Here is a 57,671-nt window from a genome sequence, read left to right as displayed (position 1 = left end):
TTACGCATCCCGATCGTGCCGAACGTGCGGCCGATCTCCCAAAAGTTATCCGCCCACTTCTTGATCACGGAGATGGTCTGGTCCGGCGTGGCATCGGTGGTGAAATCGAGGTCCGGGGAGGTCCGGCCTAGGAAAAGGTCGCGCACGGGTCCGCCAACCAGGGACAACTCGAAGCCGGCATCGACAAAGCGCTGCCCGAGGTCGAGCACCACCGGATCGATGGTGAAGTTAACTGAAGAGCTGTCCAATACGTGCGCCATAGTCCCTTAAGCTTGGCAGATTTTTGGGCGGCGTTGGGTCACGGAACGCTCCAAAAACTGCGCGCGCCGGAACCGCCGTCTCCTGCAGTCCATCTTGCGGCCATGTCCCGGTCATCACTCGAGGGCAAGAGTCGTTAGAGTGGACTTCATGGCCAATCCGATCCCGAGCGCTCCTGGCAGGAGGACAAACGCACCGTTGCCGTCGGCAATCGGCGCCCACGTCGCGCCTGTCCCGCAGCACCCGGTTCAGGCCTCGCTTCCCACTGTGGAGGAAGTGTCGGCGGGTGGCGTCGTAGTAGACACGTCCGACGGCGAGCTCCGGGTCGCGATTATTGCCCGCCTTAATAGGGGTGGCCGGCTTGAGTGGTGCCTTCCCAAGGGGCATCCGGAGGGCCGCGAAAACAACGAGGAAGCTGCCGTCCGCGAAATCGCTGAGGAAACCGGCATTGAAGGAAGCATCCTCGCGCCGCTGGGCAGCATCGACTACTGGTTCACCGTCAGCGGCCACCGTGTCCACAAAACCGTCCATCATTTCCTGCTGCAGGCAACAGGCGGCGAGCTGACCATCGAGAACGATCCCGACCAAGAAGCCGTGGACGCTGCCTGGGTTCCCATCCAGGAACTCGCCCGGAAGTTGTCGTTCCCCAATGAACGCCGCATCGCCGATTTGGCGCGGGAAGTGTTGCCCGAACACCTCTGAGCCGGGGTGCATGGGACGATAAAGGCGATGTCTGAAGCCAAAGCAACTCAATCCGTTCAGTCCGGAGAAGCCCGTTCGAGCGCCATCATGGCCGCCGGGACGCTGGTTTCCCGGTTCCTTGGCTTCGCTAAGACCTGGATGCTGGGAGCCGCCCTTGGCCTGGGGTCGACGGTCAACGACACGTTTATTAATGCCAACAACCTGCCCAACCTGATCTTCCTGCTGGTTGCCGGTGGTGTCTTCAACGCTGTCCTGGTACCCCAGATCATCAAGGCCAGCAACGCTCCGGACAGGGGAGCGGACTACATCAGCCGCCTTCTGACCTTGGCCGTGCTGGTGCTCCTGGCACTGACAGCACTCGTCACCCTGGCCGCTCCGCTGGTCATCGACCTCACCACGCAGGGCTATTCGGAACAACAAAAAGCCTTGGCCGTCACCTTTGCTTTCTGGTGCCTCCCACAGATCTTCTTCTACGGCCTCTATGCCCTGCTGACACAGGTCTTGAATGCGCACGGGGCATTCGGTCCGGCAATGTGGGCCCCCATCCTTAACAACCTTGTGGCCATCGCCGGCCTGGGAATGTTCATCTGGATCCTCGGCGCAAACATTACCAACCCGCACACGCTGGACAACTGGGGACCCACGCAGACGTTCCTTGTGGCAGGTTTTTCCACCATCGGCGTCGTCGCCCAGACGGCCATCCTGCTCATTCCGGTCCTGAAGCTGCGACTAGGCCTCCGTCCGCGCTTCGGGTGGCGGGGCGTCGGCCTGGGCCAGGCAGCAAAGCTGAGCGTGTGGACGTTGCTGACTGCCGCCGTCGGGCAGTTGGCGTTCCTGTACGTCATGAAGATTGCCACCATTCCCGGTGCCGAACGCCTCCGCCTGGACAACGAAGGGCAAACCACCGCCGCTTCCACCCTTCCCGGCAACGCCGTCCTGGAAGTCGCAAGCCAGCTGTACTTGCTGCCGCACTCGATCATTGCGCTCTCGCTGGCCACCGTCCTCTTTAACCGGATGACCCGCGCTTCGCAGGACGGAAACAAGGCCGAGCTCCGCGATGCCCTCTCTCACGGCCTGCGCACCATGGCTGTTGCTACCGTTTTCGGCGCGCTGGCGTTGTTCGCTTTGGCAGGTCCTTTAGGCATGTTCTTCTCCGGCGGTAAGCCGCAGGACGGTGTCATGCTCGCCCAGACGCTGACCATCCTCGCGCTGAGTACCCCATTCATGAGCGCCAACTTCATGATGTCCCGCGTGTTCTACGCCAACGAGGACGCGCGCACACCCCTTTACGTACAGTTGCTCCTGGCCGTGGTGTACGTGGTGGGTGCATTTATCATCCAGTTCCTTCCCGTGGGCCAGATCATCTACGCGATCGCAGTCCTCTATACCTTGGGCAACATCCTGTCCGTGGTGATCAGCGTGGTGTTCCTGCGGAAACTGCTGGGGCACCTGGACGGACCCCGCATTGCGAACTCGTACATCCGCATGGGCTACGCCGGGCTCGGTTCGGCCATTGCGGGTGCCCTCGCGCTGTGGCTTCTGGGCAGCTACCGGGCCGACGGTTTCGCCTGGAGCAGCCGGCCAGCCGCCTTGGTGACCGTGGTCGTCGTCGGGCCTGTCATGCTGGTTGCCTATTTACTCTTGTTGCGGGTTTTCCGCGTAACGGAGCTGCGCGACTTGATGCGACCGCTGATGGGCCGCTTCGGCCGTGGCGTACCGGCGCCCGCTGGAGCCGGCGCCGCGGCAGAACCCACGACGGCGGCACGCGCCACGGTCTCGGACGACACCGGTCTGATTCCGCGCATCTCGGGCGAATTCGACGCCGCCTCCTTCAGGGCCGGTCCCGCACTCGAGCCCGAACCCGCCGTCGAACATTCAGCACCCGGGGAAGACGCCCCCACTACGTACCTCCCGGACGAAGACGTGCCGGGCACAGCAAGGGGCGGGCGCTTCCGGCCACAGGTTCCTTTGCCGGGCCGACGCACCTACCAAGGCCAAGCCGGACGCAATCCCTACTTCCCGGCTGAAGAGAAGGACAAAGAGTAACCGGTGCCGTCAACATGGGCGCAGGGCGGCAATCGGCTAGGCTAGAAACGAATATAGGTAGTTGCAAAAGCGGTCCAACCGGCTCAGCGGGCGGGCTGCATGCAGGACCCGCAGCTCCCGGACAGCCTAGGAGGAACACGTGTCCCACCCGATCGACGTCGGATCAGTGCTTGGCGGCCGCTACAAGGTCACGGCCACCGTATTGACCTCGCATGACCAAGATCTGGTGCTCGACGGTGTGGACCAGGTCCTCAACCGTCCCGTCAGCATCCTCGTAGCCGGTCCCGGAAACGCCGAGCAGGTAGCGCAAAGTGCCCGCGAGGTTGCCACGGGGGAGCGGCCGGGCCATGTCCAGATCCTGGACCTCGGTGTCAGCGACAACACCACCTACCTGATCACCAACCACAGCACCGCCCCGGATTTGCTGGACCTGGTGGTCGCTACGCATCCGCCGTATGTGGAACCGTTCTTCACTGAGGCCCTCGGCACGGAAATCTTCGGCCAGGCCAGAACGTACGAGCCCGAAACATACGACGGCCTCTACGAAGACGACGAACACGAAGCCGAGTACATCCAGTACGACGAAAACGGCTACCCAATCCAGTCGGAGTCCGAGGCCGAGGCCCGCGAGGCTGCCCCTGCAAGCAATGTTCCCCCCAAGCCTGCGTCCAACCCGTCGTCGGGGAAGAGCGGGCTGGCGGGCAAACTCGCTGCTGCAGCCGCCGGCGCCGGGGCAGCCGGGGTCGCTGCCGCCGCCGCGCTGAAGAACGCCGGCTCCAAGAATCACGACGCCGGTGCTGACGCCGGCGTGACTTTGGGTGGCGGCGCTTCGGGTGCCGCTGCCTCAGGTGCCGGGGCTTCGGCGGGTGCTGTGGGAACGGGCGCTCCAGCGGGACGCCCAGAGCAGCCGCCTACGCAAGCCGTTTCATCACAACCTTCAGCCGCCGCTCCTCCCGCGCCATCGCAGCCGCCCACCCAGGCGGTTTCCGCGCAACCGGCTGGTGCCTCGCCTGCCGCGCCGCCGCCTACCCAGGCGGTTTCCGCGCAAGCAGCACCGTCGCAACCCGCGCCATCACAACCTGCGCCATCCCAACCCGCGCCGGGCCGTGAGCCGGCTGCTGAACCCAAGGTCTCCCTGTGGTCCGAAGAGGATTACGGCTTCGCGGGCGGCGCCGCTGCAGGTGGTGCTGCCTCTGCATCAGGTGCCTCCAACGCAAGCTACGATCGGGCGGCAAGCAGCTTCCCGGCGTCGGCCTCTGCCAATGACTATGACGTGGAAGAGGACTACGAGGACGACGCCCCGGAGCGTGAACCCCGTTCCCTGCGTTGGCTCGTGGGCGGACTCCTCGCTGCCGTGCTGATCGTGGGACTCGTCTTGGCCGTCACCAACCTGGGCAGCCTGCTGCCCAGCGGCGCGCCTGCGGCAACACAAAGCAGCACTGCGCCGCAGTCCACCGGTTCGGAGTCCGCAGAGCCCACTCCAAGCGAGACTGCTGCTCCCGCCGCTCCGCCGGCAATCGACGAGATCACGCGCCTTGGTACGTTCGATTTCGCGGCCACCTACGACAAAGACCTCGTCAAGTCCTTCGACGGCAATGCAGCAAGCTACTGGTCCGACATGGAGTTCGCCTCGGCCGACTGGGGCGGTGGGCTCATTGACGAGATGCCGTTGGTTGTAAAGCTTAAGGAGCCGGCGGAGATCAAATCCGTGGTCCTGAACCAGCTGGGTGGCTCGGGTGGCAGCATCAGCGTCTACACCAACGATCGCCCTGCCATGGATGGTGCGAAGCTCGTGGGCACCAACAGCTTCACGTCGCCGGAACTGACTATGCCGCTAGCGGCGCCCACTCAGGCCGAGTACGTGATCGTGGTCATCAAGACCCTCCCCAAGCTTGCCGCTCCTAAGACCCGCTTCGGTTACGGCCTCCGTTTGGCCGAAGTCACCGTCCAATAACCCGGTTCCGCCCTCACCGTCCCAACTGAGTAGCAGTAGAGCACGTTTTGAGCCCTCAGAACGTGCTCTACTGCTACTCAGTTTGCGTTCTCCTGCCCGCGTGTGACTGATGGGGCAACGGGTCATCCAATGTCCCCGCTTCGAGTGGCCGTGCCCTCAGACGGTACCCTGAATGATGGTGGCTTTTAGGGGTCCTCGATTGAGGGTTCCTGAAAACCAACGGAATATTTGGAGCATTGCAGGGGTTGAGTCAGGTGGCTGCCCCGAAAGCCGCAGCATCGACTAAGGAAGAGGTTCACGCCACGTGAGCATTGCAGAAAACAGCGCATCGCAGGTGCGTGACGTCATCATCGTAGGTTCAGGCCCCGCCGGCTACACCGCCGCCGTCTACACCGCCCGCGCCAACATGAAGCCTCTGCTCATTGCCGGTTCCGTTACCGCCGGTGGCGAACTGATGAACACTACCGACGTAGAGAACTACCCGGGCTTCCCTGAAGGCATCATGGGTCCTGATCTCATGGAGAACTTCGAGAAGCAGGCCGCACGTTTCGGTACGGAGATCCTCTTCGAGGATGTCACCGAGTTGGATCTCGACGGCGACATCAAGACGGTCACGATCGGCACGGGGGAGACCTTCCAGGCGAAGGCCATCATCCTGTCCACGGGTTCCGCATATCGCGAGCTGGGTCTTGAGAACGAAAAGCGCCTGTCAGGACACGGCGTCAGCTGGTGCGCAACCTGTGACGGTTTCTTCTTCAAGGATCAGGACATTGCCGTCATCGGTGGCGGTGACTCTGCCATGGAAGAAGCGCTGTTCCTGACGAAGTTTGCAAAGTCAGTCACCGTGGTACACCGCCGCGACACGCTCAAGGCTTCCAAGATCATGGGAGACCGCGCCCAGGCACACGAGAAGATCAACTTCCTCTGGAACACTGCCGTGGAAGACGTTCTCGGCGGTGACAAGGTTACTGGCCTCAAGCTCAAGAATGTGGTGGACGAGACCGAGTCGGAGCTCGCAGTCACCGGCGTTTTCGTGGCAATCGGAAACGATCCGCGAACGGACCTCATCAAGGGCAAGGTCGACCTCACGCCTGAGGGAACCATCGCCGTTGAAGGCCGCAGCTCACGTACCAGCATCAAGGGTGTGTTTGCCGCGGGTGACGTCATCGATCCTACGTACCGCCAGGCCATCACGGCTTCGGGTTCCGGTTGTGTGGCCGCCCTCGATGTCGAGCACTACCTCGCAAACCTGCACGCCTAAGCTGCATCCAAGCAACCATACGAAGGGAAAAGTTATGAGCAACGCCAAAGACGTAACTGACGCAAGCTTCAGCATTGATGTCCTGGCTTCCGAGAAGCCGGTCATCGTGGACTTCTGGGCAGAGTGGTGCGGCCCTTGCCGTAAGCTCGGCCCGATCCTCGACGAGATCTCGGTCGAGTATGGCGAGAAGGTTGACGTCGTGAAGTTGAACGTCGACGACAACCCCGCAATCGCGGCGGAGTATGGAATCACCTCCATCCCGGCCGTGTACCTGTTCAGCGGGGGAGAAGTTAAGAGCACTGTCATCGGCGCCAAGCCCAAGCAGTTCTTTGAGAAGGAATTTGCGGACGTCCTGTCCTAGGCTTCAACGCGATCGGAAAACGCCGGCGGTGGCCGCTCCTCGAGGGGCGGTGACCGTCGGCTTTTTCATGCACTTCTGGAAATTAGACTCCGGCAGTTTGTCTTTTCGTCATTGATTGATGAGGACGGTCTGGTTTGAGCTGAAATGCTTCGCGTGATAGTTCCCTTACTGACGTGGGCGGAAGTCGCTGGTCCTCATGCCTGTACGCGAGTGGGTCGGGCTTGTTGGAGTTGCCGTGAGCTCCTCGAGCTTCGCTCTGTATTGTCGCGCCTGGCTTGCCCGCTTTGCGAAGTTCGGTTTGGGTCGCAGACTCCTGGTCCCCGATCTGGCGGCTGCCTCCCGGGAGCATCCGAAAGGCCACCGCTCCTTCAGGAAACAGCTACCCCCGGCAAGCTTGCTTTGACAGCGTTGCATCCGCACCGGCTTGGCGGGGAGTCTGCACGTCTTGTTGGGGCGGCGGTTTCTGCTGTGCCGAATGCCTTTTTGGGACGCCGGCTGTGCCGAATCGCTGCTCCGACCATTGAGTCCTGTTCTCTCGCCTATGTACGCCGCTCCTATGTGCACGCGGCGCTCCTGCAGTCTTGCGATGTGTCGGCCGTTTGTGGCTGACTTAACTCCTATCGTTGCTTCGCATAGACCTGTTTCCTGCGGACCCTATGGTGCTGGCTCTCGGCCACAGCTTTCGGTTGTTATCGCCCATTTTTGTGGCCGCCAGCGATAATGGAGCAGTCCGGACTCCGATCGCCTTGTTTCACGTGAAACAGCGCCCGCTTTGTTCCGGTGGGCCATGAGGAACATACCCGTGTCAGGCGCAAGTGAGGACGACGAGCCCACCACGTTTCACGTGAAACATAGTGGCGAGAACCAACGACTCTTCAGTTTCAAACTATTGGGGACAGGGTGCGATGTAGCTTCCTTCAAGGACCGTCGCCGCCACGCCCCGCCCAACACAAATTTTCGCTGTAAATCTCAAAGCTTCAGCCTTCTGAAACCGCGAACAATCTCACAACCGATAACTTCTCGCTCGGAGCACGGTTAAGGCTTACCCGAGGTTATCCGGCCTCCTCACGAAGCTCAAAAGCGCTCATTCAAGGGCTTTTCCAGACGGTACGACTCCTGGCGGGACGACGCTAGTTTGGAGCCGGCCCTATACCGCGGGTGTGCTTGTTCCTGGACGAGGCGACCATGACGACTGCGCAATATTGGGGTTCCGCCCATCTGCACTCAGCCAAAACGTCTGCCGTCGCCTTTGATCCTATACAGGCCGCAACTCATCTTGGGCTTAATCGCTCCTCTCATCCGCCCACTCAACGCGGTGAGGGTCTATCGTCCTCGGTTCCCCCTCCGCGCCCCAAAGGAATCCGCCGTCATTGCCCGATCAATATGGCCTCGTAGGGTTGCGCGAGGCCTACGCATGACTCAGCAGACCTATCCAACGCCCAGCTCACGCCGTCAGCGCTCGTCTGCCATTCACCAACAACAGCTTCCGGGCTTATGGATGATCAGAGTCGTACCGGAGTGATCTAAGGAGCTGCCTACCGAGCCTGACTTCCTTCGAGTGCTGCCCGAAACTTGGCTATTTGCCCTTGCCGACTTGAGGCTTGCTGGCGTTGGATGCGAACCTGGAGCGTTGAGATCCCACAGAACAGGCATCTGGGCCACAACAGCCGCTTCCAGGAGCCTTCGCGGCTATGCATGACGGTAGGTAGCCGTGCCACCCAAACCCTTATCCAAGGTTGGTGGACGACTGTTAGACCACAGACAAATCTGAGGAAGTCAGGTTGAACCCTCCCACTCGAGCTGAACGCGGGGGGAGCTATTCATGATCAACGAAAACCCACACATCATCAACACGCACCCGGGCAGTGAAGAGCAACTTGGGCCTAAAGGAGCTGCAGGAGATGGACAACGATGTTTCACGTGAAACGGCCGGAGACGCCAACGCCCCCTGCCACGCCACCAAGTTAGCGGGATATGGCACCGACGGGATCGTGGTAGCCGACTCTCCCGGGACCGATCCGTGGGAATGTTTCGGGGAGCCGACCGTCCGCTAGAAGACACGTGAGAGTTCGTCCACTGACGACGGCGTTGTCTATCCATGGTTGGGGTCAAAGCGGACATGGGGCAACAGCCGCATCGCTAGTAAGCGCTGTCCAGTTCCACCCTGAATCGACTCGAATAGAAGTCGGGAGCTGATCCGGGAGTGACTGTCTAGCAGGATGGATCGCTCCCGAACGTATCAACGCTGGCGGGACAGTTGCTGGTTCCTTGGGCCTTCCAGCTACGCGGTTCGGATAACTACCAGCCAGGCTACAGCCAAAGCGGGGCCCAAACATGGATGTCAACGCAAGCGTGCGAGTGCTTGGAATCGGATATATGTTTATCCGGATCTGCCATGTTCAATTCCGAGGACTGTTCACTGGACTGGGGATGAAGCAGGACGTACTGTACTCGATCCACGACAGGGCTTGGTCCTTGGTCGGCCGGGCTACCCCGCGCTGCGGGCGGCTTAGCCTCCAAGTACGTACCCTGGTTGTCGCCGAGATCATCCTCCGCGATCAGATACGCGGAATTTTGTCGGGATGGAGAAAGTCTGTCGACATATGCCTTGCATCGCCATGTTTCACGTGAAACATGGCGGGGTCGGAGTGAACGGTAAGGCACAAAACCTATTCATTGCCGCTGTCAGAATCGAGGCCTTCTACCCAGCATTGACGCCCGTCCTGTAGGGCCGGTGGGCTGTAGAAGATGCTCGTGGCGTTACGGGAGGGTTGAAGATTGGGCCCACTGTTATGGGCGGTATGGCAGGTTTCGCTCCACCCCGGGAAGCCTCGGCGGCCGTGGATAGCGGACGTGACGTATCCATGCAGCCGTGGCACCCGGCTGCGTCCACTAGAAGGCTTGTAAGCCCGGCTGCACTCCCAAGCAGGCATGCACCGGCACCGCAACGAAAGAGCCAAGACTGCCGCAGACATCAGATGAAACAACAACAGAGACCTGGCGTGGAAGGACCTCAGCCCGACGTCCTTGGAGCAGTAGCAGACTCGGCACACGGTCTCCCTGCGCTCAGGGTAACGAGGAATGCTCCCTTGGGCGCTTCTCGCCATAACAACCCACGTTGACCCTCGTTTTCTCGTGCGTCCAGGTGCGAAGCCCTGGCCGTTGCCTGGGTCCAGGGAGGGCTGATACTGCCTCGTCAAGAGACCACAGAAGAATCCGACCAGTCAAGCACACCAAGCTTATACACAAAGTTATCCACAGGCCTTTCCACCCGCTCAAAAGTGCCGACCCTCAGTCAGGCGCTCGAGATGGGTTCGTCCTTTTGTCGGGCAAACCTCTAGGACGGGTGCCCTCATCAAGTCGCAAATCTTCCGCCTAGATTTATGACCGGCCAAAAGACCCTTCGAGCCATGAAAATCAGCGCATATTGCTGGGAAATTGTGGCTATTGCATGGTTATTCACGTCGCCGTCCTGTTTCACGTGAAACGACAACAAGCAACGCAAGGGGCGAGGGGTGAGGTACCCCATGTTGTCCTTCCCAACGAGGCATCGTGTTGTAGACATCTAGCGGCAATCCACACTGTTTATCCCCATAGTTATCCACAGGCTTATCCACTGCCACGTGAGGAACTCCACAGGCGTGTTTGGGGCATGGGATTCAGAGGCTGGACTGTTCGTTTCACGTGAAACGCACGAGGCTCGGCTATCCCGATCATGCGGGCTGAAAGCGCTCACTTCAAAGCACTGCGTTACGTGAGTGAGTAAGGGGGAGGGTCTGCCGCAATCACAGGGTGCCGCCCAAGAACGCCGCCGCCAGGAGAAGTACAACATCAGATCTATCCGACCAGCCACCCATATGATGTACCTACGAAGAGCTGCCGGTCCGCGTCGCGGGCAGCTTCCTGAACTCATACCTAAGCCAGCCGACAGCCGTCACCAAACGTTGGCCAGCTTCCGGTTACCCTTCACGACACGTCGCAATCTTAACAACTACCCGGATTATCCCGAGGGTGGATCGTACCGAGAGTGCCTGCGGCGTCCGGGTGGGGAGGCACGACGAGCACACAAAAGTCCGCTAGAGCTCTTCAATATGCGCGCTCCACTGCGACGGACGGCAACGCCATGCCGGTTCTCCCGTGGACGTACTCAATGGTCCCGCACGCCCCTGTGCCGAAGACCCGTGGGCCTACTAGGAGACCCGCGAAGGAGTAGGAATCGTCGGCATCGGAGGAGTCCAGTACGGAGACGTTCGGTCCATGGCTCATGCGAACAAGCAGGCCGTGGGAAACGCTCAGCTGCAATACTAGGTGGATTTTCAACACCCCGGTCCAGCCCTGACTTTGCCACGCACGGCCTGGGATTGCCACTTTCAGATTCAGGAAACGTCGGCTGTAGAACCAATCTGGCCACATAGCGTCGCAGAAGTGCGCACCGCGACACCGCAAATGTCGACGAAGGACCTTGCAGAACAACAATGACAACACCAGTGTCTCTGTTGCAGGGCTAGCGAGAACTCAGCCGAAATGGCGGCATGAAGAGGGAAGTCCAGGGACCACGATCTATGATCCATAACCTATGATTCGGATGAGCCCACACCACATGACAGGTTCTTTGACGACTGGTCCCTTGAAGAGCGCCCGCCGGCGCTCGTGGTCCAACTTTCCGGGACGGCAAGGGCATGCCCTGCCGAGGCAACCTCCGGCTAGCGGCATAGACACACCGCCCAGGCGGAACAGTAGCCGTACCTTTCACACCACGTGAGCAGGGGAGCAGGCAACGTTTCCCTTCTGGAAAGACCCTGGTTTCGTTCACTGACATGCAGAGCCATCCAGCGCTGAACTGAATCACTCCCAAGGCAACACATCATGATGAGAACGAGCCAAGAAGGAATCGCATCTCGCCGAACAAGGCATTTCAGCTGCTGGGAAGCATCACGAGGACATGTCATCGGCAACTACTGTCACAAGGCAAGTGCGAGCCAACAAGGTACGCCCGAGCCAGCTCAAGGCTACTAGCCTTGCGTTCCTGTGCCACCTGAGGACAATCCTGGTGCGGACAGTTCTGATGCGGGAAACTTTTGCCTTTCAACTAACGGGCCGACAGAACTCGCTTTCCGTCGCAACAGCGGCCCCTACTCGTTGTACGGCCGCATGCACCTTGCCAAAGTTTCAAGCAGCCTAACCGTCAAAGCCAGAGACGGCTGCGTCGTAGCATCAGCACGCAGAACCTGGGCCACCCGCACCCCAGGGATGGCTGGCTGCCGCCTGACACTGTGCTGTCTGCCCCTTCTTTCCAATGCATCGCGAGCTAAGAGGGGATCGGTGGGCCGCAGACGAGTCTTCTCTGCAGGACCGGACTTCAGCGTCTCTAGTCAGCGAAACCAATCAGCGACTCCGAGGACATTGAGCTCGGTTGCGAATAGTCCACCGAGCCGATCGCGGCGCCGTTTCACGTGAAACATGGGCTACTTCCGCTGGTTCCGCCACCAGTTCGCCTTAACCGTCTGGTGATCTACGGTGTTTCACGTGAAATGCCAGTATGCGGTATCGATCGCAACCTAGCCTAGATCACGCTTCCAGGTGACGCGCAAGGCGAGCACAGAGCATTTTAAACATCATCCCCAACGGTCCATGGCGGGACGCCTCGTGCTGCATGTGGATTCCCTGATGTCAGATAGGTTCATTCGGACTGCCCGCGATCCCAATCGCTGACACCAAATTGGCCCGTTTGTCAGCCCTGATACCGGCCTGTGAACCCCACGAATTCGTCTAAGCAGTATCCATGGCCTGCTGCCCCTCCCGATGCTGTACGTCGGCCCCCACACAGTCAGAGTCGGCTCCATAGTGTCCGGAAATCTCCGCTTAGGTTCGTGACCAACCCAAGCGCAGCCAACAAACCGCCCAATGCTCTCCGGGCGCCATGTTTCACGTGAAACTCGCAGCCATGATCAGCCGCGAAACAGGGACGGAACGGGCGCCTATGGAATTGTGATGACTCTTAGGTCCCAAAGTCTCTAGACACGCAGCGTGGGCCGATTGAGGAGTTCTGTCTCGCCTCGCGGTTAGTGAAGAAACATGTACTAATCAAAGAGAAAATTGTCCCGGTCGCCATAAAACAGGGCACCGAACTCACCGCGCCAAACGGTCACAGGAAGGCAGCACTCGGCCGTTCCTTCATGGAATTAGTTTCCGCAAGCAATCTCCAGCCGCAGCTTCTTGCTGCAGGCGCGGCCCATGCCCATCCAGTACCAAGTTCAAGGCAAGGAGGCACGCCCCCCGGCAGAGACTCAAAAAGACATTGCGCACATGGCACGGCGGTTCAAGTGATACTAGCGAACAGTCCCACCCCGCCCCACGCAATGTGGTGCCCAGCAGCGAAGACCTAGGTGTTTCACGTGAAACAGTCTCCCGAGGGACGCGCCAAACGATCGCTAGGACCGAAAAATGCAGAGACCACCGCAGAAATCCGCACGCCAGATGACATAAGCATCCACTACCAATCTCAAACAAATAGGGCCTGCTTCCAAGAAGCAGACCCCATTAGTTGAGTTTAGAACTATCCTTCAGCGCTCGGGCTCAAGACATCCATAATCCGGTTCAGATCCTCGACACTGGCGAATTCGATACTGACCCGTCCCTTACGTGCACCCAGGGTGATTTTCACGTTGGTGTCCAAACGATCCGAGAGGGAGGAGGCCAGGTAGTCTAGTCGCTCGTGCCGGGCGTTCGGCTTCGGAATAGCGTTCTTGGTAGGAGTGGCGGGCTCTTGGTACAAGGCCACCGCCTCCTCGGTGGCGCGTACGGACATTCCCTCGGCAACGATCTTCTGCGCAAGTCGTTCCATCGCTGCAGCATCGGGAAGGGAGAGAAGAGCACGCGCATGGCCGGCTGAGAGCACGTTCGCAGCAACGCGGCGTTGAACCAACGGCGGCAGCTTCAGCAAACGAAGTGTATTGGAGACCTGCGGTCGTGACCGGCCGATACGATCCGCCAATTGCTCGTGTGTGGTCCCGAAATCCTCAAGGAGCTGCTGATAGGCGGCTGCCTCTTCCAAAGGGTTCAGCTGGCTGCGGTGCAGGTTCTCCAGCAACGCATCGCGAAGGAGGTCATCGTCAGTGGTGTCGCGGACAATTGCAGGGATGGTGTCGAGACCAGCTGCCTGTACGGCACGCCACCGACGCTCACCCATAACCAGCTCGTACGGTTCTCCACCCTTTTCGGTTGAAGTACGCACCACAATTGGCTGGAGGACGCCGATTTCCTTGACGGAGTGCACAAGCTCAGCCATGTCGTCTTCATCGAAGACCGATCGCGGCTGTTTACGGTTGGGATGAATGTCAGTGACCGGAATCTCGGCGAACCTGGCACCGGGCACCTCAACCAGCTCCACCTCGGACGCAGCAGGCGTCGTGGGCTCGGCAGACACGGAAGGTGCCGGAGCCGCCGTCGAGGTCTTATCAGTTTCGGCAGCACTCTTAGCGGTCGGGGCGGTTCGCTTGGTGGCCGGCTTAGCCGCGGCCGCCTTGGATGTGCTCGACTTGGCCGGTGCCTTGGCTACAGAGGAACGCGGAGCAGTTGTCTTACCTGACTCCGTCGTAGCGGCCTCGGAAGCTACGGCTGAATCAACAGCAGCAGAATCCTCGTCAGGAGCAACTACCGGCTCTGCGGTCTTACGGGCCTCCGGGAAGAACAGATCCACGGGACGGGACGGCGCAGCACCGTTTCCCTGAGCTCCCGCTGCAGCGGAACTGGGAATGAGAGCCCCAAGACCTCTGCCCAGGCCCCTTCGCTTTTCGCTCATTAGTTCATCCCTCCGATGGATTGCCGAGCACGGACTGGCCCAAGCTGTTGCAGTGTTTCACGAATTCTAGCGTTCAGCGATTTCGGCGGCGGCTTCCATGTAGGACAGCGCGCCACTCGACGAAGGGTCGTATGTCATGACGGTCTGTTGGTAGCTCGGAGCCTCGGAGATACGCACGGAGCGAGGTACCACAGCACTCAAGACTTGCTGCGGGAAGTGCTGCCGGACTTCAGAGGCAACCTGTGCTGCAAGGTTGGTTCGGCCGTCATACATGGTCAGGAGGATCGTCGACACCACCAGTTCAGCATTGAGGTGCTTCTGGATCATCTCGATGTTCTTGAGGAGTTGGCTGAGTCCTTCAAGGGCGTAGTACTCGCACTGGATCGGAATCAGGACTTCGCTGGCCGCGCAGAATGCGTTAACGGTCAGGAGACCCAAACTTGGCGGGCAGTCGATGAAAATGAAGTCCAGACGGCCTTCACCGTTCTTTTCACGTTCCTTGGCGTAGACGTCAATAGCGCGGCGCAAACGCTGTTCGCGGGCGACAAGTGAGACCAATTCAATTTCCGCTCCCGCCAAGTGGATGGTGGCCGGTGCGCAGATCAGGTTGGGAATGTCGGGGCACGGAGCAACGACCTCCTTCAACGGGAGGTCGTTGATCAGGACGTCGTAAATGCTATCGACGTCCGCGTGGTGCTCAATACCAAGGGCTGTGGAAGCGTTGCCCTGTGGGTCGATGTCGATAACCAGGACGTTGAGCCCTGCTGAGGCCAATGCCGCCGCAATATTGACGGTGGTAGTGGTCTTACCGACACCGCCCTTTTGGTTGGACACGGTGAAGATACGCGTCCGCTCCGGTTTGGGCAGTTCTCGTCCGAGCAGCCGCTCACGCCTGCGGGTCTCGTTGGCCAACTGCCGCGCGATGGGACTCGAATCATCGATGGAATCCATCACGCCGTCCGACAGCGTTTCACGTGAAACGGCGTTTTCAACCACATTTGGGCGCACAATTGCCGATTGAAGGTTAGGTGAGGGTGTGGCCATTGCCCGCGCGGATCCCAAAGACATAAACGGGGGGATCCGCTGCGTGGAGGTTTCACTACTGCCCACTGGTCACACTCTCACTCTCATTCGGCGCATGCTGCCGTTCTCTAGCCTAACTGCTCACTCGCCGACACGCGGGAAACCAAGCGGAGTCTAGTCCTTCTTTCCGGGGTTGTTGACGATGATCCTCACCACGGTGGTGGGTTCCTCCAACAGCTCCTGTCCACAGACCACAACTGACGTTTCCACGCCACCGAGTTTGCGGATCACCTTCTTGGCCTTCTCGATTTCCTCGGCGGCGCTGCGTCCCTTGATGGCAACAACTTCACCTTTGCCGTTGAGCAACGGGATCGTCAGGCTGGCCAGGTTGGACAACGCCGAAACCGCACGTGCCGTCACCACATCTGCGTCCACCATGCCAACCGCCAGCTCTGCACGGGTGCGCATAACAGTGACATTGTCCAGGCCCAGATCATCCACGACTTCCTGAAGCCAAATGACCCTGCGCTCGAGCGGCTCGATGAGGGTCAGTTCCAGGTCCGGCCGGGCAATTGCCAGGCAGAGACCAGGCAGGCCTGCTCCGGAACCAACATCGGCAACATGGCTGTCTTTGGCTATCGCGGACTCAATGACAGCACAGTTCAGGACATGCCGGCCCCACAAGCGGGGAACTTCGCGGGGTCCGATGAGCCCCCGCTCTATGCCGGAAGTCGCAAGGTGTTCGACGTAGCGCTTTGCCAGGTCCAGCCGGTCGCCAAAGATCTTCTCGGCCGCCCGCAGTTCAGCGTCGGTAATCTCAACCATTGGCCGTTAGTCAGCTGAAACGACGATGTGGCGGCCGGACCCTTCGCCCTCCGACTCGGACACGAACCCAAGGTCAGCGACGGCGTCGTGGACGATCTTGCGCTCGTAAGCGCTCATCGGCTCAAGTGCGATGGTTCCGCCTGTCTCCTTGACCTTGGCCACGGCGTCTTCGGCAATCTTTTGAAGAACCCCGGCACGTTCCTTGCGGTAACCATTGATGTCCAGAACCAAGCGTGACCGGTTCTCCGTGGCGGAAAGAACGGATAGGCGGGCAAGTTCCTGCAGGGCTTCAAGGACTTCACCGTCGCGGCCCACAAGGCTGTTCAGCGCATCTGACTCTTCATCGGCGCCGATGGAAATGTAGGTGCGGCCGTTACGGACCTCGATGTCGATGTCGCCGTCGATGTCCGCGATATCAAGAAGTTCCTCGAGGTAATCGGCGGCAATGTCGCCTTCCTCTTCCAGGCGGCTCGCCGTCTTGGACAGCGTCTCTTCCTGAGCGTCGTCCTGGTCTTCAGCCACGGCGGCGGTTACTTCCTCGGTGCTCTCTGCAGACATTACTTCTTCTTCCTGTTCTTACGTTGTGGCTGGACGCGCTGGGCCCTGACTTCGGCGGCAGCTGCCGCAGCGGCAGCTTCTGCCTCAGCCTCTGCGTTCTTCTTACCCCCGAGCAGCGGCGGCAGGCCCTTGGCGGCACGGCGCTCCTCCAGAGCCTTTGCGGCGGGGGAACCCGGGGTGGGCATGCGGCGGATAACGAAGAACTGCTGGCCCATGGTCCAGAGGTTGGTGGTGGTCCAGTAGATGAGGACACCGATCGGGAAGTTGATGCCACCGATACCGAACACGAGCGGCAGGATGTAGAGCATCATCTTCTGCTGGCGCATGAACGGGCTTGCGAGGGCTTCCTCGGACATGTTCTTAGCCATGATCTGCTTCTGCGTGATGAACTGCGACGCAGTCATGGCCAGGATCATGATGATGCTGAGCACCCAGACAGCCACGGCACTGTTGCCGCCGTTCGGGTCACCGTGGAGCAGGGAGGCCGAGAGGGGTGCGCCGAAGATGCTCGACTCGTCGAACTGCACCACTTGCTCGTGGCTCATGGCCCCGATGCCTTCGCCAGCCTTTGCCTTCGTGGTGATACCGGAAAGCACCTGGAACAGTGCGAAGAAGAACGGCATCTGGATGAGCATCGGCAAACAGGCGGAGAACGGGTTGGTACCGTGCTTCTTGTACAGGGCCATTTGCTCCTGCGCCATGGCCTGCCGGGAGAGCTGATCGGTCTTGCCCTTGTACTTGGTCTGCAGCTTCTTCAGGTCGGGCTGCAGCAACTGCATGCCTCGCTGGGCCTTGATCTGCTTGACGAAGACAGGGATCAGGGCGGCACGGATCACCAGCACCAGGCCGATGATGGACAGGGTCCAGGTCCAGCCGCTGGCAGCGGGCATGCCAATGAAGCTCAGTCCCTCGTGGAAGCCAACCATGATGATTGACACCAACCACTGGAACGGAAACATGATCGTTTCAAAGAAGTCCATACGATATCCCTATTCGTCAGGCCGCCGGGCGGCCTTCTTCATCAGCCTGAGCAGCCAGGAACTTGTCCGGATTGTTCAGTACAACAATTGTGGGCGTCCGGCCCTCGGGCCAATGACGATGGCCGGCGGGGACATGGTCCACTCCACCGGCATTCCAAGGATGGCATCTGGCGAGCCTCTTGGCTGCGAGCCAGCTACCCTTCACGGCGCCATGCACCGTCACCGCTTCCAAGGCGTAGGCCGAGCAGGACGGAAAGAAACGGCATACCTGGCCGTACAAGGGCGAAACGACTTTCCGGTAGGCCTTTAACAAAATAATGAGGACGTTGCGCGGCAGGTCCCACACGAATTTGCCCACGGCTGCCGGCAGACTACCGACCGGAAGGTCGCCTGCGGGTACGCCGGAGGAAGGAACGACGTCGGTGCTTATGTCACGCACGCGGTGTCCCTTCCGTTGTGGTGCCGTTGTGGTTCGGCGAAGCAGCGAGTGGAGCTGGGCCACCCAGTCGCTTCGTCGTCACTGCCAATGCGGCGTTGTAGTCGGACAGCAGTTGCTCCCAGCTGGCCGATGCAGCTGCAGGCAATGCCCGCACCACAACCGCCAGGCCTGTCCCATGCGTTCGCAAGGACAGTGCACCTGCTTCTCTCAGTCTCCTCTTAACGAGGTTCCTGGTCACGGCGTTCCCGACGGCTTTGGAGACAATGAAGCCGATTCGACTCGGCTCCCCGGCCCCGATAGGGGCCGTATATAACACTAAGTTCCGGCGTCCATTGCGGACGCCGGAACGTACAGTTGTTGAAAAGTCGGTAGACGTCCGGAGACGGTTGGAGGTGGCTAGCACCGGCGAACCTGCAATAGGACTCTGACCGACAAGTCAGTTATTTAGGCCGACAGCTCGACGCGGCCCTTGCCGCGACGGGCAGCCAGGATGGCGCGGCCGGCACGGGTGCGCATACGAAGGCGGAAGCCGTGCTTCTTGGCCCGACGGCGGTTATTCGGCTGAAAAGTCCGCTTGCTCACGTTAGTTACTCCAGTGGATCAAAGGTGCGCCCACCCGATCAAAAGGGGAAGAACTGGCCGACGCTAAGTTTTGTATGTGCCTGCCGCCGCTGCTGCCCGCACGATGAACGTGCGGAGGTGCAACTGATCGCAAAAGCGGACACAAAGGACTTCACAACGTTAGGGCAAAAAGCAGCCCTCAGTCAAACCGGAAGCCCTCCAGGAAGCTATCCACAACTGTGCCCAACCAAGGCTTTCAGCCTGTGGATGAAGTGGCTCACAACCCCGGATCCAGAACAACAACCGTGTAATTATCCACAAGCAACTTCCCAGCTATCTTCTGGGGAAATCATCCCCTAGAGTGGCTCAGTAGCCCATTGTCCACCCGCTGTGCATAACCCTGTGGAATAACACCGGAGCAACGCCCAGTCGGAGACACTTCGGCTGCCAGCAATGCCGGCAAGCAAGTATTTAGGAACCTGATTGATGACAGTAGACGAAGCCAACCACGCCAATACTGTCGGAAGTTCCTGGCGCCGGGTGCTGAGCCTCTTGGAACAGGACGACCGGGTCACCCCCCGTCAGCGCGGCTTCGTCATCCTTGCCCAAGCCCAAGGGCTCATCGGGTCAACCCTCCTGGTGGCCGTCCCGAACGAGCTCACCCGTGAAGTCCTCCAGACGCAGGTAAAGGATGCCTTGGACGACGCCCTCCGCAGCGTTTTCTCGGATGACATCCGCTGCGCGATCGATGTCGACACTGATCTGGTGCCCCTGCACGAGGAGCCGGAACCCGCCGTCGAGCTTTCCGCCCTTCCGGACCTGGCCGCTGAACCGAAGCCGCAGCCCACTCCGCCCAGCACCTCGCATGAGTTCGGCCGGCTCAACCCGAAATACATCTTCGACACCTTCGTGATCGGCTCTTCCAACCGTTTTGCTCACGCGGCGGCTGTTGCTGTGGCCGAAGCTCCCGCCAAGGCCTACAACCCGCTGTTCATCTACGGCGACTCCGGACTCGGCAAGACCCACCTGCTGCACGCGATCGGCCACTACGCCCGCAGGCTCTACAGCGGAATCCGAGTCCGCTACGTCAACTCGGAAGAGTTCACCAACGACTTCATCAACTCCATCCGCGACGACGAGGGCACCAGCTTCAAGACCACGTACCGCAACGTCGATGTGCTGCTGATCGATGACATCCAATTCCTGGCCGGCAAGGACCGGACGCAGGAGGAGTTCTTCCACACGTTCAACGCCCTCCACAATGCCAACAAGCAGGTAGTCATCACCTCGGACCAGCCTCCCAAGATGCTCGCCGGCTTTGAGGACCGCATGACTTCCCGCTTCGAGTGGGGCCTGCTGACGGACATCCAGCCGCCGGAATTGGAAACCCGCATCGCGATCCTTCGCAAGAAGGGCATCAGCGAGGGACTTTCCGCGCCGGACGACGCCCTGGAGTACATCGCTTCCAAGATTTCGAGCAACATCCGTGAGCTGGAGGGCGCCCTGATCCGCGTTACTGCCTTTGCGAGCCTCAATCGCCAGCCAGTGGATGTAGCCCTCGCGGAGATGGTCCTCAAGGACCTCATTACGGACGACGGCGCCCAGGAGATCACGGCCAAGCAGATCCTGGACCAGACTGCCGACTACTTCAAGCTCAGCATGGAAGAGCTCTGCAGCAAGTCCCGCACGCGCACCCTGGTGACTGCCCGCCAGATCGCCATGTACCTCTGCCGCGAGCTGACGGACATGTCCCTTCCGAAGATCGGCCAGGAGCTGGGCGGCCGCGACCACACCACCGTCATCCACGCAGACCGGAAGATCCGCGAGCTGATGGCTGAACGCCGTGTGATCTACAACCAGGTCACGGAACTGACCAACCGCATCAAGCAGCAGCAACGGGACTCCTGAATCCACATCGCGCGCCGCACTCCTTACCTTATTAACAGGAGCGTGTGGATAACCCTGTGGATTCTTAAGGGGACAAGCGCGCTTAATGGGCTTAAAACCCTTAAGGCGTCTGTGGATCGTTAAAAACGGGTCCTGGAGTTGTCCCCATCCACACCCTGTTTAAAACCCAGTTAACGCACACTCCTTGAACAGGGCTTAACCGCGGAACCGCGCGGTCAGAGTCACTTATCCACAGTTTCCACAGCACTTATTAACACTACGAATCCCAAAAAATTGAAATCCCTCAAATAACAATCTCGTTCTCCCGCACACCCGGCCGGCCTCCGGCCAAGCCTGGGCCAGCCTGCCGGCTGTCCACATACGGGAGGTCGCTGCCCCCGGGGATGGGTTAATCGCAGATCTTCCGGCTAAGCTGTCAGCAGCGCTCCCATCCCTGGGTCTGTTTGTAGTTCGCTGAGTGCGAACCATGCAGGTTCCGATCCGGATCGCGACGATTTGGCGGATGCCCAGCAGGAAATCCGCAGCTACAACTTGGCAGCAGCAATGAAAGGCGGCACCCTTCCGTGAAGTTCAGAGTCGACCGCGACGTCCTGGCAGAAGCCGTTACATGGACCGCGCGGTCGTTGTCTCCGCGGCCGCCCGTGCCTGTGCTATCCGGTCTCCTCCTCAAAGCCGAGGCAGGAACCGTAAGCCTCTCCAGCTTTGACTATGAGACTTCGGCCCGCCTCGAAATCCCGGCAGACATCGCCACAGAAGGCACCATCCTTGTTTCCGGGCGTCTCCTGGCTGATATTTGCCGAAGCCTGCCTTCGGCTCCCGTAGAAGTAGAGACCGATGGCAGCAAAGTGACCCTTACCTGCCGCCGAAGCAGTTTCCATCTGGCAACCATGCCTGAGTCCGAATACCCTGCCTTGCCGGCGCTACCGGCCATCAGCGGAACGTTGCCCGGAGACTCTTTCGCGCAGGCTGTGTCGCAGGTGATCATCGCTGCGAGCAAGGATGACACCTTGCCGATCCTCACCGGCGTCCGCATGGAGATCGAGGATGACATGATCACCCTCCTCGCAACGGACCGGTACCGCCTTGCCATGCGCGAAGTCCCCTGGAAGCCAGTCACTCCGGGCATTTCGACCAGTGCATTGGTGAAGTCGAAAACCCTCAACGAGGTAGCCAAGACCCTCGGTGGCAGCGGCGACATCAACCTCGCCTTGGCGGATGACGACAGCCGCCTCATCGGCTTCGAAAGCGGCGGGCGCACTACAACGTCCTTGCTGGTGGATGGTGATTACCCCAAGATCCGTTCGCTCTTCCCGGATTCCACGCCCATCCACGCAACAGTCCAAACCCAGGAACTCGTTGAAGCAGTCCGTCGTGTGTCGCTCGTAGCTGAACGAAACACCCCCGTCCGCCTTGCCTTCACACAAGGCCTGCTGAACTTGGACGCCGGCACCGGCGAGGATGCGCAAGCCTCCGAAGAACTCGAAGCCCAACTCTCCGGCGATGACATCACCGTTGCCTTCAACCCGCATTATCTCGTTGAGGGTTTGAGCGTCATCGAAACAAAGTTTGTTCGCTTCTCCTTCACCAGTGCTCCCAAGCCGGCCATGATCACGGCCCAGGCTGAAGCCGATGGTGAAGACCAGGACGACTACCGCTACCTCGTGATGCCCGTCCGCCTTCCCAACTAGCTGGCAAGTGGTTGTCCTGGAAACCCAGGACAACCTGGAAATGCGAGTCAGTTCGGCTTCCAACCCCGTTACCCTTCGCAGAAAAGAGTTCACAGCGTGCACATCGGACTGATCGGTCTCGGAAAAATGGGCTTCAACATGCGCGAACGCATGCGGAAGGGTGGCATCGAGGTCACAGGATTCGACCGCAATCCTGATGTTTCCGACGTCGCCTCGGTGGATGAACTCATCGCGGCACTCCCGGCTCCGCGCCTCGTCTGGGTCATGGTTCCCTCCGGTGCGATCACCGATGCAGTGGTCACGGAACTCGGCGACAAGCTGAGCGCGGGAGACTTGGTGATCGACGGCGGCAACTCACGATTCACCGAGGACCAGAAGCACGCTGCTGCACTCACCGCAAAGGGCATCAGCTTTGCCGATTGCGGCGTATCGGGCGGCGTCTGGGGACTACAAAACGGCTACGGACTGATGGCTGGTGGTTCGGAAGAGGACATCCACCGTGCCATGCCCGTCTTCGATGCACTGCGTCCCGAAGGCGAGCGGGCTGACAGCTTCGTCCATGTTGGCGGAGTTGGAGCCGGCCACTACGCCAAGATGGTGCACAACGGCATCGAATACGGCCTGATGCAGGCCTACGCCGAAGGCTACGAACTGCTGGCAGCCAAAGACATCGTGAAGGACCTTCCCGGCACTTTCCGTGCATGGCAGAAAGGGACCGTTGTCCGTTCCTGGCTCCTGGACCTCATGGTCAAGGCACTTGACGAAGATCCTGGCCTGGCATCGATCGACGATTACGTTGAAGACTCCGGCGAGGGCCGTTGGACTGTTGAAGAAGCAATCGCCAACGCAGTGCCCGCCCCCGCCATCACTGCTGCGCTCTTTGCGCGCTTCGCTTCACGCGAGGACAACTCGCCGGCCATGAGGATGGTTTCCGCACTGCGGCACCAGTTCGGCGGGCATGCCACGCGTCCAGCCAACTAAGTTTCGGAAGCCTCGCTGACGGCGTGTACCTCGAACATCTTTCCCTGACGGATTTCCGCAGCTACGCCCAGGTCGACCTGAAACTTGGCCCCGGTGTGACTGTCCTGGTTGGTTCCAACGGAATCGGCAAGACAAACCTCATGGAAGCCATCGGCTATCTGGCCACTCTGAGTTCCCACCGCGTCAGCACGGACGCGCCCTTGCTCCGGTTCGGAACGGAGCGCGCGCTGATCCGGGCGCGGTTGGTCCGGGGTGAGCAGTCCAGCATCATCGAACTGGAAATCAACGCCGGCCGGGCCAACCGGGGCCGCATCAACCGTGGCAACCCCGTGCGGGCCCGCGACATCCTGGGCATATGCCAAACAGTCCTGTTCGCCCCCGAGGATCTGGCACTCGTTAAGGGCGATCCCTCCAACCGCCGACGCTTCCTGGACGAACTCCTGGTGAGCCTGGTTCCCCGGCATGCCGCCACTCGAAGCGACTACGACCGCGTCCTGAAACAGCGGAACGCCCTGCTGAAATCCGCGCGGACCGGCAAATTTACCGCAGGACATGAAGCCACGCTGGATGTGTGGGACCAGCACATGGCCAAGGCCGGCGCCGAACTCCTGCACGCACGCCTGGAACTCGTGGAGCGACTCCGCCCGCACTTGAACAGTGCCTATGCCCAGCTTACGGACGGTTCCAAGGACGCCGGCGCGGTTTACCGCTCCACTATCCAGGGCGTACTTGACGACGACGGCGGTCCGGCCGACCGCACGACTGAACCTCCGGCGTCGAACGAGGACCTGCGGCTGCTGTCCGTGGAGCAACTCACCGAACGGTATGTCCAGGCGTTTGCAGCCTCGCGAAAGAAGGAACTGGAGCGGGGCATTTCGCTGGTGGGGCCGCACCGTGACGAGTTGGAATTGGTGCTGGGCCAGGCACCGGCAAAAGGCTACGCGTCCCACGGTGAAACGTGGTCCATGTGTTTATCCCTCCGGCTGGCCTCGTACTACGTCATGTTGGATGACGCCCGCACCGGTGGTACTGCACCGATCCTCATCCTGGACGACGTTTTCGCCGAACTTGATGTCCAGCGGCGGCGTAGACTGGCTGCGATAGTGGCCGGTGCCGAACAGGTGCTGGTGACAGCCGCCGTCGATGCCGATATTCCAGAGGAGCTGGCCGGACGGCGCGTCAACGTTGTTCCGGGAGGCATCGATGGCGAAGGATAACCGCAGCGAACTTCAGCCCGGCCGCGAGCCGGACGAGATCGACGCCGCACAAGCTGCCTTGAACCGTATGCGCGAGGCCGCGGCAGCGCGCGGCGAAGTGCGGCAACGGGCACCGCGGCCAGGGTCCGCCCCCAAGCGGAACGGCCTGCGGGACACAAAGGGCTTCAGCCAATTCCACGGAAGCGGCCGCGACCCCCTGGGCTTGGGCAAAGTGGTTGGGCGGCTCGTGGCAGAACGAGGCTGGACATCCCCTGTTGCCGTTGGATCCGTCATGGCTGAATGGGATGCCCTGGTGGGTCCGGAAATCTCTGCACACTGCACGCCGGAGAGCTTCACCGACACCACCTTGCAGGTTCGCTGCGACTCGACCGCGTGGGCGACCCAGTTGCGGTTGCTGAGCACGAGCCTGCTGGAGAAGTTCCGGAACGAACTCGGCGAGGGCGTCGTTACCAGTATTCAGGTGCTCGGTCCTTCCGCGCCGAATTGGCGAAAAGGCGGACGCAGCGTCAACGGTCGTGGCCCGAGGGACACATACGGCTGAACGGCGTGCAGGGCGATTCAACGCCCCCGAGCCGTATAGGCCCCCATCGGGACCACCGCAGGGCCGTTTCAGATGGGACCAGCGGCCTCCTACGGGCACATTCAGCTCCCCGCTGTCCCCGTGTTGGCAAGGATTGCCGCGTTTCCACGATAGAATTGCGGTAGATCACTGAGCGCCGGTGAAACGTCGTAGGTGTCCCGGATACACTGTCGTGCCTTCCGGGGACCCCTCGCCGAGTAGACGGCGCAATCAGTCACGTGCCCATTTCCGGCCGTAGTTCGCTGCGGTCGGATTCGGATACGACCGTCATCGAGTACAGAGGAGTCGAAAGCGCCTGTGGCTAACGACAATGCAGAGACCTTGGCAGTAGAGCCCGAAGAGGAGACTGTTCCCCAGCCCGACACGCCTTCGGCGACGCCAAGGGAATACGGCGCCAGTGACATCACTGTCCTTGAAGGCCTTGAAGCTGTCCGGAAACGTCCCGGTATGTACATCGGTTCCACCGGACCCCGCGGCCTGCATCACCTGGTTTATGAAGTGGTGGATAACTCTGTCGATGAGGCATTGGCTGGTTACTGCAGCCACATCGAGGTCACGCTTCGCGCTGATGGCGGTGTTCGCGTGGTGGATGACGGCCGCGGTATCCCCGTGGATATCCACCCCTCCGAGGGCAAACCTACTGTTGAAGTGGTCATGACCATCCTGCACGCCGGCGGCAAGTTCGGGGGCGGCGGCTATGCCGTCTCCGGCGGCCTTCACGGCGTAGGTATTTCCGTGGTTAACGCACTGTCCCGTCGGGTGGACACCGAGGTCCGGCGGCAGGGCCACGTTTGGCGGATGTCATTCGCCGACGGCGGCAAGCCGCAGGGCGAACTGGTCAAGGGCGAAGCCACCGACGAAACCGGCACGTCGCAGACGTTCTACCCGGACGGCACCATCTTCGAAACCACCGAGTTCGATTTCGAAACGCTCCGTGCCCGCTTCCAGCAAATGGCCTTTCTCAACAAGGGCCTCAAGATCACCTTGACGGACGAGCGTCCCGTTGCCCGCGACGGCGACGACGACCTGGACCTGGATGCCATAGCGACCGAAGGTGAAGTCGCCGCGGAGCACCGCACCGTTGTGTACGAATACCCGGACGGCCTCCTGGACTACGTGAAGCATTTGAACTCCAGCAAGAAGGTGGAGATCGTCCACGAGGACGTCATCGCTTTCGAAACCGAAGACACGGAGCGGCACATCGCCGTCGAGGTCGCCATGCAGTGGACCACCGCCTATTCCGAAAGTGTCCACACGTACGCAAACACCATCAACACCCATGAGGGCGGTACGCACGAAGAAGGCTTCCGCGCTGCGATGACCTCGCTCATCAACCGCTACGCGCGGGAGAAGAGCATCATCAAGGAGAAGGAAGACAACCTCACGGGTGATGACATCCGTGAAGGTCTGACCGCCGTCATCTCGGTCAAGCTTTCAGAACCGCAGTTCGAGGGCCAGACCAAGACCAAGTTGGGTAACTCCGAGGTCAAGGGCTTTGTACAGCGAGTGGTCACAGACCAGCTCGGCGACTGGCTCGAACGCAATCCCGGCCCGGCCCGCGACGTCATCCGCAAGGCCATTCAGGCAGCACAGGCCCGGATGGCTGCGCGGAAGGCCCGCGATAATGCACGACGCAAGAGCCCGCTGGAATCCTTCGGAATGCCCGGCAAGCTGTCCGATTGCTCGTCCAAGGATCCCTCGCGCTGCGAGGTCTACCTTGTGGAGGGTGACTCCGCAGGTGGTTCGGCCAAGCGTGGCCGCAATCCCGAGACGCAGGCGATCCTGCCGCTGCGAGGCAAGATCCTCAACGTGGAGCGGGCCCGCCTGGACAAGGCTCTGGGCAACGCCGAAGTCCAGTCGATGATCACGGCATTCGGTACCGGCATCGGTGAAGACTTCGATATCGCCAAGCTGCGCTACCACAAGATCGTCCTCATGGCGGATGCCGATGTTGACGGCCAGCACATCACCACGCTGTTGATGACGCTGCTGTTCCGCTACATGCGGCCGTTGATCGAAAACGGATACGTGTACCTGGCGCAGCCCCCGCTGTACCGAATCAAGTGGTCCAACGCCGCTCACGATTACGTCTTCAGCGACCGCGAACGCGACGAAACCATCCGCAAGGGTGCAGCCCTGAACAAGCGGCTCCCCAAGGACAACGGCATCCAGCGCTATAAGGGCCTTGGCGAGATGGACTACACCGAGTTGTGGGACACCACCATGGACCCGGACCGGCGCACGCTGTTGCAGGTCACCATGGACGACGCTCTCGCTGCCGATCAGACCTTCTCGGTCTTGATGGGCGAGGACGTTGAATCACGCCGAAACTTCATCCAGCAGAACGCCAAGGACGTCAGGTTCCTCGATATCTAGGGGCTTCAAAAGAGCACCGAAGTATTCCAGAACCGACATATACCTGAAACGGAAAACTTAGATTATGAGTGACGAAACTCCCGAAGTCCCGGCGGAACCTACCGACGCCGAAGACGTTGTGCTTGAGGGCGATCTGCTGACCGACCGCGTCGAGCAGGTGGACTTGCAGACCGAGATGCAGCGGTCCTACCTCGACTACGCGATGGCCGTCATCGTCGGCCGTGCACTCCCGGATGTACGTGACGGCTTGAAGCCGGTACACCGGCGCGTTCTCTACGCCATGTTCGACGGCGGATACCGGCCCGACCGCTCTTTCAACAAGTGCGCACGCGTCGTGGGCGACGTCATGGGTACCTACCACCCGCATGGCGACATGGCCATCTACGATGCCTTGGTCCGTCTGATCCAGGACTGGACCATGCGCTACCCGCTCGCTCTGGGCCAAGGCAACTTCGGCTCGCCCGGTAACGACGGTGCCGCCGCTCCGCGTTACACGGAAACCAAGATGGCCCAGTTGGCCATGGAGATGGTCCGGGACATCGACGAGGAAACGGTCGATTTCCAGGACAACTACGACGGCAAGAACCAGGAACCGACCATCCTGCCGGCGCGCTTCCCCAACTTGCTTGTCAACGGTTCTTCGGGCATCGCAGTGGGCATGGCCACCAATATCCCGCCCCACAACCTGCGCGAAGTTGCCGACGGCGTGCAGTGGGCACTCGAGAACCCCACGGCTTCGCGGGAGGAGCTGCTTGAGGCGCTCCTTCAGCGGATCAAGGGACCGGACTTCCCGACCGGGGCCACCATCCTCGGCCATAAGGGCATCGAGGATGCGTACCGCACGGGCCGCGGTTCCATCACTATGCGCGCAGTGGTCAACGTTGAGGAACTCCAGGGCCGCACGTGCCTGGTTGTCACCGAGCTGCCGTACCAGGCCAACCCGGACAACCTCGCCATCAAGATCGCCGAACTCGTGAAGGACGGCAAGATCCAAGGCATCGCGGACCTGCGCGATGAAACTTCCGGCCGTACCGGACAGCGACTGGTGATCGTCCTTAAGCGCGATGCCGTGGCAAAGGTGGTCTTGAACAACCTGTACAAGCACACGCAGCTGCAGGACAACTTCTCGGCTAACATGCTCGCCATTGTGGACGGTGTTCCCCGCACCTTGAGCCTCGACGCCTTCATCCGGCACTGGGTGAGCCACCAGATGGACGTCATTGCCCGCCGGACGCGTTACCGCTTGCGCAAGGCCGAGGAAGAAGCGCACATCCTGCGCGCGCTCCTCAAGGCGCTGGACATGCTGGACGAGGTTATCGCCCTCATCCGTGCCTCGAACACGACGGAAGCCGCCCGTGAGGGATTGATGGAACTCCTGGAGATCGACGAGCTCCAGGCCCGGGCCATTTTGGACATGCAGCTGCGCCGGCTCGCTGCACTGGAACGCCAGAAGATCCAGGACCGCCACGCCGAACTCGAAGCGATGATCGACGAGTACAACGCGATCCTCGCCTCGGAGGAACGCCAGCGCCAGATCATCAGCGAAGAGCTCGCGGAAATCGTAGCGAAGCACGGCGACGACCGCCGCACGCACATCCTCATGGGCTTCGACGGCGACATGTCCGTGGAAGACCTGATTCCCGAAGAGGAAATGGTGGTCACAATCACGCGGGGCGGTTACGTCAAGCGGACGCGCAGCGACAACTACCGCTCACAGCAGCGCGGTGGCAAGGGCATCAAGGGAGCCCAGCTTCGCGGTGACGATGTCGTGGAGCACTTCTTCGTGACCACTACCCATCACTGGCTGTTGTTCTTCACCAACCTTGGCCGCGTTTACCGTGCCAAGGCCTATGAACTGGCTGAAGCCGGCCGCGATGCCAAGGGCCAGCATGTGGCCAACCTCCTTGCCTTCCAGCCGGACGAGCATATTGCCCAGGTGCTGGACCTTCGTGACTACCAGCAGGCACCCTATCTGGTTCTTGCCACGAAGAACGGCCTGGTCAAGAAGACGAGACTCGAGGACTATGACACCAACCGGTCTGCCGGCGTCATCGCCATCAACCTTCGTGACGAGGACGAGCTCGTCTCTGCGCAGCTTGTCAGCGAAACAGATGACTTGCTGCTGGTTTCCCGCAAGGGACAGTCCATCCGCTTCACGGCAACTGACGACGCATTGCGCCCCATGGGACGTGCTACGTCCGGCGTAACAGGTATGAAGTTCCGTGAAGATGACGAATTGTTGGCTGCGGACGTTGTTCAGGACGGTTCCTTCGTTTTCGTGGTGACCGAGGGCGGCTACGCCAAGCGCACCGCCGTGGACGAGTACCGCCTGCAAGGCCGTGGTGGTTTGGGCATCAAGGTCGCCAAGCTTGCCGAAGACCGGGGTGACCTTGTGGGCGCCTTGATCGTGCAGGAAGAGGACGAAGTACTGGTGGTCATGGAGGGCGGCAAGGTTGTCCGCTCCGCCGTCAGTGGCGTCCCTGCGAAGGGCCGTGACACCATGGGCGTGATCTTCGCCAAGCCGGACAAGAACGACCGCATTATCGAGGTTGCACGCAACAGTGAACGCGGTTTGGAAGGCGAAGAGCCCGAGGACGGGCTGAACGATGACGTAACGTTGGCTGCAGAAGACGGCGCTGCTGAAGCGACCGTCACGTCAGAAACGGAAAACGACGCAGACCCGGATTCAGACACGGGCGCGGAGCTGAACGAAGACAACACCGGAGGTAACGAGTGAGTAATTCGGACTCATATCCCAAGCCGAGCACAGGCGGGCTCCGGCAGCCCTCGGGCACCGCGCAGGCAGGAACGCCGGCGCGGCCACAGCAGCGGCCCGGAGCGGGCGCAGCAGGTGCCGGATCACCCGGCCGCCCGGCAGGCGCTCCCGGCCAGCGGCCCGCTTCGACCGGACAACGCCCTGCCGGTGCTCCCGGTCAGCGGCCCGCACAACCGGGACAGCGTCCCGCGGGCGCACCCGGTCAGCGTCCGGCGCAGGGCGGCCCGGGCTTGGTCAAGCCGGCCCCCAAAGCGAAAGTGCGCCGCGCCCGTCTCCTGGTCAGCAAGGTTGACCCATGGTCGGTGCTGAAGATGGCGTTCCTGCTGTCCGTTGCGCTGGGCATCGTTACGGTGGTCGCCGCCATTGTGCTGTGGACTGTGCTTGATCTCACAGGCATCTTCAACCAGGTCGATAGCCTGCTCGGAACCCTGGCGGGGTCCGAAGGCGGTGGATTTGAACTGAAGAAGTTCGCTTCGCTGGGTCAGGTGGCTTCTTTCGCCACCATCATTGCCGTGGTGAATGTGGTCCTGCTGACTGCGCTCTCCATGCTCTCTGCCGTGCTGTATAACATTTCGGCAACGTTGGTTGGCGGCATCGGCGTCACCCTCACGGACGACTAGCAAAAAACCGCGGATTTACGCCGGAAAATGGTTCGGATCGACCGTGTAAGAGCCTCGATTTGAGATCGGGCCGGGATGTGCTGTACAGTCATATCTCGGCCCGATGAGGCATCGGGGCGTATAGCTCAGGCGGTTAGAGCGCTTCGCTGATAACGAAGAGGTCCCAGGTTCAAGTCCTGGTACGCCCACGGAACCTAGCAGGTTCAGGTGAAACTGAACGGAATGAGGTGCTTGTGAAGAAGTTGCTGGTAGTAGTAGCAGCTGCGGTCGCAGGTGTCCTGGTCTACAAAAAGGCCCAGGAATCCGAAGCCCGGAAGGATGTCTGGAGCAAGTCCACCGACAAGGTTGACTAGCGAAGGAGCCCGGTCCGGAACTGGTAAAAACCGGTTCTGACATGGGGTATGATTGACGGGTTGCTTCTTATGGGGGCATGGCGCAATTGGTAGCGCACCTGCTTTGCAAGCAGGGGGTTCGGGGTTCGAGTCCCCGTGCCTCCACCATAAGGAAAGTCCCGGTCAGTAATGACCGGGACTTTTTGCTTTCCGCAACCCATCTGAGTCGCATTTGTGCCCGTTTAGAGAGCTCATAACGCGCACAAATGCGACCTAGTTGGGTGGGGTCTTCTGGAGAGCCTGTTCCAAGAACGTCTTCAGTTCAGAGTCCCCCAGTACGGGTGTCACAACCCCGAGTTCGAGCGTGGGTTGCGTCTTCGCGCTGGCGGCCGTCAGAGAACTCTGGACATTCCGGCGTGCCTCGGCAACGACCGCCGTGTCACCTCGCTTGGCAGCCTCGAGCATGACTAAGGCCTCTTCCACGCCCCGCCCATATTCCGCCGCCGCCGTGGACCAGTGAGTCGCGTCTGCCGCGAAGCCCGGGACCGCCACCCGGGGTAGGAGTTCCGGCAGCCGCTGTAGCAGCTCAGCGCGGGCCTTCAAGCCACCCGAAGGTGACTTGCCGGCGTCGTAATCTGCCCAGAAACGGTTGATGTCGTTCCGCAAGGCGGGAGCGGACGGTGTGAGGGGGTCGTCCTGCCAGTCTTGGTTGAGGTCCACGAAGGCCTTGACTGCTGCCAGGACCTCCGGATCCGGCCCCGCAATCTGCTGCAGGGCGGCGTCCATGGATTTCCCGGGATCGTAGGCCGGGCCGTTCCATGCGAGATCCGCATAGTTGAAGATCGCGGGCAGGGAGAGGTAGGGCTCGATCATGGGATTGGTAACAATACCCCGTACGGCTTGGTGGAGGCCGGCGTCCCTCCCGATGACAGGCGCCATGAACAAATGGTCCTGGGAGAAATCGTTGACCGGATAGTTGTCCCAGATGACGATGTCCCGTTCCGAGCCGGGTTTTCCGTACGTGCGACTTGCAGTTGCTGCGGAGTCCTGCGTGATCCGGTGGGATACTACTTCTTCGCCGGTCCACTGCACCACGATTTCAGGGTTCAACGCCTCTCCGAGTTCCCGCTTGTAAGGATTGCTCGCGGAGCCGTTGTAGAACGTGGGTACTGTTTCGAGGGGTTGGATTCCTTCCTTCGTGGAAATGAAGCGGTCATTCACATCGTTGAGGAACGAAGCCTGTGCTTTGGCCAGATTCGCCTGACCCGATCCGAACTCCCGAACATCGTCGGCACACTGGACCTTGGTGGCTATGTCATCGAGCGGAATCACGAAGGATCGCACGCCCAGCGAATACAGGGATTCAAGTTTGGCCAACGCATCCTCGAGGTCCGCCTCCCGCGAGTAGCAGATGTCGATGCCAGGCGACAGGGCGTAGCTGAAGCGGACGTGGTTGGCTGCCGCGGTGTCGATCAGCTCCTGAAGTTCGGCGAGCTCCTGGTCGCTGTAAAGCTCCCGCCACTTGTCCCTCAGCAACGGATCGTCCTTGGGCGAGTAGATGTACGTGTTCATCTTCTGACGCCCGGCGAACTCGATGACATCCAGGCGCGCTTGATGGGACCAAGGCGTGCCGTAGAAGCCCTCGATCACGCCACGAGTCTCCATCAGTGGCCAATCGCTGACACTCACGGCCGCAACTGCACCGTCCTTGAGCAGTTGGCGGAGTGTCTGGACGGCGTGGAAGAGACCGTCAGCGTCGCGTCCGGCGAGTACCGCCATCGGGATCCCTGATGACTGTCCCGTCGCGATCGCGTAGCCTTCAGCGCGTCCGAGTGCTTCCAGGTTCTGTTCGGCGTGGTCCTTGCCGATGTCCTTCAGCACTGTGTCAACCGTTGAATCGCCTGCGGTTCCCAGATAGAGGGCCGCCGACCCCGCTGCGGGGTTGTCCAAGGCAGCCACCATCTCGGTCCTGCCTCCGGCACTTGCCACGAGGTCCTGGGCGTCGGCGATTGATGCCTGGTCAGTTCCGGGTGAAGCCACTATGTAGACAAGGCCATTCAACGGTACGGGGCCGCCGGATCCTGCGCGAGCGTGCTGCGGAGTGGGAAAGATCTGTGAAACGCCGCCCTTCCCCGGATCGGGATCACCGTTTCCGCCTCTTGAGACGAACCACCCGGTCACCACCAGAGCAGCGGCCAGCACTCCGGCCGCGGCGAGCAGCAGGAGAGGCCACTTCCGTTTGGTGCCAAAGCCGACCGGTGCCTTGTTCAATCGGGTATCCCCTTGGGTATGCCGTCTCCGGCTGACTGGAACCTTGTGTCAAGACAATCACACTGTCCGCGTGGCAGATAGGGGCAGGATAGATGCCTCACCAAACTAAGGTTGATCCGTGAACTTCCTCATCTCCGCCCTCGGGGTCCTCGGCGTCGCTTCCTCCGGCCCGCTGATCGCCGGCACACTCGGCGCTACCTCAGTGACGGCGTTGGCGATCGCCTTTTGGCGGAACGCGATTGCCGCCCTGGTCATGGCTGCCCCCGTGGCGATCCGGGAACCCAGGCAGTTCCGAAAGATCACGCGCCGGGAACTCTCTTGGTCCGCGGTCGCCGCCGTTGCACTCGCATTTCACTTCGCCTGTTTCATCACCGCACTGCAGCTGACGTCGGTGGCCGCCGCCACGGCGCTGGTGTGCCTGCAATCGGCATGGATCGCTGTCTTCCAGCTTTTCCGCGGCACCCGGCACCGCTGGCCGGTCCTAGTCGGCCTGGGGATCGCGTTCGGCGGTGTCGTGGCCATCACCGGCTTCGACATGGGATCGTCACCGGAGGCGCTGCTGGGCGATGTCCTTGCACTTGCCGGCGGCGCCCTGGCCGGGCTTTATACGCTGGCCGGCGGCAAAGCCCGCCAGTCGATGGGAACCGGGACCTACACCACGCTTTGTTACGGGATATGCGCGGCTATCGTGGCGGTGCTGGCTTTGTTGGGCGGCCAGCCTCTGACAGGGTTCGACGCCGGAGGCTGGCTTGGGATTATTGCCATCACCGTTTGTGCGCAGTTGGTGGGTCATACGGCCTTCAACCACTTGCTTGCCACGATGAGCCCGTTGCTTGTTTCGATGATCATCCTGCTGGAGATACCCGGCGCCGCGATCCTGGCCGCTGTTTTTCTGAACGAGACACTTCCGGCGGGGACCTACGCAGGGTTGGCGCTGATCCTTGTTGGGCTTGCGGTGGTTGTCAGTGGCCAACGGCGCGGCAAGGCCGAAGCAGAGCGGCGCGAAGCCGAATGGGGCACTGACTGAACTGCCGCCGTCGTAAATTCAACCGCTACTGGCCGCCGCGGCGGACTCCCTGGGCCGAGTTGGCCGTGTGGATGGCGCGCAGCAGCTTGGCCGGGAAATAGACCGAAAAGAACACCACCATAGGTGCTTTGAGTGCCATTTTCTTGACGTTGTGGGCCTTGTAGGTGCGGTCAAAACGCGTGACGTAGTAGCGGTAATCCCGCGGTGAATCCTCGAGCCGCCGGGCTGACATGCCGGACACCATCTGGGGGCAGTACTGGACGTGGAGGTCATGTTCAGCCAAGTGCAGGGACAGATCGATGTCCTCGTGCATCTCGTCTTTCTCGTCCAGGCACGCTTCATCCCGGATGGTCTCCCAAGCGCTGCGGCGCAGGGCCATGTTCGAGCCGAACAGAAAGTGATACTGGTGCTTTGCCAGGCGAAGCATGAGCTGACGCATTTTGTCGTCGGCCTTGAGTCCGAACCGACGCATGGGCATGTCGTAATAGACCACGGGACCCGTAGCCGCCTGCACGTACGGATCCATGAAGGCTTTCTGGACCTGCTCAACCCAGTCGGGTTCCAGGACGGAGTCGGCGTCGATGCGTCCGATGATCTCCGACGTCGCGCTGTTCAGGCCGAAGTTCCGGGTGGGAATGAGCCCTTGGACTGTGTCCTGGCGCAACAGGATGATGGGGCTCTCAGGGTATTCCTGCTGCATCTGCCGCACGATCCTCGCGGTGCGGTCGGTGGAGAGGTTGTCCACCACGATGATTTCGTTGGCCGGAACTGACTGGTAAATGGCCGCGATGAGGCACTGGCGAATGACGCTTTCCTCGTTATACGCCGGGATGACGATCGAGACCTCCGGGGGTTCCGGAGCGTCCTTGAGGGCACCCGCAAGGGGTCTATCAGCTGACATCACTTCAAATCTAACACTCGCCTGTGTGCGCCCGGCTGAGCATCGGGTTACGGGGTGACAAACACTGAAGGGACCCCTGGCGTTGCCAGGGGTCCCTTCAGATCATCAGCGGCCGACTTAACGCTGGCCGCTTAGTTGCTGTCTATCGATTAGAGGCTGGAGCCCTTCGAACCCAAGCCCTTGTCGTCGTCCTTGTCGACGTTCGCAAAGGCATCCTTGGTAGCCTGCTCGGCTTCTGCCGAGGCGTCCTTGTCGACGTTTGCAAAAGCGTCCTTGGTTGCCTGCTCCACTTCCGCCGCGGCTTCCTCGGGGGTGAGGTCCGAAGCCTTGGTTTCGGATGCGGCGGTGGACGTCGTTGCGGCAGCGGTTGCCGAAGCTGCTGTGTCGGACGTGGCCGGAACCGGCGAGGGCGTCGGGGTGACAGGGGAAGGAGTCTTCCACGGATCCTCCACCGGCTTGGAGGCCTTCCAGGCAGCTACGCCTGCAGCAACCGCAGCGGCGATAACTGTGACGATCAGCAGGCCACGCTTCTTGGGCTTATGCTGCTTGGACAGTTCCTGGGAGACAGCCTTGCCGGCCTCATCCGCTACGGCCTTGATGTGCTTGCCTGTGGCCTGAGCCTGCTCCTGAACGCTGTGGACAACGCCAGAATCCACCAGCTTCTGGGCTACGGCGTCCACCTGGGCGGGCGCATTCTCGAGGACATGGTGAACGGCAACGGAAGCCTGGCCCAATTGTTCGGACAACTTGGGCAGGTATTCCACCACCACTTTGTCCCGGGCGTGTCCCAGTGCGGGAGTGGCCTTGTTGAGCGCGTCCTGGATCTTGGGCGTTGCGTCCTCTACGGCGTCGTGGATCCTGGGCGCCAGATGCGCCAGGCCATCCTGGATCCGCGGCGTAACAACTGCCACGCCGTCTGCGAGGTTGTGGGCAGCCGTCTTCAGCCCCTCTTGGATCTTGGGGGAAGCGGTGTCAATGCCGTGCTGAATGCGCGGAACTGCCCAGTTGACGGCTGCTTCCACACGGGGTGCAGCCCAGTCGCGGGCGTTATCCACACCGACCACTACGGAGTGTTCAAGGTCGCGGGCAATACGGTCTGATTTCTTCACAACTACCTCCCGATACACATGCTCGTTTGTTGCTAGCCTACGTGGCTTGTGGAACGCGGGCTATTCATCTTCACGATTCTTCCCGGATTTCACCGAGCGCGGAACCGGCTTTCCAGCCCTGTTGGCGTTGACCCTGCATGAAAGAATGGGCCCATGACCATCGCAACCGCAAAAGCAACCATTCACACGAGCCTCGGCGACATTAAGGTTGACCTCTTCGGCAACCACGCCCCCAAGACGGTCGCCAACTTCATTGGTTTGGCCACGGGAGAAAAGTCCTGGACGCACCCGGAGACCGGCGAAGACAAGACCGGCACTCCGCTGTACAACGGCACCATCTTCCACCGCATCATCAAGGACTTCATGATCCAGGGCGGCGATCCCCTGGGCCGCGGCGTTGGCGGACCGGGCTACAAGTTCGACGACGAAATCCACCCGGAGCTGACCTTCAACGCTCCGTACAAGCTGGCCATGGCGAACGCCGGCATCCAGATGGGCAAGGGCACCAACGGGTCACAGTTCTTCATCACCACGGTCAACACCGACTGGCTGTTCGGCAAGCACAGCATCTTCGGTGAGGTCACCGACGAAGAATCCCGCAAGGTAGTGGACTCCATCGAGGCCGTACGCACCGGAATGGGCGACCGCCCTGTTGAGGACGTCGTCATCAACAGCATCGACATCGAACAGCTCTAACCTGCATTCATGAGTTACGGAATCCCGTCGGCTGAGCCGTCTGCTGACATCCCGGTGTGCCCCCGGCACCCGGACAGGCCCTCTTACGTGCGGTGCCAGCGCTGTGGGCGCCCTGCGTGCCCCGAATGCCAGCGGGCGGCCGCCGTCGGGTTCCAATGCATTGACTGCGTCAATGAACAAAAGCGTACGACGCCGGCCTACAAGTCCCCGTACGGCGGTGCCTTGGCCGTGGGCCGGCCTTTGGTGACGTACGTGATCATCGGGCTTTGCCTGGTGGTTTTCGTCCTTCAATGGCTTCTGCCACGGGACATGGTTTTCCAGGAATTCGCGTTCGCCAACAGGGCCGCCGCTGCGGAACCGTGGCGCTTCCTCACAGCAGCTTTCCTGCATTCGCAGGGCTTCCTGCTCCACATTGTTTTGAACATGTACACCCTGTGGATCTTTGGGCAGGCACTTGAACCCTTGTTGGGGCGCATCCGCTTCCTCGCCGTTTATTTGTTGTCGGCCATCGGCGGCTCAATCGGTTTTCTGCTCCTGACCCCCATGGATGCCCGTGTTGGCGTGGTCGGCGCATCCGGCGCGATCTTTGGGTTGTTCGGGGCCATGCTGGTGGTTCAGCGCCACCGTGGCGGCGAGACCAAGCAACTCTGGGTCCTGATCGCCATCAACGGGGCCATCGGCTTCTTCATACCCAGCATTGCCTGGCAAGCACATTTGGGTGGCTTGATTACCGGCGGCCTCGCCGCTGCGGCAATTGCGTATGCCCCCCGTGGAAAGAACCAAGCCCTCCTGCAGACCGGCGGGCTCATCCTCGTGGCAGGCCTGCTCGCTGTGGTCACCTGGTTCCGCATCAGTGCTGGCTAGCGTCCACCCCAACCCAACTAGCGTCCACCCGAACCCAACTGAGTCGCAGTTAAGCGCGTTTAGAGCGCTCTAAACGCGCTCTATTGCGACTTAGTTGGGATGGGCCGCTCGTTTATTGGCGCGTTACCGGCTGCCGCAGGATGGTCTTGAGCTTTTCCGGTGCTGTACGTCGGGCATCGCTTAGATAGATCTCGTGGTGTTTGCCTGTCATCACCAAGGAGTTCTGTGGAACAAATTTGTGGTGCATCTCTTCCAGTAAGGGCCCCTCATCGTCGTAGGGCCCGATGTGGAGTGTCTGGACGCAGAGTCCTTCATCCAGGATCTCCATGCGGAGGGCATCGAGTGCAGGAGCTCCGCCCTTCTTCCCGGCGGCTTGGCTTACCAGTGCCAGGTGTTCCTGCGTAATCCAGTCAGGAACCATGTTCATGACCGTCCAGTCCCAGCGGGACTTGTCCCTGGAACTCGTGAAAGAGTCCATGTCTTCGGCCCACCAGAGAGCCTCCAAGGGCATGACAGCGTAGTCGCGCCCGAGTTCCTTCTTGCTGAAGAACTTCAGCCCGTACGCCACCGGGTAGATGGTGCTTAGTGCATCCTTGTAGGCCTGTGAAGTGTTGGGGTCGCCATGGCCGTCGATCATAAGGAACTGCATCGCGGGGACGCTTTCCAACGAAAAGGCTCCCTGTGAGGCTTTGTATGTGCGGATCGTCTTTTTGAAGTCGACCTTCTCATGTGCACCCATCATGCTTCCTACTCCCCTATCCCCCGAGGCCGAGCGTTATCCACAACCCTTATCCACAGTGTGCGTAACTTACATCCGTGTAGTTAACACTGGATGCCCAGCGGCGGGCCGCTTAGAGCGGGAGATATCCCCCGAACAGCATGGATTTTTCCCCACCTGTGGATAACCTTGTCACCTTTACTTGGGGTTAAGTGGACAACTGGGCCTCTAAGCCGGTCAATGTGGATAACCCTGTTAATCCAGGGAAAGTTATCCCCGTATCAACAGCCTTATCCACACTGTTAATAACTTACATTGGTGTAGTTCAGTCTCTCTAAGGCACCCACATCCCCGAGTTCTCAAGGCTTCGCGACCAGAAACCCACACGTTGTCCCCATTTGTGGATAACGTGTGGGTGGGGGATGTTGTTAAGTGGGTAACTGTGCTTGGAACGCATGAGGCTCCTTGGCCGGCCCAAGTGGAAGAAGGCTGCTGCGTTAGTAAAGCCTGCAATGCCCCCAGGATGAATTTTCCGTGAAGAGGGGAACACTATCCACAGCGAAATACACAGTGGGCATAACTCTGTTCAAGTACGGCTATCGGTTCAGATCCGCTTGCTGGCAGCTATCAGCGGTTCAAAAGCATGGATGTCCACAGAGTTTTTCCCCACCTGTGGATAAACTTGCACACTTCTGTGGACAAGCGGTGTGACCAGACGAGGCACTTTTTGTCGGGTTCTGGATCTGCCATGCCGGGATCGGCTGGACTTGCCCCTGGCTAGGCCCACACACCGGAGGATCCACGCCGGTGGCTGTCGATGAGGTGCGTATCGATGATTCCCACAGCTTCCATGAGGGCGTACATCGTGGTTGGCCCTACGAAGGCGAAGCCCTTCTTCCGGAGCGCCTTGGATAGCGCGATCGATTCCGGAGAAGTTGTGGGGATGTCCGAGAGTGTCCGCGGCGCCGGAGTGGTTTTCGGTTGGAACGACCAGACGAAATCTACAAGGCCGCCTTCCTCGCGCAGAGCGATGGTTGCCTTGGCGTTGGTAATGGCGGCGTGGATCTTCAGGCGATTCCGTACGATGCCTGCGTCGAGCATGAGTCGCTCAACGTCGGCTTCAGTAAAGGCGGCCACGCTCTCGGGATGAAAGTCCACAAAAGCCTTGCGGAACGCATCGCGCTTCCTCAGGATGGTGGCCCACGAAAGCCCGGCTTGGAAGGCTTCGAGGCTGATCCGCTCATACATACCTTGTTCGTCGCGGACCGGCATGCCCCACTCATGGTCGTAGTACGCCTGCATCATTGGGTCCGAAGAAGCCCACAGCGGCCGGGCCAGGCCGTCGTCGCCAATAATGGTGCCGTTCTCTGCCGGGGTCATTTCCTGCTCCTCCGCGGCGGGCTACAGCAGCCGCCGCCATTTGTTGTTGCTTAGGAGACATTCTGCCTGTTGGCTACGACATTCCAGTGACCCTCATGGTGATGTTGATCCGTCCGTAGGAAAGTCCGCAACCCTCGGGTGCTGTTCCCTGAAGTACCTTCGGGATGCCGTGATAGGCGAACCGGGAGGGGCCACCAAACACGAACAAGTCCCCTGAACGGAGTTGTACGTCAGAGTACGGCTTGGTGCGCGTTTGCGTATTGCCGAAACGGAAGATGCATTCGTCGCCGATGCTGAGGGAAACCACCGGGGCGTTGGACCGCTCGTCCTTGTCCTGGTGCATCCCCATTGTGGCTCCATGCTCGTAGAAGTTCACCAACGCAGCGTCGGGTGTGTAGCTGGCGGGTAGCTCGGCCAGTGAATCATCAACACCACCGCCGGAAGAGTAGGCAGTCGCCACAGCCTTCCTGCCCAGACGGACCATCCAGTCAGGGAAGTCGAGAACGGAAAGACCGTTCACGTCTGTGGCTTCACGCGTATATCTATAGGGTTGCCAATGCCATCCCAGGCAAACAGTCCGCACAGACATCTGGTGTCCACCGGGCAGCGTGGCCGCCCTAAGGGGAACCGGCCCATGAGTCCACTCGACAAAACGCTCGACGATCCACCGTTGCTGCTCGAGGCTGAGCCAGTGGGGCACGTGCACCGCGCCCGGCGCCACAAGGCGGGGACCGGCGCGGAGGGCTTCGGCTTGGACGAGCTCCAGAGGAAACAGGGCATCGTCACTCATGCCGCGGCCTCAAGAGTGAGGAGAGTGCGTTTGGCCTCCGTACCGCCGAGGTAGCCGCCATAGGATCCGTCCGACCTCACTACCCTGTGGCACGGAACGATGACCGGTAGAGGGTTGGTTGCGCAGGCAGTTCCCACGGCACGGACAGCGTTCGGGCTGCCGGCAGCCAAGGCAACCTCTGCATAGCTTTCGGTTGTGCCGTACGCGATGTCCGGCAAATGATGGAGCACGTTGAGGCGGAAACCCCGGGACAAGCTGAAATCCAAGGGCAGGTGGAAGCTCGTCCGGGAACCTTTGAAGTATTCGCTCAGTTGCTGTGCGGCCGCCTCAAGTTGTGAAGGAGCGTGGAGAATATTTGGGCTCACGGAGCTTGCCAGCCTCTCGAGCACGGCTTGGTGGTTCTCCAGTTCAAATGCCACACGGATGATGCCATTCTCGGTGGCCGCCAACAGCAGTTTCCCCACCGGAGAGTCGACCACCCGATACGCGATGTCAAGGACATGGGTCGTCTGCGCTTCGCGGACCAGACGGGCGTGAAGGCTGGCAAGGGCTGGTTCCAGCCCGACGTCGAGCGGCTCAAGAATAGCCGCGACGTCGGCGCGTTCAGGAGCTGAGTCAAGGTTCATGCGGTTTCTCCTTTCACGGATACCGGGACCAGGGATGCGTCATCTACGTTGAGCAGGGCACGGAGCGCCTTCACTCCGTCTGCTCCGGCACGGCGTACGGCCTCGGGTGTGCCACCCAGCAGTTCGGCGACGTCCTTATAGGGAAGCCCTGCCAGATAGTGGTAAGCGACGGCTTGGCGCTGCTTCCGCGGTAGCTGCCCAACGGCCTCGAGCAATTCAGCGTGACCATCACCGGGGATGCCTAGCCGGGACCTCCCCTCCGGCGGCTTGTCCACAGGTATGGCACGGCGGCTACGGCTACGTAGAAGATCAATGCACTTCCTGTGGGCGATGGTGACCAGCCAAGCCTCAATGTTGGAGTCAGCAGGAAGTTGTCGGTAGGCCTGGATGGCTGCGAGGAAGGTCTCGGACCAAGCGTCATCGGCATCGTGTACCCCGACCACGGCACGGCAGACGCGAAGCACCGTGGCACCATGCGCTTGGACTACAGCTTCGAAGGGTCTCTTGGTGTGGACCGGGTGTACGGGACCCATCAGAAGAGCTTGCTCTCTTTCACGGCAGCCGGCTCTTCCAGCTCCAGTAAGAACCGTTTGTTCCGGAGACCACCCGCGTAGCCAGTGAGCTGCCCATTGCGGCCCACCACGCGGTGGCACGGAATGATGATGCTGAGCGGATTCCTGCCCACGGCGGAGCCTACGGCCTGGGCCAAATGGGGATCTCCAAGCTCCAGCGCCAGTTCGCCGTAACTCATGGTTTCCCCGAAGGGAATATGGCGGAGCCGCTCCCAAACTCTCTCTTGGAAGGCGTTGCCGCGTGCTTCGTGTGGGACGTCGAACACCGTACGTGCACAGCCGAGGTACTCATCGAGTTCTTCCCGGGCCTGCGCGAACACCGGGTCCTGGATGTCCGTGACCTCGCCGAAATAGTCAGGCGGAGGCAAATGCCAGTGGCCCTCGTAAAAGATGCCCGTCAAAAATTCTCCGCGGGCAGTCAGCGTCAGCTGCCCCAGCGGGGAATCCATGGTGGTGTGCCTGGTGTTCATAACCTGTAGACGTTCACGGACACCGGAATGTGAGGTGTGGAATTCCTACGAGCGCCAGCGCGTGGTCATGAGGAAGCCGATGATGGCAATGCCGAAGCCGGCCACGATGTTCCATGAAGCCCATTCCTGCACAGGGAAACGGCCTTCGGTGATGTAGAAAGTGATGATCCAGATGAGGCCGAGGATCATCAAGCCGAACATCACCGGCTTGTACCAAACGGGGTTCGGCTTGTACTGCTGCGCTGCGGAAGTCTGCTGGTCCTGACGGGCAGGCCGCTTGCGGGGCTTGGACTCGGGCACGGATCCTCCTTGGCTGTCGGTTTAGAACCCGTAGCAGCAGGCCTTGGTATCCTGCAGGAAGGAAAATTCCAGCGGTCAACGGCCACGCGGCATTCCGGGTTGTTACTAGCTGTCAAGTCTAGCCGCAACTCCGGGACACTCCGTGCCGCCCGCACTAACCGAGGAGACCCAGTGGCGCACCAGCAGACGACGGCAAACGCCGGCCTGCCCGATGCCACGGGAACGCACGGAGAACCACCCCGGAAGCGTAGGCGGGCCTCGGATGTCGTGCGCAAGATCAGCCAGATATTCGGTGAACTCCTCATCACCGCAGGAATCGTGCTGCTGCTGTTTGTCGGCTGGCAACTGTGGTGGACCAATATCGAGGCCGACGCGAAGCAGACCGAGGCGATCAAGAGCTTCGCGCAGGAACTTACCGGGCCTGTAGCACCTCCAACCGAGTTAAAGGACTACGGCCAGCCGGTGGTTGGAACTGCTCCGTCCAACGGGGAGACCATCGGCATCATGTACATTCCCCGTTTTGGTGCGAATTACACGCGACCCATCATCGAAGGAACCGGCGCGGACGTCCTGGACACCCTCGGGCTGGGCCATTACCCAAGCACCAGCATGCCTGGAGCGCCCGGCAATTTCGCGGTGGCCGGCCACAGGCAGACGCACGGGGCCGTCCTGGACAGCATCCACACCTTGGTGCCCGGCGACAAGATCTACGTCCAAACGACCGACGGCTATTACACGTACGTGTTCCGCAACAACCAGATTGTCCTGCCGAACCAAACCGATGTCCTTCTTCCCGTCCCCACGCAACCCGGAGTCGCACCGCGGGACAGCATCCTGACCATGACAAGCTGCAACCCCCGCTTTGGATCACAGGAGAGGATCATCGCCTACTCCGTCCTGGACAGTTGGCAACCTTCCTCCGCCGGACCGCCGTCGGAAATTGCCGCCCAAGTAGCCCAAGCCCAAGGAAAGGGGTAACGGATGTACGCCTGGATCTTTCGCAATTTGCCCGGTCCCCTGTGGGTGCGGATACTGACATCAGTGGTATTGGTTGGCGTAGCCCTGGTCCTGATGGTTCAGTTCCTTTTCCCCTGGTTCTCCCAATTCACCACTTTGACCGACTCAACGATTGGTGCAGCACAGCAGCCATGAGCACTACAAAAATCCTCGTCGTGGACAACTACGACAGCTTCGTTTACACCCTGGTGGGCTACCTGCAGGAACTTGGCGCCGAGACCACCGTTGTCCGCAACGACGACGTCACGCTCGCCGAAGCCAAAGAACTCGCCGCCGCCCGGGACGGCGTCCTGGTCTCGCCCGGTCCCGGTACTCCCGCCGAGGCGGGTGTCTGCATCGACCTCATCAAGTGGTGCGGAGAGGCCATCAAGCCCATGTTCGGCGTCTGCCTTGGCCACCAGGCCCTCGCTGAAGCCTACGGCGGTGTGGTGACGCACGCACCTGAACTCATGCACGGTAAGACTTCTCCCGTCCAGCACCAGGGCAAGAGCGTCTTTGTCGGCTTGCCTTCCCCGGTCACCGCCACGCGCTACCACTCGCTGGCAGCTGTTCGCGACTCCATTCCCGACGTCCTGGAGATTACCGCGGAGACGCCGAACGGCGTCGTGATGGGGCTGCAGCACAAGACCGCCCCGCTCTGCGGCGTGCAGTTCCACCCGGAATCGGTCCTCACCGAGGGCGGCTACCAGATGCTCGGCAACTGGCTTGAGTCCCTTGGAATGAGGGGCGCTGCTGAGCGCGCTTCCAAGCTGAGCCCGCTGATCCAGCACTGAATCCGGGGCTTAGTCCTTCTTGGTGGATGTGGGCTTCGGCGTCGGCGTTTCGGTTGGAGTGGGCGTCGGGCTAGGCGCCGGGGCCTTCGCAACCGTGACGGTGATCGTCTTACCCTGGGCAACCTCGGCATTGTAGGCGTCGCCTTGGGCAGTGACCTTGCCCGGCGTCACCTGCGAGTTTTCCTGCTCGGTTGCAGACATCACCAAGCCGTTCTCCTTCAAGAGTGCCTCGGCTTCCGCTTGGGTCAGGCCTATTAGCTGGGGCACCAGGACCTTGCCCGTGGACACTTGCAGTTCCACCTTGGTGTCGGGTGCGATCGCTCCCCCGGGTGCGGGGCCGGTAGTGATGACTTGGCCGGCCGGGACTGTAGGGCTGTGCGTCAGGACTGTTTCCACAACGCCTGTGATGCCGAGCCGGCGAAGGTACTCACGGGCATCCGACTCAGTACGTCCGGCGATGTCAGCCGGAATGGTTACCGAGCTGGGTCCACTGGAGATGTTGAGGACGACTTCCGCGTTCTCCTCCAGCATGGAACCTGCTGTGGGCGACGTTCCGATCGCCATGTCCTTGGCCACCTTGTCGCTTGCGACGCGGGTGGTTTTCGGTACCAGCTTGGCTGAGTAGAGCTCTTGGAGGGCTTGCGACTCTGACATGTTGGAGACCGAGGGAACGGCCACTTTCGCGGGAGCCGGCGGCGGCGTATTGACCACGCTGTAGATCCAGAATCCGGCGCCTGCCAGGACCAGGATCGTGAAGATCACCAGGGTTGCGGCCCAAGCACGACGGCGGGACTTCTGGCGGGGGGTCCGCTCACGTTCCGGTGGGAGGCCAAGCGGCAGAGGTTCGTCCTGCTGTTCCGCAAAGGGCTCCCCGTTGTACTGGCTGGTGTCCTCATCGTTGACCTGGTCGACATCGAGGAAACCCACGGCGGTAGCGCTTAGTATCTGCGTCGCGGGGTCGTCCGAGGCGATGAGGTCGTTGGGGTCAGTCGAAGCCTCACTTGCAGGGACCGCGGGAACGGGGATGCCGTTGCTCGCAGCCCTGAGGGCGCGTCGGAACGCGGCGGCGTCCTGGAAACGGTCCGTCCGGCTCTTCTGGAGGGCTTTAATGAGCACTGAGTCGAGGGCCTCGGAAACCTCGGGATTGTGCGTGCTGGCAAGGTCCGGTGTCTCGCGGACGTGCTGGTACGCCACCGACACGGGGCTGTCGCCAACGAACGGTGGCCGACTGGTCAGCAGTTCGTAGAGGAGGCAGCCTGCGGAGTAGAGGTCACTGCGGGCGTCCACGGTCTCTCCACGCGCTTGCTCCGGTGAAAGGTACTGGGCAGTTCCAACCACGGCCTGTGTCTGTGTCATGGTGGCCGCCGAATCGGCCATCGCCCTGGCAATGCCGAAGTCCATGACCTTGACCTCGCCGGTGTCGGCGCACACCATGACGTTGGCCGGCTTGATGTCCCGGTGCACGATTCCTGCCCGGTGGCTGTATTCCAAGGCTGACAGGACGCCCAAGGTGTAGCCGATGGAATCCTCGACGCCCAACTCCTGCGCCTTGATCATGTCCCGCAGGGTCCGGCCAGCAACGAACTCCATCACGATGTACGGGACACGCACGTCCTCTGCCGGGCCACCGGGAACCGAGTATTCCCCAGTATCGAAGATGGCCACGATGGAGGCGTGGTTCAGCGACGCGACAGCCTGGGCCTCACGTTTGAAACGCGCCTGGAACTGGGGATCACGGGCCAGATCCGCCCGCAGCACCTTGACCGCGATGGTCCGTCCCAGCAGGGTGTCTGTTCCGCGGTAAACGTCCGCCATGCCGCCACGACCGATGAGATCACCGAGTTCGTAGCGACCATTGAGGATGCGCTGTTCAGACACAGACGTGCTTTCCTCTCGGTGCGCGGGACCGGGTCGTGACGTTGACATGACAGGCTACTTAGTTGCTCGGGCGGCCGGTGGGGCTGCCGGTGGACGTGGCGGGACTGGTGGGACCAGTCGCCTTGGACAGGAAATAGGTCACCGTGGAACCTTCCTCTACTTCGGTTCCGACTGCAGGAGAAGACCGTACGAAGGTTCCCGGCGCCTGGCCGACCGCTCCATTTACTGGATCGCCGGGGATCCACCGGAGACCGGCCCCTTCCAAAGCTGCCCGTACCTGGGTTTCGCTGGCGCCAGCGGCAATGTTCGGAACGGTCACCGTGGCAGGCGTCTGCGGACCCTTGGAGTACTGGACCGTGATAGTGATTCCCGGGTCGACAAGGCCCGAGGGATTCAAGCTGATGACGTCGCCAACCGGTGCAGCGTTGAAGACTTCCTGCCCGTCCACTCCAAATCCAAGCGCACGCAGTTCGGCGGCGACGGTTTCGAACGGCCTGCCCTGATACTGCTCCGGAATCAGGTTGATCTTCTCCGGCGTGGACTGCGTCGGCGTGGGAGTTGGCGTCTGCGAGGTTTGCGTCGGCGTGGGTGTAGCCGACGTCGACGTTGGACTTGCTGTCCGGCTGGTGCTCGTCGAAGTCTCGCTCGGGCCGGGGCTTGGCGAGAAGAAGCCGGACTGCGAAATCAGGAAACCGACAAGCGCGAACAGCACCAGCAGGATCAGGGCCACGAGCGGCCATGTCCACGGGCTGCGCTTCTTGCGCTCGGGTTCGGGATCGTCGTAGTTGTCGTCCTCGCTGTAGATCGTAGCTTCGTCGTCGTTCAGCTGGCGCTCGGCCTCCAACGCGTTTGCGCGCGTGAGCGGGTTGTCGGCGGCCGCGGCAGCGGCTCCAACAGCAGCCCCGGCTGCGCCGGCGCCGACGACCGGAAGTGCGGAGGTCGCCGTCGTCGAGTGCTCCTTGCCAAAAGGCGAGGTTACGACGCCGGTGGGTGCCGTTGCGGTGTTGACCGCCTCCGTGACGGCGCCAGTGGAGCCTTCGAAGAGCAGCATCCCGGGAACGGCCGCGTGTGCGGTGGCGATGTCGCCGTTGCGGATGGCCTCGGCGGCCTCGGCCAGCTTGATGGCGTTGGCGGGACGGTTCTTGGGATCCTTGGCCAGCATGGACATCAACAGCGCCCGGACAGGCATGGGAAGCGTCTCCGGGAGCGGTGGCGGAGCGTCGTTGACCTGGGCGAGGGCAATGGCAATCTGCGACTCACCGGAGAACGGACGGTGGCCACTAAGGCACTCGTAGCCGATCACGCCCAAGGAGTAGATGTCCGAGGAGCCGGTGGCCGTCTGGCCTGTAGCCTGTTCCGGAGCGAGGTACTGGGCGGTGCCCATGACCTGCCCGGTTTGCGTCAGCGGCACCTGGTCGGCCAGTCGGGCGATGCCGAAGTCAGTGACTTTTACCCGGTTGTCGGGGGTGATCAACAGGTTGCCGGGCTTGATGTCGCGGTGTACCAGACCCTGGGCGTGGGCCACAGCCAAGGCGCGGGCCGTTTGGGCAATGATGGACAGCGTCATGTCCGGGGACAGGACTTGTTCGCGCTCGAGAATGCCGCTCAGGGGGTGGCCGGGGACGAGTTCCATGACCAGGTATGCGGAGCCGGCTTCCTCGCCGTAGTCGAAGACGTTCGCGATGCCGACGTGGTTGAGGAGGGCGGTGTGGCGTGCTTCGGCGCGGAAGCGCTGAAGGAATCCGGGGTCGCCCGTATATTCCTCCTTGAGCACCTTGATGGCAACAATCCGGCCCAGGATCTGGTCCTTGGCCTTCCAGACTTCGCCCATGCCACCAATCGCAATGCGACTGGTCAGCTGGAACCTGCCGCCGAGTGTGATTCCTGAAGTAGGTCTCACTTATTCAACACCGCCTCAAAAATCTTCTTTGCGTTCGGACTGGTTAGCTTGGCCCCGGTGACCACATCCACACCTTCCATGACGATGGTGACGGCCACTTGCGGGTCGTTCGCCGGGGCGAACCCGGTGAACCATGAGTTGTTCAAACCTGAATCTCCGAGCTCGGCGGTGCCGGTCTTGCCGGCTACCTGGACTCCCGGAACGGCAGCTCCGTTGGCGATGCCGTTGGAGACAGCGCTGCTCATCCACTCGGTGATCTGGCTTGCGATCGGTTCGGTGGTGCTGGTGCGCAATGCCTCGGGCTTGGCTTCGCTGATGACGCGAAGGTCGGGAGCACGGACGGTCTTGACCAGGTTCGGCTTCATCTGCACACCGCCATTGGCGATGGCTGCAGTCATCAGGTTGATCTGCAGCGGTGTGGCCTTGACGTCGCGCTGGCCAACGGAAGACTGTGCGAGCTGGGCCTGGTCCAGGTCCTGCGGGAAAACACTGACGGCTTGCTGGAGCTTGAGCTGATCCCCGAAGTTCTCGCCGAAGCCGAATTTCTCCGCCTGCTCACGGATGGCGTCCTGGCCGAGGTCCAGCGCGATGCTGGCGAACGGCGTGTTGCAGGACTGCTCCAAGGCGAAGGAGAAGGATGCAGTTTCGCGGACGTTGCAGTTACCGCCCGCGTAGTTGGGCAGGCTCGCACTGGAACCGGGCAAAGGCAGGCTGCTGGGGTTCGGCAACTCGCTGTCTTTGTTGTACTTGCCCGAATTCAAGGCCGCGGCGGTATCGATGAGCTTGAACACCGAACCGGGAGACAAAAGGTTGCCGGTGGGGCCGCTGACGTTCTGGTTGAGGTTGATTCCGGGAATCTGGTTCAGCTCGGAGTAATTGGCCTGCGCAGCCGCGGTGTCATGCGTAGCGATCAGGTTGGGATCGTACGACGGCTTGGAAACCATGGCCAGGATGGCACCGGTCTTCGGGTTTGTCACCACGATCGAGCCTCGCTGGCCGTCGGGGATGATGTCGTAGGCAAGCTGCTGAATGGCAGGATCCAGAGTCAGCTCCACTGATGCACCCTTGGGCTCGTTGCCCAGGAACATCTGGCTGAGACGGTCCAGGAAGAGCTGGTCCGAGTTGCCCGCCAGGGTCTCGCCCATGGACTGTTCCAGTCCCGTGGAACCAAAGCCCCTGGAGAAGTAGCCCGTGACGCCGGCGTATAGCTCGGGCTGGGTGTACTTCCGCTGGAAAGCGCAGGACTCGGTTCCGGGGACGGACTCCGCAATGGGCTTTCCGGCCACGATGATTGCGCCGCGATCGTTGCAGAACGTGGCCAGGATGGCTCGCTGGTTCCAGGGGTTGGCGTTGAGGTCGTCCGCTCCTATGACCTGGACGTAGCTGATGGCGCCGAAGATCAACGCGAACATGGCGACGGCAGCCATCCACGAACTTCTGATTGCCTGGTTCACTGTTGCTTCACCGCCTCCGTTGGTGCGCCTGCTTTAGGGGTATGGAACGGCTTACGCGCCGCCGGGGTGCTGCTGGTGGCCGGGGGTTTATTGACCATGGGCGTCGTGTCCACCGGCCCACGTGCAGTGTTGGAAATCATCAGGAGCAAACCGACGATGATCCAGTTGGCCAGGAGCGACGAACCACCCGCCGCCAGGAAGGGCGTGGTGAGTCCGGTCAGCGGGATCAGCCGGGTCACGCCGCCGATAACCACAAAGCACTGCAGCGCGATAGCGAAGGACAGGCCGCATGCCAGCAGCTTGCCGAAAGCGTCCCGGGTTCCCAGTGCTGCCCGGAAACCCCTGGTGAAGAGCAGCAAGTAGAGCATCACGACGGCAAAGAGGCCAATAAGGCCCAGTTCCTCACCGATGAGCGCCACGATCATGTCGCTGTTGGCAAACGGGACCAGGTCCGGCCGGCCCTGTCCCAGGCCCGTGCCCACCAGTCCGCCGTCAGCCATGCCGAACAATCCCTGCACGATCTGGCCGCTGCCGCCCGGGGACCTGCCGAAGACCTCCGGGGTGAAGGCGTTGATCCAGCTGTCGATGCGGAAGGCAACGTGGGAGAAGATCCGCGAGGCAATGAAGCCCCCGCCGAGAATCAGGCTGACGCCGATGACGACCCAGGAGATACGGCTCGTGGCCACGTAGATCATCACGATGAACAAGCCGAAGAAGAGGATGGAAGAACCGAGGTCGCGCTGGAAGACCAGGACGCCGATGCTCACCAGCCATGCCGTGATCATGGGGCCGAGGTCCTTGAAGCGCGGGAACTGCATGGGCCCGATCTTGCGTCCTGCCAGCAGGATGAGATCACGGTTGGACGATAGATAACCCGCAAAGAATATAGCCAGGGTGATCTTCGCGATTTCGCCCGGTTGGAATGTCATGGGTCCAACACGGATCCACACCCGTGCGCCAAGGATCTCGCCCGCGGAGATGCCGGGAATCAGGGGGAGGATCAGCAGGAACGCACTTGCAGCCAGCGAAATGTACGTGAAGCGACGAAGGATGCGGTGGTCCTTGAGGAACCAGATCACCGCGATGGAGACTGCCATGGCGATGAGGGTCCATCGGAGCTGGTTGTTGCCGGTGTCGTCGGCGGGACCGTCCATGCGGTGGATGAGCGCGAGGCCAAGTCCGTTCAGCGCCACCACAATCGGAAGTATTACCGGATCCGCATACTTTGCCCGCAGGCGGAGGACGATGTGGAAAGCGAAAGCCGCAACTGCAAGGAGGCTCGATTGGAACCAGAAGTCCCGATCCAATCCGCTGTCCGAGTTGATGCTGACCAAGGCACTCGCGCCGATACCGACGGCGAGGGCCAGGACGATGAGGACCAGCTCAACGTTGCGGCGCGGCTTCATGGTTGTTTCTGTCTGGATCATTCTGCCGCCTCACAGGGAGTCGGGACGGGCGAGGGAGTAGGTTCGGGGCTGGCAACGGCCGCGGTACTCGGAATGGCCACGCTCGTGCTGGGGGAAGAAGTGGGCGTAGGTGAAGTTGTCGCTGCCGGGCCTGCAGACGGGCTGACGCTCGCGGTGGGCGCGGGGGCTGTAGCTGAGCCGTTGGGGGCGGCCGTCGAGGACGTCGTGGGGCACACTCCTGACGTGCTGCCGTAGTTCTTGAGGTTCTCGACAATGCGCTGGGCGTCGTCGAGGTCCCCGGCAGGAACAGTCTGGCGGACGCTCTGTTGGCCATATTCGGGGAGCGATTCCACACGGAGATCGGTCACGGCTTCGAGTCGGGACAACTGAATAGGGCCAAGACGTTGCGAGATGCCATTGAAGATGGCCACGCGCTGATCAAACTCACCCACGTAGTAGCGGGTCTGGGTCCACGCGTAGCCGAGCCAGAGGCCCACCACTACACCAAGGACAACCACAGCCGCTACGGCCGGCATGAGCCAGCGCACGCGGCGCCTTGGAGGCTCTTCCAGTTCCAGCCGGTCCTGTTCGGCCTTGTGCGTCAGAACGGTGGCGGCGCGGCGGGCAACCGTGCGCCCGGCGACAGTAGGAATGGACCCGGTTTCGGCGGCGGTCGCTGCGGCACCCACCAGCTCATGAGGCCGGCTGGCCAGCTCTTCGCGCAGCACTTCCGCGGACAAATGCTCGCCCAAGTGGGGGTCTGTGGTGACTGGGGGCTCGGTGGGGGACTCGGCCTCTTCCGCACCTTCAGTTTTCCCGGAGTGCTCGTCCTTGGCCTTAAGGGGTACTACGGTCCCGTCTTCCTTGACGGCCTTTTCGGGAGCCGTTGCCTTGAGCTCGCCCGGGGTCGCGTCTGCCGCCTTGGTTGCGGAAGGGCCTTCCGTTGCTTTTGCGGCTTCCGGTTTCGGCTCGTCCAGCGCGGCAAGCGCCGCGGGCGGAACGACGTCGACGGCGGCCGTGTTGACGTCGTCGTCGGTCTCTTCAGCGATCTCAAGCATCACCACGGTGACGTTATCCGGGGCGCCGGCTTCCAAGGTGAGATCCACCAGGGTTTCCACGCATTCGCGGAGGTCCTTGATTTCGCGGACTTTGCGTTCGACGACGTGGCCGGCCACATAGTTCAGGCCGTCCGAGCACAGGAGCCAGCGTTCCCCGGGTTCAACGTCCAGGACATCCAGGTCAAGCTCCGGGCTGGCATCGACGTCGCCCAGGACGCGCATGAGGACGTTCTTGTGGGGATGCGTTTCAGCTTCTTCGGGGCGGAGCCGGCCTTCATCGATGAGCCGTTGGACGAACGTATGGTCGATGCTGACTTGCTCGAACTTCTTGTTGCGCAGGCGGTAGGCGCGGGAGTCGCCGATGTGCGCGAAGTGAAGCTTACGGCCCTCGAGCAGCAGCGCCGTGACCGTGGTTCCCATGCCGGAGAGCTTGGGATTCTGGTGGACGAGCTCCGAGAGAAGTGAATTCGCGGTTTGAATCTCGTCGGCAAGGACGGTGTCGGCGCCGTCCGGGTAATCGTCGTGGTCCAGGTGGATCATGTCCAGCACTGTGGAGGCTGAGGCAACATCGCCGCCCGCGTGACCGCCCATGCCGTCGGCCACGACCGCAAGATGGCGACCCACATAAGCGGAGTCGTCATTCTTGGAGCGGATCCTGCCGACGTCGGACCGCGCGGCGTAGCGCATTATGAGTGGGCGCTCCGCGGGCGTTTCCTTGCCTTCGGGGGTCTCGGGGGAGGCCATGGACTACGGCCTCAATTCAATGACCGTCTTGCCGATTCTCACGGGAACGCCAAGCTCAACCGGCAGGGCACGGGTGAGCTGTTGGTCGGCCAGGTAGGTGCCATTGGTGGAGCCGAGGTCCTCGATGAACCAGCGGCTGCCCTGGGGGAACAGGCGTGCATGGCGGCCTGAAGCGTAATCGTCTTCCAGGACCAGTGTGGCTTCCTGCGCGCGGCCCAGCAGGATGGGGCTGGCCGCCAAGGGCAGCGTGGTGCCCTTCAGCGGGCCCTCAGTGACCACGAGGTTGCGGGCATGCTGGATGGCCGGCGGCGGGGAAGCTGCCAGTTCAGGGTGCTTCCGGACCTCGCGCGCCGTGGGCGCTCCCGTGACTGCTTTACGGCCGATCTGGAAGTCGCGGCGCATGGTGGACACGATGCTGAAGATCAAGACCCACAGCAACAGGAGGAAACCGAAGCGAAGAGCTGTGATGGTCAGTTCGCTGATGTCGTTCACGCGTGGCCACCCGGGGTCTGGGGGAGGAGGCGGAAAATAATCTTGGTACGTCCCATCGTGATGGTTGAGCCGTCAGTGAGCTCCACGCTGCCGTCCACTTTATGTCCGTTGACATAGCTGCCGTTGGTAGAGCCCAGGTCAACGGCCCACGTAGTGCCGTTCTGGGTGCGGACCTCAAGGTGCTTCCTGGAAACACCGGTGTCATCCACCAGGATGTCCGCTTCCGAGGAGCGGCCCAGAACAACCGACTGGGCGTTGAGGGAATACCGCTGGCCGCCGATGTCCAGGACAGGCTGGAGGCGGGTGGGCTGCCGGGCAGGTGCGGCTGGAACATTGGCCCTGGGGGGCGGCGGAGCCGAGCGGGCGTTATCGGACGACTTCTCGGTCCTCGAAGTGATTTCGAAGTGCCCGGTGCGCTCTTCATCATTGCGACGGAAGGAGATCCGGACCGGGCCCTGGAGCGTGTAGCCCTGGCTCCGAACGTGCTGGATCACGACGTCACACAGTTCCTCGGCCAACGGAGTTCCCCACTCCTGGGCGCGGGCGAAGTCGTCGCCGCTGAGAAGGACATCGAAGACGTTGGGAGCCAAGGTGCGCCCGGCTGCGATGGTGATGGACTGGTTGTCCAGCTCGCGCCTTAGCTTGCTCGCTATCTCCACTGGTTCAACACGTGCCCGCGACCCTGTGGAGAAGACATTGCGGACGGCCTTTTCAATGCCGCGCTCGACTTTGTCCAGCAAACCCATGGTCCTTCTCCTTTCCTTGCCGCGGCACGGTTGTGCCTGGTCCGATAGTCCGTTCTGCGACCCGTCTGCGCACACAGCGAAGTGAGCGCCGAACGGCCCTTCCACTTCCCGATACTACTGGGAGTGTCTGGGAATGGCCTTAATCCACAACGCCTTACGACGTGGAAAAGTTCGGTTCCGGCCCGTCATGACGGGCGAGCCGGGGGATGAAATTTCCGGGTTGTTAAGGAGTTGTTCCGTCCCCTCGGAGGGGCTGTTGGGCGCCTGCTACCACTCGATTGGTGTTTTGCCCGGCATGTCCGTTATGCTTGATCTCGCTGCTTTTGAAGGGATGGAAGCCGGGAGGCCGGTGGAATGCCTGCAAAAGAAGTTGCGCGCGAGTGGCGGAACGGCAGACGCGCTGGCTTCAGGTGCCAGTATCCGAAAGGGTGTGGGGGTTCAAATCCCCCCTCGCGCACGCAAATGGAAAGAGCCCCGGTCTTAGGATCGGGGCTCTTTTGTTATTTCCCCAACTGAGTCGCATTTGTGCGCGTTTTGAGCGCTCAAAACGCGCACAAATGCGACCTAGTTGGGCTGCGGAGCGGGAGGTCAGCCGCGCGCAGCCCCTTTGTACCGGCGTCGTGAGTTGCTCAAGTGGAGGCGCATCGCTGCAGCGGCAGCGGCTGGGTCGGACTCGGCGATGGCTGCGTAGATAGAGGAATGCTCGTGGACCACTTGCTCGAAGCGTTCGCGGGAGTCCTCTTCCTCGCTTGTGACTAGGCGCGGCCGGGGCATGGTGATCATTGTTTGGCCGAGCGCGGTGATGCAGTCCGTATAGAAGGGATTGCCGGTGGCGGCGGCCACGGCGCGGTGGAACTCGTAATCCGCCTTCATGGCATGTGCGGGATGGCCGGAACTGGCCGTGAACTGCTCCAAGGCACCGTGGACGGCCTTCAATTGCCGTTCGCTTCGGTTTTGGGCCGCCAGGGCGGCGGCCTCAGTCTCGACGCCGATACGAAAGTCGAGCATCTGCAGCCGGTCCTCCGCGCTGGACACCGGTCGCGTTCCCGGAGCTTGCGTTGGGCCGTCCGCTGGCGGGGTCAGCGCAAAGCTGCCCCGCCCGCGTTCGGTTTCCACGAGTCCCTCGGCCTGCAAGCGGGTCAGGGCGGAGCGGACCACTGTCCTGCTGACGCCGTATTCGCTGATGAGGGTGTTTTCGCTGGGGAGCTTCTCACCTGGCTGGATGGCGCCGTCGACGATGCGGTTGCGGAGGTCGGCGGCGAGGTCCGTGGTCAGGTTTCGGCTCATGGGTTCAAGATTACGCGCCGAATTCCACGGATTCGGTGGTCCAGGCGCGGGCCTGCTCGCTCAAGGTGACGCCCAAACCGGGGCGGTCCGGGACGATCATGCGGCCGTTCTTGGTCTCCAGGCGCTCCTCGAACAGCGGGTCCAGCCAGTCGAAGTGCTCCACCCACGGTTCGCGGGGGTAGGCGGCGGCGAGGTGCAGGTGGATTTCCATGGCGAAGTGCGGTGCGAGGCCGAGTCCGCGTTCATCGGCGAGGGCCGCGAGGCGCAGGAACTGGGTGATGCCGCCGACGCGGGGTGCGTCCGGCTGGATGATGTCGCAGCTGTTGGCGTTGATGAGGCCCTTGTGTTCGGCGACCGAGGCGAGCATTTCGCCGGTGGCGATGGGCGTATCCAGGACCTGGGCCAGATGTGCGTGGCCTTCGAAGTCGTAGGCGTCCAGCGGCTCTTCGATCCAGATGAGGTTGAATTCCTCGAGTTGGCGGCCCATGCGCAGGGCGGTGGCGCGGTCCCACTGCTGGTTGGCGTCCACCATAAGTGGCACGTCCCAGCCGATGTGCTCGCGGATTCCGGCGACGCGGCGGAGGTCTTCCTTGCTGTCCGGCAGGCCGACCTTGATCTTGATGCCGCCGATGCCGTCCTCGATCGATTGCGTGGCGCGTGCCTTGACCTCGTCCAGGGTGGCGTTGAGGAAGCCGCCGGAGGTGTTGTAAGTCTGCACGGAGTCGCGGTAGGAGCCGAGCAACTTTGCCAGCGGGAGGCCGGCGCGCTTGGCCTTGAGGTCGTAGAGGGCGATGTCGATGGCGGCCAGCGCCTGGGTTGCGACGCCTGAGCGGCCCACGGAGGCGCCGGCCCAGAGGAGCTTGGTGTAGATCTTGCCAATGTCGTTGGGGTCCTCGCCGATAATCCCCTCTGCGACTTCCTTGGCGTGGGCGTACTGGGCGGGACCGCCGGCGCGCTTGGAGTAGCTGAAGCCGATGCCGCTGTGGCCCTGTTCCGTGGTGATCTCGGCGAACAGGAACACGACCTCGGTCATCGGCTTCTGGCGGCCGGTGAAGACTTTGGCGTCGCTGATGGGTGCGGTGAGGGGCAGTCGGGCTGTGGACAGTTTGACGTGCCGGATCAGGTCTACGGTGCTCATGGGTTCTCCTAAGTGGTGGGGCTGTTACTTAGGATACAAGTTAGATACTTGTTGTACAAGAGGGATGGCGGCTTCACGACGGCGGCAAGACCGCCTCGGAGATGAGGCACCATCCACATCCAGCTCATTGACACTGTTGGGCGCGGGGTCCAAGCTGGCGCTGTACTTGGCTTTCGGCGTCGCCCAGCCCGGGCAAAACGGCTTGTCGAAGGAGGCTCCCGTGCCGGAAGTGGAAGAAAGTGTCGTCGTTGCCAGACCGCAACGGGAGGTCTTTGACCTTCTGGCTAAGTTCGAGAGTCTCGCTCTCTACGATCCCTTCGTTATGGCGTCGGCTCAGGTGGGGGATGGTCCGGTGGGACTGGGCACGCGGGGACGAGGCACCAGCCGGTACATGGGCAAGTCGTCCGACTGGGTAATGGAGTATGTGGAGTACGAGCCTCCCCGGAGGATGGTTGCCCGCTCGGTTGAAGGAAATCGCGACGTCACCGTGACGTTCGAATGTGAACCGCTCGACGGCGGCACTCGGGTCACGGAGCGCATCGAAGTCAGGTCGGGGCTGGGACTTTTGGACAAGGTACCCGCCCGGTTCGTGAACCTGATTTTGGGCCGGTCACTCCGGAGAAACCTCAAGAACCTGGCGGCCTGGCTGGAATCACATCCCACGACGTGACGCCCCACCGATGAGTTCTTCGGCATATGGCTCTGGCGATTCGGTCTTTTAGTTGAGTGGAAGTCCGAAGGGGTAGGTGTGGCCCGTTGTGTTCATGGACTTGAATGGTCCCTCGCATTTTCCCGATATCGCCGAGC

At 61.3% G+C, this 57,671-nt stretch carries 49 protein-coding genes and 3 tRNA genes (1 of these 52 running past the window's edge); 23 read left to right on the top strand and 29 right to left on the bottom strand.

All coding sequences use genetic code 11. From position 1 onward, the window contains the following. A protein-coding gene (locus tag AB0N65_RS18880; RefSeq protein ID WP_364165203.1) for a CCA tRNA nucleotidyltransferase crosses the window boundary here: on the bottom strand, positions 1-260 show its 5' end (the start). The gene continues 1,207 nt to the left of window position 1, outside the view; only the first 260 of its 1,467 coding nucleotides appear in the window; it begins with the start codon at positions 258-260; the stop codon falls past the left edge of the window. 196 nt (positions 261-456) lie between these two features. Here AB0N65_RS18880 and AB0N65_RS18875 point away from each other — a divergent pair, with 196 nt between their 5' ends. The 5 genes from AB0N65_RS18875 to trxA all read left to right on the top strand — a co-directional run bounded on the left by AB0N65_RS18875 (position 457) and on the right by trxA (position 6,582). Beyond that, entirely contained in the window at positions 457-960 is a 504-nt protein-coding gene (locus AB0N65_RS18875; protein ID WP_364165226.1) for an NUDIX hydrolase, read from the top strand. Positions 961-987: 27 nt separating this feature from the next. Beyond that, entirely contained in the window at positions 988-3,006 is a 2,019-nt protein-coding gene (gene murJ, locus AB0N65_RS18870) for a murein biosynthesis integral membrane protein MurJ (protein WP_364165200.1), read from the top strand. Positions 3,007-3,145: 139 nt separating this feature from the next. Beyond that, positions 3,146-4,960, top strand: a complete 1,815-nt coding sequence (locus AB0N65_RS18865) for an ABC transporter substrate-binding protein (protein ID WP_364165198.1) — start codon at positions 3,146-3,148, stop codon at positions 4,958-4,960. A 304-nt stretch (positions 4,961-5,264) separates the two neighbouring features. Then, entirely contained in the window at positions 5,265-6,221 is a 957-nt protein-coding gene (gene trxB / locus AB0N65_RS18860) for a thioredoxin-disulfide reductase (protein WP_364165195.1), read from the top strand. Positions 6,222-6,255: 34 nt separating this feature from the next. Beyond that, on the top strand, positions 6,256-6,582 hold the full coding sequence (trxA, locus tag AB0N65_RS18855; RefSeq protein WP_364165192.1) for a thioredoxin: 327 nt from the start codon (positions 6,256-6,258) through the stop codon (positions 6,580-6,582). Between the two features lie 4,086 nt (positions 6,583-10,668). Here the strand turns inward: trxA and AB0N65_RS18850 are convergent. From AB0N65_RS18850 to rpmH, 9 genes are all read right to left on the bottom strand, one after another. Next, entirely contained in the window at positions 10,669-10,848 is a 180-nt protein-coding gene (locus AB0N65_RS18850) for a hypothetical protein (RefSeq protein ID WP_364165190.1), read from the bottom strand. A gap of 2,290 nt (positions 10,849-13,138) precedes the next feature. Further along, positions 13,139-14,383 carry a ParB/RepB/Spo0J family partition protein gene (locus tag AB0N65_RS18845; protein ID WP_364165187.1) on the bottom strand — a complete coding sequence of 415 codons (1,245 nt, stop codon included), beginning with the start codon at positions 14,381-14,383 and terminating at the stop codon, positions 13,139-13,141. Between the two features lie 66 nt (positions 14,384-14,449). Next, positions 14,450-15,493 carry a ParA family protein gene (locus AB0N65_RS18840; protein ID WP_364165185.1) on the bottom strand — a complete coding sequence of 348 codons (1,044 nt, stop codon included), beginning with the start codon at positions 15,491-15,493 and terminating at the stop codon, positions 14,450-14,452. Positions 15,494-15,580: 87 nt separating this feature from the next. Beyond that, a complete protein-coding gene (gene rsmG, locus AB0N65_RS18835) occupies positions 15,581-16,231 on the bottom strand; it encodes a 16S rRNA (guanine(527)-N(7))-methyltransferase RsmG (protein WP_364165183.1) in 651 nt (216 codons plus the stop codon). A gap of 6 nt (positions 16,232-16,237) precedes the next feature. Next, positions 16,238-16,789 (bottom strand): R3H domain-containing nucleic acid-binding protein, encoded by a 552-nt coding sequence (locus tag AB0N65_RS18830; RefSeq protein ID WP_364165181.1) that lies wholly within the window; start codon positions 16,787-16,789, stop codon positions 16,238-16,240. Beyond that, on the bottom strand, positions 16,789-17,769 hold the full coding sequence (gene yidC / locus AB0N65_RS18825) for a membrane protein insertase YidC (protein WP_364165179.1): 981 nt from the start codon (positions 17,767-17,769) through the stop codon (positions 16,789-16,791). Before yidC ends, AB0N65_RS18830 begins: the two co-directional genes overlap by 1 nt. Positions 17,770-17,785: 16 nt before the next feature. Continuing rightward, positions 17,786-18,139 (bottom strand): membrane protein insertion efficiency factor YidD, encoded by a 354-nt coding sequence (gene yidD, locus AB0N65_RS18820; protein ID WP_364165223.1) that lies wholly within the window; start codon positions 18,137-18,139, stop codon positions 17,786-17,788. Between the two features lie 61 nt (positions 18,140-18,200). Beyond that, entirely contained in the window at positions 18,201-18,611 is a 411-nt protein-coding gene (gene rnpA / locus AB0N65_RS18815) for a ribonuclease P protein component (RefSeq protein ID WP_364165176.1), read from the bottom strand. Positions 18,612-18,652: 41 nt separating this feature from the next. Further along, complete coding sequence (gene rpmH / locus AB0N65_RS18810) at positions 18,653-18,790, bottom strand: 50S ribosomal protein L34 (RefSeq protein WP_011776797.1); 138 nt, start codon at positions 18,788-18,790, stop codon at positions 18,653-18,655. Between the two features lie 465 nt (positions 18,791-19,255). On the opposite strand from rpmH, the gene dnaA reads away from it, so the two are divergent. From dnaA to AB0N65_RS18755, 11 genes are all read left to right on the top strand, one after another. Continuing rightward, positions 19,256-20,677: a chromosomal replication initiator protein DnaA gene (gene dnaA / locus AB0N65_RS18805; protein WP_364165173.1), complete on the top strand. Its 1,422-nt coding sequence runs from the start codon at positions 19,256-19,258 to the stop codon at positions 20,675-20,677. 563 nt (positions 20,678-21,240) lie between these two features. Beyond that, positions 21,241-22,365: a DNA polymerase III subunit beta gene (dnaN, locus tag AB0N65_RS18800; protein ID WP_364165171.1), complete on the top strand. Its 1,125-nt coding sequence runs from the start codon at positions 21,241-21,243 to the stop codon at positions 22,363-22,365. Positions 22,366-22,461: 96 nt separating this feature from the next. Next, on the top strand, positions 22,462-23,346 hold the full coding sequence (gnd, locus tag AB0N65_RS18795) for a phosphogluconate dehydrogenase (NAD(+)-dependent, decarboxylating) (RefSeq protein WP_364165168.1): 885 nt from the start codon (positions 22,462-22,464) through the stop codon (positions 23,344-23,346). Positions 23,347-23,369: 23 nt separating this feature from the next. Continuing rightward, positions 23,370-24,563: a DNA replication/repair protein RecF gene (gene recF, locus AB0N65_RS18790; RefSeq protein ID WP_364165166.1), complete on the top strand. Its 1,194-nt coding sequence runs from the start codon at positions 23,370-23,372 to the stop codon at positions 24,561-24,563. Further along, on the top strand, positions 24,550-25,104 hold the full coding sequence (locus AB0N65_RS18785) for a DciA family protein (protein WP_364165163.1): 555 nt from the start codon (positions 24,550-24,552) through the stop codon (positions 25,102-25,104). The genes recF and AB0N65_RS18785 overlap by 14 nt, the downstream gene beginning before the upstream one ends. A gap of 336 nt (positions 25,105-25,440) precedes the next feature. Next, entirely contained in the window at positions 25,441-27,519 is a 2,079-nt protein-coding gene (gyrB, locus tag AB0N65_RS18780) for a DNA topoisomerase (ATP-hydrolyzing) subunit B (RefSeq protein ID WP_364165160.1), read from the top strand. Positions 27,520-27,583: 64 nt separating this feature from the next. Further along, the gene (gene gyrA / locus AB0N65_RS18775) at positions 27,584-30,256 is read left to right on the top strand and encodes a DNA gyrase subunit A (RefSeq protein ID WP_364165157.1); all 2,673 of its coding nucleotides are present in this window, start codon (positions 27,584-27,586) and stop codon (positions 30,254-30,256) included. Beyond that, on the top strand, positions 30,253-30,915 hold the full coding sequence (locus AB0N65_RS18770; RefSeq protein ID WP_364165154.1) for a DUF3566 domain-containing protein: 663 nt from the start codon (positions 30,253-30,255) through the stop codon (positions 30,913-30,915). The genes gyrA and AB0N65_RS18770 overlap by 4 nt, the downstream gene beginning before the upstream one ends. A gap of 114 nt (positions 30,916-31,029) precedes the next feature. Further along, positions 31,030-31,103 (top strand) — tRNA-Ile (locus AB0N65_RS18765). Positions 31,104-31,148: 45 nt separating this feature from the next. Then, entirely contained in the window at positions 31,149-31,268 is a 120-nt protein-coding gene (locus tag AB0N65_RS18760) for a DLW-39 family protein (RefSeq protein ID WP_310208192.1), read from the top strand. Positions 31,269-31,339: 71 nt separating this feature from the next. After that, a tRNA-Ala gene (locus AB0N65_RS18755) sits at positions 31,340-31,415 on the top strand. Positions 31,416-31,520: 105 nt separating this feature from the next. Here AB0N65_RS18755 and AB0N65_RS18750 read toward each other — a convergent pair. Further along, positions 31,521-33,518, bottom strand: coding sequence for a beta-N-acetylglucosaminidase domain-containing protein (locus AB0N65_RS18750; protein WP_364165150.1), 1,998 nt, complete (start codon positions 33,516-33,518; stop codon positions 31,521-31,523). Between the two features lie 118 nt (positions 33,519-33,636). Between AB0N65_RS18750 and AB0N65_RS18745 the strand changes: the two genes are divergently transcribed. Beyond that, positions 33,637-34,545: a DMT family transporter gene (locus tag AB0N65_RS18745; protein WP_364165147.1), complete on the top strand. Its 909-nt coding sequence runs from the start codon at positions 33,637-33,639 to the stop codon at positions 34,543-34,545. 25 nt (positions 34,546-34,570) lie between these two features. Here AB0N65_RS18745 and AB0N65_RS18740 read toward each other — a convergent pair whose 3' ends face one another. Both AB0N65_RS18740 and AB0N65_RS18735 read right to left on the bottom strand, forming a co-directional pair. Further along, a complete protein-coding gene (locus AB0N65_RS18740) occupies positions 34,571-35,446 on the bottom strand; it encodes a glycosyltransferase family 2 protein (RefSeq protein ID WP_364165144.1) in 876 nt (291 codons plus the stop codon). Positions 35,447-35,595: 149 nt separating this feature from the next. Continuing rightward, positions 35,596-36,555, bottom strand: a complete 960-nt coding sequence (locus tag AB0N65_RS18735; protein ID WP_364165141.1) for a hypothetical protein — start codon at positions 36,553-36,555, stop codon at positions 35,596-35,598. Between the two features lie 153 nt (positions 36,556-36,708). Between AB0N65_RS18735 and AB0N65_RS18730 the strand changes: the two genes are divergently transcribed. Then, positions 36,709-37,251: a peptidylprolyl isomerase gene (locus AB0N65_RS18730; RefSeq protein WP_364165138.1), complete on the top strand. Its 543-nt coding sequence runs from the start codon at positions 36,709-36,711 to the stop codon at positions 37,249-37,251. Between the two features lie 9 nt (positions 37,252-37,260). Beyond that, positions 37,261-38,115 (top strand): rhomboid family intramembrane serine protease, encoded by an 855-nt coding sequence (locus AB0N65_RS18725; protein ID WP_364165135.1) that lies wholly within the window; start codon positions 37,261-37,263, stop codon positions 38,113-38,115. Between the two features lie 112 nt (positions 38,116-38,227). Here AB0N65_RS18725 and AB0N65_RS18720 read toward each other — a convergent pair whose 3' ends face one another. The 7 genes from AB0N65_RS18720 to AB0N65_RS18690 all read right to left on the bottom strand — a co-directional run bounded on the left by AB0N65_RS18720 (position 38,228) and on the right by AB0N65_RS18690 (position 42,971). Further along, on the bottom strand, positions 38,228-38,857 hold the full coding sequence (locus AB0N65_RS18720; RefSeq protein ID WP_364165132.1) for a GyrI-like domain-containing protein: 630 nt from the start codon (positions 38,855-38,857) through the stop codon (positions 38,228-38,230). A 753-nt stretch (positions 38,858-39,610) separates the two neighbouring features. Further along, entirely contained in the window at positions 39,611-40,213 is a 603-nt protein-coding gene (locus AB0N65_RS18715) for a DNA-3-methyladenine glycosylase I (protein ID WP_364165129.1), read from the bottom strand. Between the two features lie 73 nt (positions 40,214-40,286). Next, positions 40,287-41,003, bottom strand: coding sequence for an alpha-ketoglutarate-dependent dioxygenase AlkB (locus AB0N65_RS18710; protein WP_364165127.1), 717 nt, complete (start codon positions 41,001-41,003; stop codon positions 40,287-40,289). Continuing rightward, entirely contained in the window at positions 41,000-41,629 is a 630-nt protein-coding gene (locus tag AB0N65_RS18705; RefSeq protein ID WP_364165124.1) for a methylated-DNA--[protein]-cysteine S-methyltransferase, read from the bottom strand. Before AB0N65_RS18705 ends, AB0N65_RS18710 begins: the two co-directional genes overlap by 4 nt. Then, entirely contained in the window at positions 41,626-42,162 is a 537-nt protein-coding gene (locus AB0N65_RS18700) for an RNA polymerase sigma factor (RefSeq protein ID WP_364165121.1), read from the bottom strand. Before AB0N65_RS18700 ends, AB0N65_RS18705 begins: the two co-directional genes overlap by 4 nt. Further along, positions 42,162-42,671: a methylated-DNA--[protein]-cysteine S-methyltransferase gene (locus tag AB0N65_RS18695; protein WP_364165118.1), complete on the bottom strand. Its 510-nt coding sequence runs from the start codon at positions 42,669-42,671 to the stop codon at positions 42,162-42,164. The genes AB0N65_RS18700 and AB0N65_RS18695 overlap by 1 nt, the downstream gene beginning before the upstream one ends. Positions 42,672-42,716: 45 nt before the next feature. After that, a complete protein-coding gene (locus AB0N65_RS18690; protein ID WP_364165115.1) occupies positions 42,717-42,971 on the bottom strand; it encodes a cell division protein CrgA in 255 nt (84 codons plus the stop codon). Positions 42,972-43,175: 204 nt separating this feature from the next. Here AB0N65_RS18690 and AB0N65_RS18685 point away from each other — a divergent pair, with 204 nt between their 5' ends. Both AB0N65_RS18685 and AB0N65_RS18680 read left to right on the top strand, forming a co-directional pair. After that, positions 43,176-43,949, top strand: coding sequence for a class E sortase (locus tag AB0N65_RS18685; protein ID WP_364165220.1), 774 nt, complete (start codon positions 43,176-43,178; stop codon positions 43,947-43,949). Between the two features lie 170 nt (positions 43,950-44,119). Further along, positions 44,120-44,761: a gamma-glutamyl-gamma-aminobutyrate hydrolase family protein gene (locus tag AB0N65_RS18680; protein ID WP_364165112.1), complete on the top strand. Its 642-nt coding sequence runs from the start codon at positions 44,120-44,122 to the stop codon at positions 44,759-44,761. A 9-nt stretch (positions 44,762-44,770) separates the two neighbouring features. Here AB0N65_RS18680 and pknB read toward each other — a convergent pair whose 3' ends face one another. Genes pknB through AB0N65_RS18645 form a run of 7 tightly spaced genes read right to left on the bottom strand, consistent with a single transcriptional unit; the run spans position 44,771 to position 54,439 of the window. Further along, positions 44,771-46,687 (bottom strand): Stk1 family PASTA domain-containing Ser/Thr kinase, encoded by a 1,917-nt coding sequence (gene pknB / locus AB0N65_RS18675; RefSeq protein ID WP_364165109.1) that lies wholly within the window; start codon positions 46,685-46,687, stop codon positions 44,771-44,773. Between the two features lie 10 nt (positions 46,688-46,697). Continuing rightward, positions 46,698-48,539: a protein kinase gene (locus AB0N65_RS18670; RefSeq protein ID WP_364165106.1), complete on the bottom strand. Its 1,842-nt coding sequence runs from the start codon at positions 48,537-48,539 to the stop codon at positions 46,698-46,700. Then, the gene (locus AB0N65_RS18665) at positions 48,536-49,993 is read right to left on the bottom strand and encodes a penicillin-binding protein 2 (RefSeq protein WP_364165103.1); all 1,458 of its coding nucleotides are present in this window, start codon (positions 49,991-49,993) and stop codon (positions 48,536-48,538) included. The genes AB0N65_RS18670 and AB0N65_RS18665 overlap by 4 nt, the downstream gene beginning before the upstream one ends. Then, positions 49,990-51,420, bottom strand: coding sequence for an FtsW/RodA/SpoVE family cell cycle protein (locus AB0N65_RS18660; RefSeq protein WP_364165099.1), 1,431 nt, complete (start codon positions 51,418-51,420; stop codon positions 49,990-49,992). The genes AB0N65_RS18665 and AB0N65_RS18660 overlap by 4 nt, the downstream gene beginning before the upstream one ends. Further along, positions 51,417-53,201, bottom strand: coding sequence for a protein phosphatase 2C domain-containing protein (locus tag AB0N65_RS18655; protein WP_364165096.1), 1,785 nt, complete (start codon positions 53,199-53,201; stop codon positions 51,417-51,419). The genes AB0N65_RS18660 and AB0N65_RS18655 overlap by 4 nt, the downstream gene beginning before the upstream one ends. 3 nt (positions 53,202-53,204) lie before the next feature. Further along, on the bottom strand, positions 53,205-53,684 hold the full coding sequence (locus AB0N65_RS18650; protein ID WP_224095160.1) for an FHA domain-containing protein: 480 nt from the start codon (positions 53,682-53,684) through the stop codon (positions 53,205-53,207). A gap of 5 nt (positions 53,685-53,689) precedes the next feature. Continuing rightward, a complete protein-coding gene (locus tag AB0N65_RS18645) occupies positions 53,690-54,439 on the bottom strand; it encodes a DUF3662 and FHA domain-containing protein (protein WP_364165093.1) in 750 nt (249 codons plus the stop codon). A gap of 374 nt (positions 54,440-54,813) precedes the next feature. On the opposite strand from AB0N65_RS18645, the gene AB0N65_RS18640 reads away from it, so the two are divergent. Beyond that, positions 54,814-54,896, top strand: a tRNA-Leu gene (locus AB0N65_RS18640). A gap of 131 nt (positions 54,897-55,027) precedes the next feature. On the opposite strand, the gene AB0N65_RS18635 is transcribed toward AB0N65_RS18640, so the two are convergent. Both AB0N65_RS18635 and AB0N65_RS18630 read right to left on the bottom strand, forming a co-directional pair. After that, positions 55,028-55,726, bottom strand: a complete 699-nt coding sequence (locus AB0N65_RS18635) for a FadR/GntR family transcriptional regulator (protein ID WP_364165090.1) — start codon at positions 55,724-55,726, stop codon at positions 55,028-55,030. Between the two features lie 10 nt (positions 55,727-55,736). Beyond that, positions 55,737-56,864 (bottom strand): mandelate racemase/muconate lactonizing enzyme family protein, encoded by a 1,128-nt coding sequence (locus tag AB0N65_RS18630; protein WP_364165087.1) that lies wholly within the window; start codon positions 56,862-56,864, stop codon positions 55,737-55,739. Between the two features lie 64 nt (positions 56,865-56,928). On the opposite strand from AB0N65_RS18630, the gene AB0N65_RS18625 reads away from it, so the two are divergent. Next, complete coding sequence (locus tag AB0N65_RS18625; RefSeq protein WP_364165084.1) at positions 56,929-57,534, top strand: SRPBCC family protein; 606 nt, start codon at positions 56,929-56,931, stop codon at positions 57,532-57,534. Positions 57,535-57,671: the final 137 nt, after the last annotated feature.

Origin of the sequence: Paenarthrobacter sp. NPDC089322 (genome assembly GCF_040684895.1) — a bacterium.
GTDB lineage: Bacteria > Actinomycetota > Actinomycetes > Actinomycetales > Micrococcaceae > Arthrobacter.
This window is presented reverse-complemented; position numbering and strand designations above follow the sequence as displayed.

Excerpts from the sequence above, each read along its gene's own strand:
- AB0N65_RS18725 (WP_364165135.1), top strand. The coding sequence starts at position 37,261 with ATGAGTTACGGAATCCCGTCGGCTGAGCCGTCTGCTGACATCCCGGTG.
- yidC (WP_364165179.1), bottom strand. The coding sequence starts at position 17,769 with ATGGACTTCTTTGAAACGATCATGTTTCCGTTCCAGTGGTTGGTGTCA.
- AB0N65_RS18715 (WP_364165129.1), bottom strand. The coding sequence starts at position 40,213 with ATGACCCCGGCAGAGAACGGCACCATTATTGGCGACGACGGCCTGGCC.
- trxA (WP_364165192.1), top strand. The coding sequence starts at position 6,256 with ATGAGCAACGCCAAAGACGTAACTGACGCAAGCTTCAGCATTGATGTC.
- AB0N65_RS18645 (WP_364165093.1), bottom strand. The coding sequence starts at position 54,439 with ATGGGTTTGCTGGACAAAGTCGAGCGCGGCATTGAAAAGGCCGTCCGC.
- AB0N65_RS18785 (WP_364165163.1), top strand. The coding sequence starts at position 24,550 with ATGGCGAAGGATAACCGCAGCGAACTTCAGCCCGGCCGCGAGCCGGAC.
- AB0N65_RS18720 (WP_364165132.1), bottom strand. The coding sequence starts at position 38,857 with ATGATGGGTGCACATGAGAAGGTCGACTTCAAAAAGACGATCCGCACA.
- AB0N65_RS18705 (WP_364165124.1), bottom strand. The coding sequence starts at position 41,629 with ATGAACCTTGACTCAGCTCCTGAACGCGCCGACGTCGCGGCTATTCTT.
- AB0N65_RS18635 (WP_364165090.1), bottom strand. The coding sequence starts at position 55,726 with ATGAGCCGAAACCTGACCACGGACCTCGCCGCCGACCTCCGCAACCGC.
- AB0N65_RS18830 (WP_364165181.1), bottom strand. The coding sequence starts at position 16,789 with ATGTCTGCAGAGAGCACCGAGGAAGTAACCGCCGCCGTGGCTGAAGAC.
- AB0N65_RS18740 (WP_364165144.1), bottom strand. The coding sequence starts at position 35,446 with ATGTCAGCTGATAGACCCCTTGCGGGTGCCCTCAAGGACGCTCCGGAA.
- AB0N65_RS18660 (WP_364165099.1), bottom strand. The coding sequence starts at position 51,420 with ATGATCCAGACAGAAACAACCATGAAGCCGCGCCGCAACGTTGAGCTG.
- AB0N65_RS18710 (WP_364165127.1), bottom strand. The coding sequence starts at position 41,003 with ATGAGTGACGATGCCCTGTTTCCTCTGGAGCTCGTCCAAGCCGAAGCC.
- AB0N65_RS18630 (WP_364165087.1), bottom strand. The coding sequence starts at position 56,864 with ATGAGCACCGTAGACCTGATCCGGCACGTCAAACTGTCCACAGCCCGA.
- AB0N65_RS18730 (WP_364165138.1), top strand. The coding sequence starts at position 36,709 with ATGACCATCGCAACCGCAAAAGCAACCATTCACACGAGCCTCGGCGAC.
- AB0N65_RS18700 (WP_364165121.1), bottom strand. The coding sequence starts at position 42,162 with ATGGGTCCCGTACACCCGGTCCACACCAAGAGACCCTTCGAAGCTGTA.
- AB0N65_RS18680 (WP_364165112.1), top strand. The coding sequence starts at position 44,120 with ATGAGCACTACAAAAATCCTCGTCGTGGACAACTACGACAGCTTCGTT.
- murJ (WP_364165200.1), top strand. The coding sequence starts at position 988 with ATGTCTGAAGCCAAAGCAACTCAATCCGTTCAGTCCGGAGAAGCCCGT.
- pknB (WP_364165109.1), bottom strand. The coding sequence starts at position 46,687 with ATGTCAACGTCACGACCCGGTCCCGCGCACCGAGAGGAAAGCACGTCT.
- AB0N65_RS18850 (WP_364165190.1), bottom strand. The coding sequence starts at position 10,848 with ATGAGCCATGGACCGAACGTCTCCGTACTGGACTCCTCCGATGCCGAC.
- rsmG (WP_364165183.1), bottom strand. The coding sequence starts at position 16,231 with ATGGTTGAGATTACCGACGCTGAACTGCGGGCGGCCGAGAAGATCTTT.
- AB0N65_RS18655 (WP_364165096.1), bottom strand. The coding sequence starts at position 53,201 with ATGGCCTCCCCCGAGACCCCCGAAGGCAAGGAAACGCCCGCGGAGCGC.
- AB0N65_RS18845 (WP_364165187.1), bottom strand. The coding sequence starts at position 14,383 with ATGAGCGAAAAGCGAAGGGGCCTGGGCAGAGGTCTTGGGGCTCTCATT.
- AB0N65_RS18625 (WP_364165084.1), top strand. The coding sequence starts at position 56,929 with ATGGCGGCTTCACGACGGCGGCAAGACCGCCTCGGAGATGAGGCACCA.
- gyrA (WP_364165157.1), top strand. The coding sequence starts at position 27,584 with ATGAGTGACGAAACTCCCGAAGTCCCGGCGGAACCTACCGACGCCGAA.
- AB0N65_RS18695 (WP_364165118.1), bottom strand. The coding sequence starts at position 42,671 with ATGAACACCAGGCACACCACCATGGATTCCCCGCTGGGGCAGCTGACG.
- dnaA (WP_364165173.1), top strand. The coding sequence starts at position 19,256 with ATGACAGTAGACGAAGCCAACCACGCCAATACTGTCGGAAGTTCCTGG.